Raw genomic sequence first — 57,003 nt, 5'->3', positions numbered from 1 at the left:
GAAAGCGCGTTGGCCAGAGTTTTGCCGTCGGCGGCGTGAGAGTTTCGATAAACCGCGCCAGCCAGCCAGCCGTCGAGCTTGAGCTTGATAGCAGAGAACGAGTCCTTCTTGTAGAGCGTCATCCAGGCCAGCAAACTACCGCATAACAGTTCCCAAAACCGGGTTTGCGGCGAGTAAAACGTCGCGACAGGATGGGCGATGACGCCTGTGATATTCAGGCCGAAAGAGACGACGGCAATCAGAACCGTAATGGTCAACAGATTGAAGTTCCGCTCCCAGGCAAACCAAAGCAACAAGGGCCAGACGATGTAAAACTGTTCCTCAATGCCCAAGCTCCAAAGATGCAGCAAGGGTTTAGTCTCGCCGGAGTTGTCGAAATAGCCGGCCTCGCTCCACAACACAATGTTGGAAACGAATCCCGCGCCGGCGGCAATATGCTTGCTCAACTGCTTGTACTCGTCGGCAAACAGCGCGAACCAACCGAAGACGTAACAGGCGACTAACACCAGAATCAGTGCCGGGAAGATCCGCTTAACCCGGCGGGCATAAAACTCGGTGAAGCTGAAAGTACCCTTTTCCAGGTTCTGAAAAATGATGGTCGAAATCAGATAACCAGAAATCACAAAGAAGATGTCTACACCTATAAAACCGCCTTGCAAACTGCTGGGAAAGGCATGAAAGGCGATAACCGAGAGCACGGCAATGGCTCTCAAGCCGTCAATATCCGGACGATACTTTGGGTGTGACAGATGTTCTTGCAAAGAGGTCATAGGGTAAAAAAAGCTAAGTGGGTTCGGGTTTCCCGGCTTATCTGCTCTGGCCCAGGCGGTCGGGCAGGCTCTAGCCTGGAAAGGCGGGCCGTATTCTAAGCCGTAAGTATTCGAGCCTCAAGACGTGCCTAAACGGCAAACTACGCAGGCTAAATTTTCAGGCATCGAAACCATTGCGGGGTTTAAGATAGCGGAGAAACCAAAAATCGGCGGTATTTTCGGAACAACGCCGCAAGTTCATATCCAACAAAACGGGTTACCCATCCATGATGCAATTCGACTGGACAACCTTCATCCTGGAAATCCTCAACTTTCTGGTCCTGGTGTGGATACTGCAACGCTTTCTGTACCGGCCGGTACTGGCCATGCTGGATGCCCGGCAGCAGCGCATCAAAGACGAAACCGAGCAGGCCGCAAAATTGCGCAACCAAGCGGAAGCCCTGCGTCAACAATACGAACAACGATTAGCCGCTTGGAATCAAGAACAGGAGACCAGTCGCCGGCAACTAGAGGAGGAATTAGCGCAGTTGCGCAATACCGCGACAGAGAATTTGAAACAAAACCTGGCGGACGAAGAAGCTAAATTGCGCGTCCGCAACCAGACGCTGATTGCGGGAAGAGAAGCGGCTTTGGTAAGGGAAGCGGCGGGCGCTGCTTACGGGCAGGCCGCGGCTATATTGCAACGATTGGCTTCGCCGCAATTGACGCAGACTATTGTCGAGGTATTTTTGCAGGATCTGCTTAACATGCCGGATAGCGAACAAACTGCACTGCGCAAAGCGGGGGCGATGCTGATTGCCGCTTCTGCGGTCGAGGTGCTTAGCGCGCACCCCTTGAGCGAAGCCGATCAAGCGCGAGTGACGGAGGCCTTGTCGACTGCTGCTGGACAAACCTTGCAAATCACCTTCAAGGAAGACTCGGCCTTGATTGCCGGGCTGCGCGCCATAGTCGGCGAATGCCAATTGCACGCCAATCTGGCCGATGAATTGGCGTTTTTCCGGCGCCAAGCCAATCATGGTTGAGTCGGTTAAACCCTACCAATTCGGCTTGCGCTTATCCGAGCGCGGCTGTGTGGCCGGCATCGGCGATGGCATCGCCTGGATCCGCGGCTTGCCGACGGCGCGGCTGGACGAACTAATCGGTTTCGACGACGGCAGCACCGGCTTGGTGTTTCAGTTGGGCCGGGAAGTGTTGGGAGCGATTCTGTTGTCGCAAAACCGTGGCGTCACCGCCGGCATGGCGGTGCAACATATCGGCCGTAAGTTAGAAGTGGGTGTGGGCGATGCTTTATTGGGACGGGTGGTCGATCCGCTTGGCAGTCCACTGGACGGTTTACCGCCGCCGGAATTGCGCCAGTTTCGCTCATTGGAAGCTGCCGCGCCGCCCATCATCGAGCGCGATTTCGTCTCCGAACCTTTATACACCGGCTGTAAGATCGTCGATACGCTGATTCCCATCGGTAAGGGCCAGCGCCAGTTGATCATCGGCGACGACGGCATCGGCAAAAGCGCGCTGGCCCTGGATGCTGTGCTGAACCAACGCGGTCGCAACGTATTGTGCGTGATGGTGTTGATCGGCCAGCCGCGTTCTTCCGTCGCCGGTACCCTAGAAGCGCTGCGTCAGGCCGACGCGCTGGCCTATACCGTGGTGGTGGTCGCTGAGGCCAACGCTTTACCGGGTTTTCGCTATCTGGCGCCCTTTGCCGGCTGCGCGATTGCCGAGCACTGGATGCGCATGGGCCGTGACACCTTGGTGGTCTACGACGATTTGACGCGCCACGCTCAGTCCTATCGCGAGCTATCGCTGCTATTGCAACGGCCGCCAGGCCGGGAAGCCTATCCGGGCGATATTTTTTATCTGCATTCCCGGCTGCTGGAGCGCTCCACCGTGTTGTCTTCGGCCTATGGCGGCGGCAGCATGACCGCCTTGCCGATTATCGAAACCCGCCAGGGCGAGCTGTCGGCGTATATCCCCACCAACTTGATTTCGATCACCGACGGCCAGATTTATCTGGAGAGCAAGCTGTTCGCGGCGGGCATGCTGCCGGCCGTCGACATTGGCCGTTCGGTGTCGCGTATTGGCGGCAAGGCCCAGCATCCGGCCATCAAAACCGCTTCCGCGCATATCCGCTTGGATTATTTGCAGTTTTTGGAACTAGAGTTGTTCGCCCGCTTCGGCACCCGTTTGGAAGCCGGTGTCGAGGAAAAGCTGCAACGCGGCCGTTTGCTTCGGGAAATATTGAAACAGGACCGGCTGCAACCTTTGTCCGAACGCGCGCATCTGGCCTGGTTGCTGGCCTATGGCGAGGGTTTGCTGGAAAACCTCAAACCGGAACAGGCGGCCGGCGTATTGGCCGGGCTACTGGCAAAATTGCCGGATACGTTGAGTTTGGATTCGCCGAAAAAGCAATGGTTGTCAGTGTTGCGGCAACTCTTGGCGGATAAAACATGAGCCAGCGCCGGGAAGTCGAGGCGCGCTTAGCCTTGTTCGACGATTTGTCCGGCATTCTCGGCGCCATGCGCAGTTTTGCCTTGGCCGAGCTGCGGAAAGTGGGTAAGCGTGAAGCCGCGCAACAACAAGTCGTGCAGTCGCTGGAAACGGCCTTGGCCGATTTAGCCGACAGCTTGCCGGAGCCGGCTTTAAGCGCGCCCGCGAAAGACATCTGGCTGTTATTCGGTTCCGTGCGCGGCTTTTGCGGCAGCTTTAACGAAGACGTGATCCGTTACTGGCAGCAAAATGCTGATCAGCAGGGCCCTCTGATTCTGCTTGGCGAACGCCTGCACTCAATGGTTGAGGAACGCGCCGCATTGCAACGGCTGCGCGGTGCCGAAGGTGGTCTGGATGCGCCGGCAGCGATAGATAGTATTCTGGCGGCGGTGGCAGAGCTGCGCGGCGTCGAATTTGGACTGATAGCTTGTATTCGTGACGAACAAGGGGCGCGCAGCCAACGTCTTTGGCCTCTGGCGAATGTGGCCAGCCACGCCCGGCTAAACCCGCCGCTGACTTTCGCGCCGGCAGCGGAAGTGGCTCAAGGCGTTGCCGAACATTATCTGTTTCATACCTTGCTGGCCTTATTGTTACGCTCTATTCGGGTCGAAAACCACATGCGGCTGATGCAGATGGAAACCGCGTTGCGGCATCTGGAGCGAGGCGGCGAAGAATTACAACGGCAACGCAACCGGCTGCGCCAGGAAGAAATCGTCGAGGAAATCGAGTTGATGGTGGGGCGGCATGGCACCGCTGCCGGCTTATAAGCCATATTTCTTACGTTTTCGCCAAAAAGTCGCCCGGCTCATCCCTGCAAATTGCGCGGCCTGTTCCAGATTGTCCGGGTTATTTTCCAAGGCTTCGCGGATCAATTCCGCTTCGTTTTGACTTTTTGGGCGCGGTGCAAGATGCTGGTCAAGCGTTGCTGCCGGTCTAAGCGGCTCACGAAACTCGGGTGGCAAATCGCCTATGCCGAGTTCGCTGCCGCGGCCTACCGCATAGGCGTATTCGACGACATTATTCAGTTCCCGGACATTACCCGGCCAGCGGTAATCCAGCAACAGGCGCATCGCTTCCGGCGCGATGCGGTCGATATGGCGATGGCCTTGGGTGTTATGCCGGTCTATCAGGTGTTGCAGCAACAGGCTGATGTCCTGGCGACGTTCGCGTAGCGGTGGCAGAAAGATCGGCACTACCCGTAAGCGATACATCAAATCTTCTCGAAACCGCCCGGCCTTAACCTCTTCGCGCAACGATCTATGCGTGGCGGCAATAATCCGCACATCCACGCTGACCGCGCTATCGCCGCCCACTGGGGTGAAATTACGTTCCTGTATCACCCGCAGCAACTTGGCTTGCAGCTCCAGCGGCAACTCCGCTATTTCGTCCAAAAATAAAGTACCGCCGTTGGCACGTTGAAACAAGCCGGCATGATTACGCACCGCGCCGGTAAATGCGCCTTTGACGTGGCCGAACAATTCGCTTTCCAACAGGCTGGGGGTCAAGGCCGCGCAGTTGATCGCCAAAAACGGCTGATAGTGCCTAGGGCTTTCCAGGTGCAAGGCATGCGCCACCATCTCTTTACCGGTGCCGGATTCGCCGCGGATTAACACGGTGGCCTCAGTTTCGGCGACGTTGCGGATGATTTTGATGGCCTCTTTCATGGCCGGGTCGCGCGACAGAATGCCGTGAAAGCTGTCGCTGTCGTCCGGTTTTTGCTCGGGCGCTGTGTCGCTTTGCGGTTGCAGAAATTCAATCGCCCCGGCGAAGCCGCCGTTGTTGTCGTAGAAGGCGCGCGCGGTTCGATAACAATTCAGCGTCCGGCCATCCGGGCGATGTATCCGCACCTCTTGCGACTTGACGATGCCGAGTTCGGCCAGGTTGCAGGGATCGTTGCCGCTGTCGCAATTCAGCGCGGTTTTGCAAGGCTTGCCTACGGTCTCGGTTGCGTTCAGGCCGAACAATTGTTCGGCGCCTTTGCTCCACAGCAAAATGTCGCTATTGCTGTCTACGATAAAGGCTGCGCCGCTTTCGAATAAATCGGTCAACACTTCTACGACTTGATCGGCGCCGATTTGGCCGAGCCAGCGTTTGAATAGGGGGGAAGAAGATGCCATGCGTTCAAGCTCGTTTTGTTTCAGTGATGTTTCAAGTGTATCAGCATCGTTTCAATATTTCATATTGAAACGCCAAGCTTGGCCATCGCGAGGTCGCTTCATCAAACCTATCGACTTAATTCTTTAAGATAAGAAAACTAAAATAATCAGTTAAAACAAGGGTATATCTCTATTTGGCTCATGTTGCGAAGAGCTGGTTTTGTAGGCGGTGAGGATATAAATACTCCCGGTAAACTGGCACGAGTATTGATATACAGCACTTATATTCTTTTTACTTTGCGCTTAATGAGGCGGGTCATGATTTTCAGACAACTCTTCGAAAAAGAAACCTCCACCTACAGTTATTTGTTGGGATGCGAACGCAGCCGTCGTGCCTGCCTGATTGATCCGGTGGCGTCGGAGCTGCCGATTTATATCGATTTGCTGCAAAGCCTGAACCTCAAGCTGATTTACACATTCGAAACCCATGTGCACGCCGACCACATCACCGGCGCCGGTTTGTTGCGGGAAAAACTTGGCAGCAAGAGCGTGGTGCATCGGGATGCCGGCGCGCTGTGTGCCGATTTGCTGGTCACCGACGGGGTGTTATTGCAAGTGGGCGATCTGGATATTCAGGTGCGGCATACCCCCGGCCATACCGGCGGTTGCGTCAGTTATGTGATGGCTGATCGGGTGTTTACCGGCGATGCCTTGTTGATCGGCGGTAGCGGGCGCACCGATTTCCAGCAAGGCGATGCCGGCCAGCTGTATGACAGCATCACCGGCAAGTTATTCACATTACCGCCTGATACGCTGGTGTATCCGGGGCATGATTACCAGGGTAATACCGTGTCAACCATCAAACAGGAAATGGCAAAAAACACCCGCTTGGGCCAGGGGCGCACTCGCGCCGAGTTTATCGGCATCATGAGCGAGTTGAAGCTGGCGTATCCCAAGTTCATTGATCAGGCGCTGCCGGCCAATCAGTCCTGTGGGACGCCGGCCGAATAGGCGGAGTTAGCCGATGATCCTGACGCTAATCTTGGCAATCTGTATCGGCCTGCTGTTGGGCTTGTTGGGCGGCGGCGGTTCGATTTTGACGGTGCCGATGCTGGTTTACGTGCTGCATGTACCGCCCAAGACCGCGATCGTCACCTCATTTGTGGTGGTGGGTGTCTCCAGCCTGATGGCGTTGATCCCGCATGCGCGGCGCGGCCATGTCTGCTGGAAAAGCGCGCTGGTATTCGGTTTGGCCGGGATGCTCGGCGCATTCGGCGGTGGCCGCTTGGCCGGCCATTTTTCCGGGGACTGGCTCATGGTGTTTTTTGGCGCGATTACATTGTTGACGGGTCTGGCGATGATTTTCAAGAAAACGCCAAGCCAGCCGGCTGTTGAGCAGACGTTACCGATGTGTCCTTTACAAACACCGGTATTGCGATTGTTGTTCGACGGGGTTTTGGTCGGTGGGCTGACCGGCTTGGTGGGGGTCGGTGGCGGATTTTTGATTGTGCCGGCATTGACCTTGCTGGTGGGTTTGCCGATGCCGGCGGCTATCGGTACGTCGTTACTGGTTATTGTCATGAACGCTAGCGCCGGCTTGAGCGGCTACGCGAATCACGCCCAACTGGATATTCCGTTGATGGCGCTGGTGACGGTGGGTGCGGTAATGGGCAGTTTTCTGGGTGGCTGGTTATCCAACTTCATCAGCGCGACCGCGTTACGCCGCGGGTTTGGTTGGTTCGTGATACTGGTGGCGGTTTATGTATTGTTTAACGCGCTGAGCTGGCAACTATGGGCATCGTTAGAGCTGTGGCAGGATGACGAACGTGCCTGGCGACGAGGCTTGGCAGGATTGGCCGCCTTGTTGGCGCTCGGTTTGATAGGCAACCGCATTCATAGCACTACGCCGCGCAGAGAAGCGTTGCCAATGTCGCCCCGCCATCACCTTTGAATTAGGCTAGACTAATATTGACGGTTGTGCTACGCCGTTGATTCCGCCATCCGGTGCCAACCGCCTGGCGTATAACTATAAAAAATCGTTTGAGGAGGGTATATGTCTTATTCAATCAATACGTCACGTCGGCGCTTTTTTGCACAAAGTGGAGCGGGATTAATGGCGTGGGCTGCGGCGCCCGCATGGCTGAGAGCGATGGAAAACATGGCCGAGATGCCGACGATGCCGCCGCGCAAAGCCTCGGCCAATTTTCACCCGGACGTTGAATTGGACTTGATCTGCAAACCAAACGCGGTGGCTATTTTGCCCGGCCAGCCCACGCGCGTGCAGCAATATTTTGCCAAGTTGGTGAAGGGACCGGCGCAGACTTTAGCGGAAATTCCCGGCTCTTATTTGGGGCCGATACTGCGCTTCGAAAAGGGCCAAAAGATCAGAATCAATCTGCATAATCAGCTTAACGAACCGAGTATTACCCACTGGCATGGTTTGCATGTACCTGCGGAAGTGGACGGGCATCCGCTGTACACGATAGACAGCGGCCAAGTGTTTGTGTACGAATTTGAAATGCTTAATCGTGCCAGCATGAATATTTACCATCCGCATCCGCACAACACCACAGCCAAGCAGGTTTATCACGGTTTGGCGGGTGCGATTTTGGTTAACGACGAGGAAGAACGGCGCCTGGAACTGCCCGGCGGCGAATACGAAGTGCCGATCGTGATTCAGGACCGCAAGTTCGACGCGAATAATCAATTGCAATATGTGCATGCCATGCACGACAGAATGATGGGTTTTTACGGCGACCGGATTTTAGTGAACGGTCTGGCCAATTTTCAGCTCGACGTCGCCAGTCGAGCGTATCGTTTCCGCGTCCTCAACGGCTCAACGGCGCGCATCTACAAACTGGCTTGGGACGACAAATCGCCTATCACCGTCATCGGCACCGATGGCGGTTTGTTGGAAGCACCGGTCAATAAACCTTACGTGATGCTGGCCCCCGGCGAGCGTTTGGATATTTGGGCGGATTTCAGCGGGCGTAAAGTTGGCTCTCAGTTGGTGTTGCGCAGCCGTTCTTTTTCCGGCGTATTGCCGGGCATGGCCGAACGGATGATGGGCGGTGGTCAAGGCGATCATGGCCGTATGGGTGGCGGCATGGGTATGCATGCTAGCGCCATACCGGTGGGTAGCGACTATCCGATTTTTACGGTGAAAGTCACCCGGCAGCAAAGTGATAGTCCGAAATTACCTAACAGCCTGGCGAAAATTAACCATTACAGCGTAAACGACACAGCCAATCCCGGTAAACCGGTGCCCATCGCTATTTCGGAAGGGCCGATGCGCATGGTTTTAAATGGCCGGCCTTATGCTTATAACGATATTTTGCCGAGCGAGCGCATTCCCGTAAATACCGTGCAATTGCTGGAAATTTTTCATGCGCATGGCGGTGGCGGACACGGCGATAAAGCCGGTGGCGAGCACAGCAGTGCCGAGAAGGCCGATGCCGGTTCCCACAAAATGGGCGGTATGGGCATGATGGGTGGTATGCGGCATGGTGATAACAACCAGGGCGAAGGTGAGCACCGGCGCATGGGTATGATGGGCATGCGCCACGGCGGCGATAACGCAGAAGCCGGTGGGCATCAGATGGGCGGCATGGGCGGTATGAGCGGTATGGGAGGCGGAATGGGTATGATGATGTCCATGGCCCATCCGATTCATTTGCACGGCCAATATTTTCAAATCCTCAGCCGAACCATCGCCAATAACGAAAGCGCAGATTACGCCACGGTTAAAGAGGGTTTTATCGAAGGCGGCTGGAAAGACACGGTGTTGGTGATGCCGGGCGAGCGGGTCAAAATCATCAAGCCCTTCCAGGATTTTAAAGGTTTATTCATGTACCACTGCCATAACCTGGAACATGAAGATATGGGCATGATGCGCGATTTCCTGGTGGTCTAACCGGAAAGCGCCAATTGTCGGGGAGCGGGATATGACGATAATCAACAGGCATTTAACAGTCGAAGGCATGCATTGCCCTGGTTGTGAAGACACCATTCGCCTAGCGCTGGCCGATTTGCCGGGTGTGATAACGCTGGATGTCAGCTATGCGCGCGCGACGGTGGATGTGCAATTCGACGACCAGCTTGCCGACGAAGCGGCGATAGACCAAGCCATTCGTGCCAAGGGTTACGGTGTGGCACTGACGCCGCGGCCTGCCGCAGGGAAGCTGAAAGGCCTGTTGATTTTTCTGTTGTTATTGCTGGCGGTCGGCGGCGTGACGTTCTGGGGTAAGAGTCTGATGCCCGGCGTGATGCAACAAATATCACCGCACATGGACCAAGCGGTATTGTTGGGTATCGGTTTTCTCACCGGTTTTCATTGTATCGGTATGTGCGGTGGTTTTGTGGTGGGTTACACCGATCCCCGTCAAACCAAGTCCCGCCAGCTGCTGGCGCATTTTAGTTACGCCATCGGCAAGACCTTGTCTTACAGCGCACTCGGCGCCGGCTTTGGCTTGTTGGGCGCCACTATTGCGATTACCCCGCCAATGCGCGGCGGACTGGCTTTGGTGGCAAGCTTGTTTCTGTTGCTGTACGGTCTGAAGATGCTCAACGTCTTTGCCATCTTGCGCCGCTTTACCTTGCGTATGCCCAAGGCTGTCAATCGCCAGCTTGCCGATGAAATGCGCAAACCGCGCAGTGCGTTGCGTACCGGCTTGTTGACCGGTTTTTTGCTGGGCTGTGGGCCGTTACAGGCTATGTATGTGATGGCCGCCGGCAGCGGCGACCCGCTACAGGGCGCGTCGATGCTGTTCTGGTTTGGTCTCGGTACTTTAGCGCCGTTATTGGGGTTTGGGTTCTTCGCCAGCTTGTTGTCGCAGGTTTTCATGCGCCAGCTGGTAAAGGTTTCCGCAATATTGGTGATCGCGATGGGCGTGATGATGGCGCAGCGCGGTTTCAAAATCATCCAGGCAGGCCAGATGCCCGTAGCAATGCCGGCTCATACTCAGCCTGTTCAGTGAGGTAAAGTGTTGGATATTCAGCGTTTCAGACAATTGAACGAGCAGGCCAAATTGCTGGCGGACGAAATAGGCAATTTGCTGATAGAAGTGTTTCATTATTTGGCCTTGTTTGTCATTGGTGCCAGTATTGTCTGGTCGGCGGTGGTGGCATACGGCGGCATGATGCTGCAAGGCCACGCCACCATTGGTGACATTTTGCTGTTGTTTATTTATTTGGAATTGGGTGCGATGGTCGGCATCTATTTCAAAACTAACTTAATGCCAGTGCGTTGTCTGATTTACATTGCCATCACCGCGCTGGCTAGATTGTTGATCGCGGATATTCAAGCCCATCATCAGGCCGATATGGGCATTTTGCTGGTGTCCGGCGGCATTTTGTTGTTGGCCTTGTCGACCGTGATTATTCGCAAGCCAAGTGACGATACCTGAACCGGCAGTTACAGATAAAGGAAGATTAAGATGAACAAATCATTACTGATTACGGCGTTGGTGTTAACGGTTCCTACTGTCCAGGCCATCCCACCTGTCGATCCATCGCGCTTGGACGAAGTGCAAGAGCGCGGCAGCCATGTCATGCCGTTTGCACTGGAAAAAACCCTGCATATTTTCAATAAGACTGATACCGGCGGTATTCAACAAGTGATCGCTAAGGATGCCGCTGACAGCCAACAAATTGGCTTAGTGCGCAGTCATCTGTCGCAACTGGCTACACATTTTGCGGCTGGCGATTTTTCAGGGCCGCGGCGCATTCATGGGGATGACATGCCGGGGCTAAACGCCTTGGCGTCGGCAGCCGGGAAAGTCAGTTTTGCCTATCGGGAATTGCCGAACGGTGCCGAGATAGAGTATCGGAGTGAAGATAAGCAGCTGATTGAGGCAGTGCACAGCTATTTCGATGCCCAACTCAGCGACCACGCTCGCCATGCTGTGCCCGGTGGACATGCTATGCATCATGGTGGTCATCAGCCATAGTTACTTTTCGGCGGCTCCGGCTTGGGGACGTGATTTTTCCAACCACTCTCGATTAGGATGCCAGTGGCTGATCCAGGCGGGCAAATCTGCAGCAGGCATCGGCCGCGCAATGCCGTAGCCCTGGGCGTTATCGCAGCCCAGTTTCAGCAATAGCAAGCCATGTTCATCGGTTTCGACGCCTTCGGCTATTACTTGCCGATGAAAGGCGGCGGTGAGATTGATAATGCCGGCGACGATGGCCAGATCTTCCGGGTCGCCGAGAATGTCGCGAATAAAGGATTGGTCGATTTTTAAGGTGTCGGCCGGCAAGGCTTTAAGGTAGGTCAGTGACGAATAGCCGGTGCCGAAATCGTCCAACGCAAAGCCGACGCCCAGTTTTTGGCATTCCTTCATTACGGCGGTGACGCGGCCAATGTCTTCCAGTGCGGCTGTTTCCAATATCTCCAGTTCCAGGCAGTGGGGGCGCAGTTGCGGATGCGCGGCAAAGCCGGTTTTCAAGGTGTCGACGAAATCCTGGTGCAGTAAGTGGCGCGGGGCGATATTGATGCTGATGGCAATGTTCAAGCCCATGTCTTGCCACGTTTGCAGGTGGTCCAGGGCGCGGGCCAATACCCAATTGCCCAGGGCGATGACCAGTTCGGTGCCTTCTATGTCGGGTAAAAACGCCGCAGGCGACAATAAGCCGCGCTCGGGATGCCGCCAGCGAATCAAAGCCTCCGCACCCAGCACTTTACCCAGGCGCATATTGACCTTGGGTTGAAAATACAGCACGAACTGGTTATTCAGCAGCGCGGTTTCGATTTGCGTTAAGGTTTCGCCGCGTATCAGCGCTATCCGATCCAGTTCCTGATCGAACAGGTGGTAGCGATTTTTGCCGCGTTGTTTGGCGACATACATGGCCTGGTCGGCATGCCGCAACAAGGTGTCCGCGCTCGCCAGATCGTCGGGGTACAGGGTAAGGCCCACGCTGGCGGAGACACAGACCAGGTTATCTGCAATCGACATGGGTTCCGCGACTTTGCAAAGCATGCGCTCCAATACCGCCTCGCATTCGCGGCTGTCGTTAAAATCCAGCAATAGCAGCACAAACTCATCGCCGCCGATGCGAGCCACAGTATCGCCGGCGCGCAGGCAGTCGCGGATGCGTAGGGATGTTTCAATCAGCAATTGATCGCCCACTTCGTGGCCGTACTGATCGTTGACCGGTTTAAAACCATCCAGATCCAGATAGCATACCGCCATATGGTTGCCGGCGCGGTGTGTGTGGGCCAGCGCTTGGGCTAGGCGGTCTGCCAGTAATACGCGGTTGGGGATGCCGGTCAGCGGATCAAAATGGGCGATGCGTTCCAGATCGTATTCATGGTTCTTCAGCGGGGTAATGTCGGCCGACAAACCGATGTAATGATGAATTTTGCCGTCGTCGTCCCGCACTACCGAAATCGAGGTCAGCGCAGCAAAAACCTCGCCTTTTTTATTGCGGTTCCACAGTTCGCCACTCCAATGATCGTGTGCGTTCAGTGCTTGCCATATGGCTTTGTAAAATTCCGCGGATTGCCGGCCGGATTTGAGAATACTGGGATTTTTACCCAGCACTTCCTCGCGCGCGTAGCCGGTAATTCGACTAAAAGCCGCGTTGACATCAATAATGCGGTTCTCGCTGTCGGTAATGACGACGCTGTCGTGAGTGTGGGCAAATACACTGGCCGCCAGGCGTTGCCCAGCCTCGCGGCGTTGCAGCTCTTGACGAAATTGTTCGCGTTGCAACAGATTGCGAATCCGCAAGCGGGCGATTTCGATGCTGATGGGTTTGGTCAAATAGTCCGCGGCGCCCAAAGAAAAGCCCAAGGCCTCGGCTTGAATTTCGTTTAAAGCGGTCACGAACACAATCGGAATGTCTTTTAACAGCGGACTGGCCTTGATCCGCCGACAGGTTTCGTAGCCGTCCATATCCGGCATCATGATGTCGAGCAGAATCAGATCAGGCGGCTCATCCAGCGCCAGTTCCAAGCCTTTAGCGCCGGAAGTGGCGATTTGAATTTGATAATCGTCCTGCAATGCCAAACCCAACAAGGCCAGGTTGGCGGGGGTGTCGTCGATGGCGAGAATTTTCAATTGTTTGCTGTTCATTCGGTTTCTACTCCATTCCAACCCAAGGCTGAATAAAGCTGCCGCAACTGCTGGCGTGCCTGGTCGAATTTCATTTCGTTAACCGACTGAGCTATTTCGGAAAACCCTGGTTCTAGCGCACTAGCGCGCAGTAAATTTTGCAATGCTTTAACGTGATTAATGGCATGGAACATGTTTTTGGCTAATAAGTTATCGAGTTCGTCCATTAGCGGCCGTAATTCTTGGTTGTGGTGCAGCAAGGCGATGTCTTCCGCGCTGATTGCCGGGTCGGCTGCCGCAAAGAAGGGTTGTTCCGGATGGGCTGGCGCATCTTGATAATGTTCGGCATTGACTGCTGCGGAATACAGCTCCGCGCAAGGGACGGGTAAGCGCTGTTGTGCGGAAGTGTGGTTATGCAGTTGACAGTCAACCAGGTCGCAGCGAATTCTGAACCAGAACCGGGCGCCCCTGCCCGGACTACTCTCCACGCCGGCTTCGCCCTGCATCAGCCCGGCAAAGCGTTGGACGATGGATAAGCCCAGACCGGTGCCGGCGTAACGCCGCGTCGAACTGGCGTCGATTTGGGTAAAGGGTTTGAAAAGTAGGCTCTGTTGGTCGGCGGCAATGCCGATGCCTTGATCGGACACGGAAAATTCCAGTTGTGCTTGCGAACCTTGCCGATGCAACTCTATTACCTGGATTTTGATCGCGCCTTGATTAGTAAATTTGATGGCATTGCTGACCAGATTTGACAGCATTTGCCTGACTCTGATTTGATCCAGTAGATAGCATTGCTCGCTTGGGCCGAGCCAGACGGTTTCGATTTGCAGGTTTTTCTGATGTGCGCTTTCCCCGAACAGCGACTGGACTTCGGTGATGATTTGCCGAGGCTGCGCGGCAGAGTAAACCAGCTCCAGCCGATTGGCTTCGATTTTGGACAAATCCAACACATCGTTTAACAGGGTTAATAGAGTCTGTCCGGATGCGAGGATAGTGCGGGCGCATTCTTGATGCTTGCTTGGGTCGCAGTCAGGTAGACTCAGCAGTTGCGCCATTCCCAAGATACCGTTCAACGGGGTGCGGATTTCGTGCGACATGGTGGCCAGGAAATTACTTTTGGCCTGGTTCGCGCTTTCCGCGATGCGGGTTTTGATTTCATTGCTCAATATCAGCGCCATGTGCGAGAAAAACGGCGATAGATAATCGCGCATTTGCGCGGAGCCCAACATATCGGTCATTTTGATGGCACCGATTAATTCTTTGCCCACCTGCAAGGGCATGACCCAGGTGCAGGCAATAGCCGGCGTCATGCCGCGCAGTAGCGTGTGCTCAGAATCCGTGGCTTGTTCGACAAAGCGGCGCTGCTGAAAAACTTCGTTGATTAAGGGATCGTCGATATGATCAATAATTTGGCGTTCGCCGGCTAAATTGGCGTAATGGATTGCCCCCGCGTCCAGATAATAAATTTCGACATTACTGCCGCCCAAACTGCCGCACAAAGCAGTCATTAAGCTCTCTAACAATCCTTCGACGCCGGCGATGGGGTTTAACAACTCCAGCATGTGCAGGATCAGATACAGATTGGCTTTTTCTTCCGAAAGTTTGCGGACGCGGGTTTCCAATTGCTTGATTTGGTCCTGCAGCTCTTGATGGGAGGGCGCTTGGGTCATTGTTCCGCAGCAAGCCGGCGTTGAATGGCATCCGCCAAAACGGTTTCCAAATGCTTCAGGCTGACATCCATCCATGCCAGCGGCAAATCCACGAAGCGCGCAGCGGTTTCGGCGGCGGCGCTGAAATCGCCGTTACACGGGGTACGCAGCGCCAGAATATATTTATGACTACTGTGAAATATCTCCCTGATCACCGTCATGTTTGCGCCGAAGCAGGCGGTGATCATGGGTTCCCAGGTCAAGGCCCAGTCTTCCAGTAAAAAATACGCGCCTTTTTCCAGTTCCTGCATGAATAACTCGTAGCCGAGCAGCATGACGATACAGTTTTGGCCGTGGGTGCGGCAAGTGTGGTGGCCCTCCAGATATTTTTCCATCAACGGGTGGCAGCCGCCGTAAAACACCACGGTTTTTTCACCGAGTTTCTCGCGTTCTTCCAGCGCCTGATTCAGCTCGGTCGACAAACGATTCAGGTAATTGTGCAAGGCTGAATCCAGATAATGGGTATGCACGTTCCAGTGATTTTTCGCGATTAGTCCGTCCACTTCCTTACGCAAAATGCCGCAGCCCACCATGGTCAGCGGAGTTTGATTTTCCGGATGTATCGCGAAGGTTTTCATGGCAGTCTCCCGTATTCGAATGCTGCATCGACCATGGTCCGAATGTTGGCCTCGGGCACGGCCATTGGCATGACGCCGTTACCGAACAAAAAATGGCCGCCGGTTTTGCCGATTTCGACAATACGCTGCACTTCGGCGCGGGTTTGCTCGACGCTCCAGTGAATCATTTTTATATCGTCGATGACCCCGCAGGTCAGGCCGCGATTACCGATCAGGCGTTTGGCTTCGGCTAAGTCGGCGAGTGGGCTGATGTGGTGAATTTTGATGTGAAGTTCATCGAAAACCAAATCGATCACATCGTTAAAAGCCGCCATGCCGCAGTAATAAACTAGGCCTTCACTACCGCCCGGCAGCAAGTCGCGGCGCATCCAGGGCAGTACTGTTTGCTCAATTTGCTTGCGGCTGACGAAGTAGGGCGAGCCAAATGGCGTGGAGTAAATCAATACATTGGCGCCCAAGGCCCGTAAGGCGGCGAATTCCTGCTGGCAGAAATCCGAGCATTTGCGCAGCAGTTCGTCGCGGACATCAAAAGGACCCAGCAGGAATAACTCCATCCATTTATCCATACCCATCAAGATGGCCGGTAACGTGGTCGAGGCCGTGACGTAGGCGCAAGTCGGATGTGTAGTGCCGACTTCACTTTGCAAAATCTTTAGACAGTCGGAAACCGATTGCCAGGCTGGGTGAAGTGTAATGTCGGTGGGAATTTCGAGTTTGGCAATGTCGTCCAGATTTTTGATGACGAAGTCAGCGACATTCGGCGCACCGTCGTCGGCAAACAGGATTTCCCGGCAACCCAGCAATTCCGCTTCTTTGCCGACATAATGCAGGCTCCAGATGTTGTCGTAGCCGTAGCGCCGCAACAGGCGTAATTGGCCGTCGGCCACATATTCGCCCTTGCTGAAGTATTGCTTGGCAGGCATGCCCAATTCCCGTGCGCCGTGATCGGGCAGATTGCAAAAAACCGGAACGCGCGGCGCGGGGCTGCCGGTCATCGCTGCGGTGAGGATTTCCAAAGGTGTCATGGCTTGACCTCGCGAATCAGATCGACAATGACTTTGGCCGCGGTGACGCCATCCGGCGCCCAGGCATCCGCGCCGACCTTGGTGTACAACTCAGGATCGAAACGGTAGGGAGCGCCGCCTACCGCCAGTTTGATTTGCTGTTCCAGGCCACGCTCCTGTAACAAACTGCGCACGCCCAGACTGCCTTTTGCGCTGGTGGCGGTGTGGACCATCATGGCGGATACCGCGATGACTTGGGCGCTCTCGGATACCGCGGTATCGACGAATTTTTCGGCTGTGACGTTGGTGCCCAGATCGACCACATCCACCATCAGTGATTTCAAGCAGCCGCTGACGATCCGTTTGCCCAGGGAATGCAGGTCACCGTAAGCTGCGCCGATGACGACCCGTCCTATCATTTCCGGGGGTTTACTGAACTTCTCCAGCATTTTTTCGGTGACGTCGGCCGCAATTTGCGCGGTCATGAAATGCTGGGCCAGATTGGCGTCCGGATCTTTTTCGATTAAGGTCATCATCAACTCGATGGCCGGGATGACTAATTTGAAGACGATATCCTCGGGGCTGAATCCGTCGTTTAAGGCGTGATTGACGACCTCCAGGGCGGCCGGCTTATCGGTTTCGAATACCGCCTGGTTATAGGATTGAATATAAGCGTCGAGCATTATTCGAATTCCTCGATGGACATGGGCTGCAAGCGTAAATTGTCGATAAAGCGGTTTTCATATTCGAAAACCCCGCCAAGATTGACCACGCGCGCCCGTTGCACAATATTGTTTAACAGACTTGGCCCGGCCGGATTCAACAGCAGTTGTTCGCAGCCGGCCAGACTGGCATTGGTCAGCAGGCTGACCCGTTCGGGGGGTATAGGAGGCAGTAAGCCAACCCGAAACCCGCTGTTTAGGTCCAAATGTTGACCAAAACTTCCGCAAATCCACAGACGATTCAAATCGCTTATTGCCAAGCCTGCGTACGACATCAATTGTGACATGGCAGCGGCTGTCGATGCCTTGGCACGCTGGAAAATATCGATGTCGCTCGCAAAAATGGCACTTTTGGGCATGTTGGTTTGCAATAAAAAGCCTTGTTCGGACAGCGGTTCGGCGAAGCGTCCGGACGGTTTCAGATGCTTTTGGTCCAGTAGCAAGGCAATGGCATCAATGAAGCCGCTGGCGCAGTAGCCGCGCGCCTGGACATCTCCTATCGTCCGTAAGCCGCTTGCCGACACTTTGCAAATCGCGCCGGCTTCTGCGGTTAAACCGTTGCGCATACCTACGCCTTCGAAAGCGGGGCCGCCCGGCACGGAACTGACCCACAGGTTGCTGCCGTCCCACACGGCGATTTCGGTATTAGTGCCGAAGTCGGCCAACAGCATCGGTTGCGATTGTTCAGTAATGCCGGTAGCGAGCAGGTCGGCCAGTAAATCCGAACCAATAAAACCAGCCAGCGGTTGGGCGATGTCGATGTCGGCATGCGGCGTGCGCCATGTCTGCCGCCAGGCATCGACATCGGCGGGCAGACAGGCGATAGGGCTTTGCCAGTTCTCGGGCTGGTAGAGGCTGTCGCCGCTATTGCCGCAAATCAGCGTCAACATCGCGGTATTGCCCACTATTAATACTTTGCCCAGTTCCGCCAGTATCGGCGTTATTTCGCCCATATCGCGGCTGAGAATGTCGCGTATGCCGTCGATGATGGCCGCGCGCGCTTCCCGGCCTATGCGTCGGCAATCTTGATCGTCCAGGCGCTCGGCATCCAGCCGGGTCAGAATGTCCGCGCCATGCGCGACTTGTGGATTGATGCTGTAACGGGTGCCGATGCGTCGGCCGGATTGCCGATTCCACAACGATAGGCGGATGTGTGTTGTCCCCAGGTCTACCGCCACCCCGTAGACATACTCGGAAACGGTAGGATTAGCGTGGGCTTGATAAAGCGGGGTGGGGTCCAGACTTTTCCAGGCGGAATGCGGCGCCGGATTGTCCAGATAAAGCGTGCAGTCGCTGCGTGCCCGCAACTGGCAGGCTAAACGTATGCCGCCAGCCAAATCTTCAGGAAGCAGCTTTTGCCGTTCCGCCAGCGTCGGTGGGTTAAATTCGCCGTCGACGGTTTGAATCAGACACGCGCCACAGGTGCCCAAACCGCCGCAGGCAGCGCGTACGCGCAAATCGGTGGTGTCGAGGACTTGGCGTACCGACAGATCGGATTTGAGCAGTATGCGTAACGTCTGATCGTTACTGCCGACCGTTGCCAGCATATCGCCAGCTGGGTGTGCCGGCAGTCCGGTATCGGGAGGGATGATGGTCATAGGCGATGGAAACCTGTAGGAGTAGTAGCAATTGCGCTTTCGCTTTCGTTGAGGCCTGGCATGATGGGGTTTGATCTATTCGGCATGGGCAAAACAGCCAGTGGTTTTCCCCTTTTATTTTAGTGTGTATTGGTGGTTTCGCTGATCCAATCTTGTGGCGTAAGCGATTTGTCTTTATCAGATCGGCTTTTACGGCATAAACTCCGTGATATGCGGTTATAAGCAGTGCCAAAAGGCACTTTAGGCTATCGGCACACTGTTCATGCTGGAATGTCATCAACAATCGGGTAAACTTTGCCGATGCGCCAAAAAGCGGGTTCGTGACCGGAATCGGCTTGCCTGAGACGCTTGCAGTCAATCCAGATCATGGTTCACCCAAGCCAACGGAATTTAGATGGAATCCGATAAACAATCGACAGAGCGCCAAGCCACCATTTTGTTAGTCGATGACGAGTCTATCAACCTGTCGGTTTTCGGGCAGTTTCTCGCCCCGTATTACCAGATTTTGGTAGCGACCAACGGGCAGCGTGCGTTGCAATTGGCGGGTGGTGCGCCAAAGCCGGATTTGATTTTGTTGGATGTGATGATGCCCGATATGGATGGGTATGAAGTCATCGGCCAGTTAAAAGCCGATCCCAAAACCGGCGATATTCCCGTGATATTCGTGACCGCCTTGACCTCTGATTTGGAGGAAGAGCGAGGTTTGTCACTGGGTGCGGTGGATTATCTTTACAAGCCGTGTCATTTGTCGATTCTATTGGCCAGAATCAAAACCCAGCTGGAACTGAAGCATGCCCGTGATTGGCTAAAAAACCAAAATACCTATCTGGAAGCCGAAGTGCAACGCCGGCATCAGGAGAATCAGTCTGTACATTTGCAACTATTGCAATCGGAAAAATTGGCGGCGATAGGGCAACTGGCGGCCGGCATTGCCCACGAAATCAATAATCCCATTGGTTTCGTCAATTCTAATTTGAATACGCTGAACGGCTATTTGTGCGACGTTTTTTGCGTGATGGATGCTTACAACGCCGCTTTAGCCGAAAAAAACTTTTCTGAGGAGGCGCTGCAAAATTTGCGCACGCTGAAACAAACCAAGCAGCTTGACTATTTGCGCGGCGATATTCCGGAATTGATTGCTGAGTCCATGGAAGGTTTATCGCGGGTGCGTGACATTATTCAGGATTTGAAGGATTTTGCGCATGCCGATAAAAACGATTGGGAATTGGCCGATTTGCATAAAGGGTTGGATTCCACGCTGAATATTATCAACAACGAGCTGAAGTACCATTGCACCGTACACAAGCAATACGGCGAGATACCGGAGATTTATTGCCTGCCTTCGCAATTGAATCAGGTGTTTATGAATTTACTGATTAACGCCGCGCACGCGATTGATACCAAAGGCGATATTCATATTAGTACCGGTTGCACGGAGCCGAATGTCTGGGTGGAAATCCGCGATAACGGCAAAGGTATTGCCCCGGAGAACCTGCCGCGTTTGTTTGAGCCGTTCTTCACCACCAAGCCGGTCGGCAAGGGCACCGGGCTAGGGTTGTCGGTTTCGCAGAATATCGTCCGTAAGCATGGCGGTAAAATCGAAGTAAGCAGCCAGCTTGGGCAGGGTAGCCGGTTTCGAGTCTGGCTGCCGATTCGGCCGCCGGAATCGGCGTCTGCCGAATAGTCCGGTGCGTCTGGCGGTTTTTGAATACTAAACTTGCAGAAGGGGCTTTACCTGCCAGACTATGTCATCAATAGACCACTGTTAGTGCAAAATCATGAACCAGGCAGATATTAAAATACTCATCGTCGACGACGAGCCGAACGTGCTGAAAGCGCTGACGCGGTTGCTGAAACAGTACGAACCCGTTACCGCAACCAGCGGCGAGGAAGCGCTGCTGTTAGCTGAGGAACATAGCTTTGATTTGGTGATTTCCGATTACCGGATGCCGGGGATTAACGGTATCGACTTTTTGATTTTGTTCAAGCGCATGCAGCCGGACGCGATACGTATCGTGTTGACCGGTTTTGCCGATCTGGAAGGCGCCCAGCACGCCATCAATGAGGCGGAAGTGTTTCGCTTTATCAACAAGCCCTGGAGCAATCTGGAAATTGTCAATGTGGTCGAGAACGGTCTGGCGCACAAACGGATGTTGTTGGAAAACCGGGCCTTGGCCGATCAGGTGCGGGCGCAGCAAATACTCCTGAATGAAAAAGAAGCGATTATTAAAGCGCTGGAAGCCGAGGAGCCGGGTATCACCCAAGTGAATTGGGCGCAGGACGGCTCGATTATTCTCGACGACGAAGATTTTAAATAGACAGTATTGCCGGCTCTATTGGTAATTATTTCCGCGATACCGTTAATCCTGCGAAATCGGGGGCCAAAGTATTAAGCGGGCTCCCGCCAGTCCGAGAGCCGCTTTGTTTAGAACGGAGTTACAGCTGTTCGGTACGCTCGTCATTACTAAAGGCATTGAAAAATTGCTTCGCGGTTCTGCCGTTTTTGGCGGCATTCTGATGGGCAAAATCCAGCGCCGATTTGTGCAAAGCCTCGCGGTTGCCGCGATAATCGACGAAATAGCTGTCGACAATATCCAGGTATGTCTGAGTATGCTGCGGGTAAAACGCCAGTCGCAAACCGAAGCGGTCGGACAGTGAGATTTTTTCCTCGATGGTGTCTGAATAATGCACCTCGTTGTCAATCAGCAGCGTATCCAGATTGTCGCGCATATGTTCCGGCAGCAAATGGCGGCGATTGGACGTGGCGTAAAACAGCACATTCTCCGGCGGCATTTCAATAGAGCCTTCCAATACACTTTTCAGCGGCTTGTAGAGAGCGTCGCCGTTCTCAAACGATAAATCGTCGCAATAAATAATAAAACGCTGATTATGTTCGCGAATGTCGTCGACGATTTCCGGCAGATACAGCAAATCTTGTTTATCCACTTCAATCACTCTTAAGCCTTCGTGCAAATACTCGTTCAACAAAGCTTTCACCAGCGAAGACTTACCGGTGCCGCGCGCGCCCCACAACAAGGCGTTATTCGCCGGCAATCCCGCCAGGAAACGCAGGGTGTTGTCTATCATTTGCTGTTTTTGCGGCTCTATGCCCAGCAGTTGATCCAGCCGGATCGGATCGATTTGCCGAACAGGACGCAGAAACGCCTGGCGCTGGCGCCAAATTGCCGCATAGGTGTGGTTCCAATCTATCATCTGTGATCCTTGGCTGAGGCCGGTCAAAGTGCCGGGTTGTCTAAAGAAATGGAAAGTGTATAAATTTTAGACAATTTAACACCACTCTAAGCACAGCAACAACTTAGCGCGGCTTTTAACGGGTTGCCAACAGACTTATCCACAGATTTTGTGGGAAAGTTACAGCTGTTGTGGAAATGTGACTATCCGCTTTAGGCAGTATATGCCGCTTGTGCGGGTAACCAAGGACTGCTTAGACTTTATTTTAAGTCGCGGCTTTGGCGGCCGAGGCGCGTTTCTGCGCGATGATCGACTTATAATCGATTGTTATCATTTAAACGATAGCTATTGGCTATTTACGGGGTGGCTATGAATCTGCGGGATTTACATTATTTAATCGCTGTTGCCGACTTGCGCAGCTTTGTGCAGGCTGCCGACCGTTGTTGTATCAGCCAGCCGACTTTGAGTACCCAGATTAAAAAGTTGGAAGATGAATTGGGTATCCAGATTTTCGAGCGCACCAATAAAAAGGTGTTGCCTACCGAGCTAGGCGAGCAGATCGTGGCGTCGGCAAGGCGCATCTTGAAAGAACAGGACAATATCAAGGAACTGGCTGCGACGGCCCAGGACCCGTTGGCCGGTAATATGCGTTTCGGTGCGTTTCCAACCTTGGCGACCTATTTGTTTCCGCCATTGGTACCATTAATCAAAAAGCATTTGCCACGCATCCGCCTGATTTTAGTCGAGGAAAAAACCGAGCAATTGTTACAGCAACTTCGCAGCGGGCAGATGGATTGCGCTTTGCTGGCCCTGCCGATTTACGAGGATTTCCTGGAAAGCCAGGCCTTGTTCGACGACGAGTTTTTGCTGGCTGTCGCGGACGGTCATCCGTTGGCAGCCAAGTTGCAAGTCGAGCCAGACGATCTAAACGGCGAACATTTGCTGTTGCTTGACGAAGGCCATTGCCTGCGTGGGCATGCCTTGCAAATCTGCCAAACAATCGGCGCCGACGAAGAACAGGATCTTCGCGCCACCAGCCTGGAAACCTTGCGGCAAATGGTTCGCGCCGGTACCGGCATCACCTTCATGCCACGTATCGCGGTGCGCGACGAACCGGGGCTACGTTATCTGCCATTCGCTGAGCCGGCACCTAGCCGGACCATAGGCATGGTTTGGCGCAAAACCAGTGCCAGAGGGGAGCTGATTCGGCGCTTGAGCGGCTTGGTGCAGGATGCTGCTAAGGACATTTAGGTATACACCGCCGGCGTGGCAACTATTTTATTGGCAGTTCGTGAACTGACGGCCAAATGACATTTTCCACGAAAACCTTTGATGTTCTTTTGCTCTGTATGGCAGCCTGTCGGCTGCGGGTGTTCGCTAGAAGTTAATTTGTATTTAGCCGACAAAAAGGCGGGCCTTGTCTCGTATGTCCGTTTAAAAGCTGAGATAGGTACTTACTGCGGAATACTGGAGTAATCCCCGCCGGGAAATTACAAATCGTCTAATATTTGCAAGGTCCTTAAGCCTTATTGCGCCTGGTAACAACCCGATGCTTGGAATATTTGAAGGCGGAGATACGAGGCTCGACAAAAATTGCGACTATTTTCACTAATGCCTTGAGCCTTGTGGCCAAGCAAGCACGTTGCCCGTGCCGGGCTTTTACCTTGGGAGTACCCCTCATGAACAAAAAACAGTTATTACCTGTTGCTATCGCATTGTTGACGTCGCAGCCGATTCTCGCCAGCGTGTCCAGTTCGTTCGATGTCGACAGCGAGAACTGGCAAATCGTCAGTTTTGCCGATTTCAGCCAGAACAATTATTCGATCATCGGCCAATACCAACCCAGTTACGTATCGGGCGGTGGCAATCCCGGCAATTATCTGGCCGCCACCGACCCTGACAGCGGCGATTTTACCTTCTCCGCTCCCGCTGCTTTCCTGGGGGCGCAGACCGGTGCTACCGGACTTTCTTACGATCTGACTTATCGCGATGGCGATGTCAATTGGCAAACCACCGACGTCATGTTAGTTGGCAACGGCCAACGCCTACTCTGGAAACGAGACCCGAACATCGTGCCGGATAGTAGCTGGACTCATATCAGTCTGACTTTTGCGCCCTCCTCGGAATGGCGGCTGGGCAGCACAGGCGGGGTGTTCGCCAGTCAAAGTGATTTTCAAAATGTCCTGTCCAATTTGAGTGGGTTGTACATTCACGGCGAATTTACCAACGGTATCATCGAAACCGCCGGCCTGGATAATGTAGTGTTGCAAACGGTGCCGCTACCGGGGGCGTTTTGGTTGTTTGGCGTGGGGGTTGCGGGATTTTGGTCATTCAATCGCAATGGGGTATTGCGCTAAGTTGTTAAGTGCTTGTGTCGCTGGCGCGACGGCTTGTTTTAATGTCGGTTCTCGGACCGACGACCGAGATACTTTCCTTTGCTCCGCCAAAAGAAAGTATCCAAAGAAAAGGCGGCCCGGATGCCGCTTGTTCCCTGCGCTCCGAAGCTTTTGAACGGGGTTGCCGAAAGGGGCTTCCTGCCCCTTCGGCAACGTGCGGCATCCATGCCGCACCCCTTCGGGCTAATCCGTTCAAAAGCTCCGGTGCTCGGCGCGGCAAACGGGAGAAAAACCCTCCCGCTATTAAGACGGTTTGGTAGGCCCGATTCGGGCAGCGGAATCTGACGCAGTTTGTTTATCCTCTTTTCCCGTATGATTGTCGCAATAAATGGATCTCGGAAATAAAGAGATTATTATTTTTTCATTCGTCCGATTACGCTACGCTAATCGGGCCTAAGCTGGCTCGGTTTCCGGGATACAAAAGCGCCAATCGTGTTTGCCAGTCTTTAGGTTTATGAGCAAGGTCCCTAGCAGAAACCCGTCTCCGTAGCTTGCCGTGCGCAAGCCGATACTGTCCCGCACCCACCGTTAGTGGCTGGGTTATGGGTCATTCGGTCAAGTTGCTCTTGACGTAACCGCCTTCGATTAAGAAGGACCGCCCCTTATGAGTTAAATTTACATACGCTCCTTCCCTTTGAACTAACTTTTTACTCACTAGTTCCTGCAAATCGTAGTTTGCCCTCAATCGGTCTGTCGATGCATTATTTACGACCTCTTCTTCTCGTGAGTGTTGGTCCGTCTGAGCCATCTTAGCTAACATATCAATTTGCGATTCCCCAAGCTTCAAAGCAGGAGGAGATTCAGAAAATGTAAGTTCCTCCTTTTGTTGTGGGTTAGGGCTTTCTTGCTGCAAACCCTTGATAAACTCCTTCAGCTTCGCAATCTCGTCGGATTGCTTTTGGATTTCGGTTTCGTGGTCGAGCGTTGCCTTAAGTGCAGCCTGACGAATCTGTTTGGCTTCTTCCCTGGTTAGCGGCGTTTCGTCGTCGATCTGCTTCTGAATTTCTTTCAGTTCCCGCTGTCTCTCCCGCCAATAGCGGTACACGTACTTCGCCGGAACCGGATAAACGAATAGCATGAATAACGCAGTCGCCAGCGGGTAAACCGTGCCGGTCAGTAGGATTTGCCGACAAGTCGGGAACAGGTTGGCATCGATATAGGTGAACTTCTCGGTATACGATCCGGACGTGAGCAACACCAAGACAAAGCGATAGTTCCAGCCGAGCCAAGCGATGCCGAACGACGCCAGCAAAGGGCTGCTGACCCGTTCGTAGAGTTGGATTTTTATGGACTTATTTAGGTCGTCGAGCATTGCGTTCTCCTAGGCACCCGAAAGCGGCGATTCCGTTAATTCGCCGCCGATCTTAGCCGCCAAGGGCGTGATGTCAAGATTGGTCCTCATGGTGCTAGTCTGTGATCAGCAACTTGAAGCGTATCGTTCGCGATTGAAACGCTTTCTAGGGTCTGTAAATTCTAAATTTTGGAGCTCTACCCTTACGGATCGGTTTTCCGTTCAAATTCGGGATGGTTTTGTTCCCGCTATTTCGCCCCGAGCATCGCAGCTTTTGGCGAGAATAGCGCGTAGGGGAGCGGCAAGGATGCCGCTCGTTTTCGGAGGGGCTGGGAGCCCCTTCCGAAAACCCTCGGCAAAAGCAAGACGCGCAGGATTAAGGCGGAATGTCGGGTGGCCTTTTCTTTGGATACTTTCTTTTGGCCAAGCAAAAGAAAGTATCTCGGCTGTCGGGCCGAGACCCGACATACAAAAATCGTCGCGTTAGCGACACAAAATCACTTTTCGTATAAACAAAAACTTGCTCTAACCAGTTTTTGTTTATACGTTAATGCCTCATGATCATCGAGTTCGACCCTGCAAAAAGCGCCAGAAATATCCTCGAACGTGGCTTAAGCTCCGAGCGAGTGGCCGATTTCGATTGGTCTAGCGCGATTGCAACGGAAGATGTTCGTAAAGATTATCCGGAGCGACGTTTTGTTGCGATTGGTTATCTGGATGGGCGGCTACATGTCCTATGTTTTACTCCCGTGACCGGTGGAATCCGCGTGATTAGTTTCCGAAAAGCAAATTTAAGAGAGGCCCGTAAATATGGCAAAACCATTACCGTTAACTGATGCTGACGGCGAAGTCCGCGAATTGACCGAAACCGATTTTAAACAAATGCGCCCGGCCGGCGAGGTGTTTGCCGAGTTATTTGGGACGGAACAGGCAGTTGAAATGCTTAGGCCTAAAGGTGGCCGGCCACGTAAGGATTCAACGAAAGTATTTGCCGGGATTAGGTTGGATGCAGAGGTGCTGGAGGCGTTTCGTGCTACCGGCAAAGGCTGGCAGACTAGGATGAACGATGCCTTGAAAGAATGGCTGAAGGATCATTCGCCAGCATAATTTGCAGGCCGGAAATGCTTTCGCATTTCCGGCTCTACGAGTTTGTTGATTAAATCCTAAATTCCGCCGACCGCGCGTGCGCAGTCAAACTCTCCCCACGCGCCAACACCGAAGCAATCTTCCCCAAATTCTGCGCGCCCACCGCCGAGCAATTAATCAAACTACTGCGTTTTTGGAAATCATAAACACCTAACGGCGATGAATAGCGGGCCGTGCTGTAGGTGGGTAGGACGTGGTTCGGGCCGGCACAATAATCGCCTAGCGCTTCGGCGGTGAAACGGCCCATGAAGATGGCACCGGCATTATGAATTTGCTCGCACAAGGCTTCCGGCTCCGCCACGGACAACTCCAAATGTTCCGGGGCGATGCGATTGGCTACCTTTGCGGCTTCGGATAAGTTAGCGACTTTAATAAACGCGCCGCGGCCGGTCAAGGAGGCGCGGATGATGTCGGCGCGCTCCATGTCCGGCAGTAATTTGTTGATGCTGGCTTCCACTTGCTGCAGAAACGCGGCATCATCGCTGATTAAAATGGCCTGGGCGTTTTCGTCGTGTTCGGCTTGCGAGAACATATCCATCGCGATCCAGTCCGGGTTGGTCTCGCCGTCGCAGATGATCAATATTTCGGAAGGACCGGCGATCATGTCGATGCCAACTTGGCCGAATACCAGTTTCTTTGCGGTGGCGACGTAAATGTTGCCGGGGCCGACGATTTTATCCACCGCCGGGATCGACTCTGTGCCGTAAGCCAAAGCTGCGACCGCTTGGGCGCCGCCGATGGTAAATACCCTATCGACGCCAGCGACCTGCGCCGCAGCCAATACCAGTGCATTGGTTTCGCCGCGCGGTGTCGGTACTACCATGATTAGTTCGCCGACGCCGGCGACTTTCGCCGGAATCGCGTTCATCAAGACCGAAGACGGATAAGCGGCTTTGCCGCCCGGTACGTAGAGGCCGGCTTTATCCAGTGCGGTGACTTTTTGGCCCAACACGGTGCCGTCGAGTTCGGTGTACTGCCAGGATTGCAGCTTTTGATGCTCGGCGTAGGCGCGAACTCGGTCGGCGGCGGTTTGTAGGGCGATGGCTTGGGTGCTGGGTAAAGTATCCCAGGCCTGTTGTAATGCAGCTCGGTCCAGTTCCAGTTCGGAGGCGGCTTTAAACGCGGTGCCGTCGAAGCGGTTGGTGTATTCCAGCAAGGCTTTGTCGCCGCGCTTTTTTACGTCGGCGATGATGTCCAATACCCGTTTGTGTATCTCTAAATCATCGCTGGCATCCCAGGCCAAACGGGCTTGCAGTTGTTTGTCAAAGTCGATTGCCGCGCTATCTAGGCGCAGCATCTTGATCGCAGTCATGATTACACCCTCTGGGCCAACGTGGTTTCGAACTGATCGATGAGTGCTTGAATGGCTTGATGTTTCATTTTCATCGCCGCTTTATTCACCACTAGTCGAGAGGTGATGTTGGCGATTAGTTCCCGTGGCTCCAGGCCGTTGGCTTTTAGGGTGTTGCCGGTATCGACCAAATCGACGATGCAATCGGCCAATCCGACAAGCGGCGCTAACTCCATCGAACCGTAGAGCTTGATGATTTCGGCTTGAATGCCTAAGTTGGCGTAATAACGCTGTGCGGTTTTGACGTATTTGGTGGCGACCCGCAAGCGGCCTTTCACTTCCGGGGCATTAACCGGGCCGGCGGTCATCAAGCGGCAACCGGCGATGCCTAAATCCAGCGGCTCGTAAAGACTCTCCGCACCGTGTTCCATCAGCACGTCCTTGCCGGCGATGCCCAAGTCCGCCGCACCGTACTCCACAAAGGTCGGCACGTCTGTAGCGCGGATGATCACCAACTGCACGTCGGGGCGGGTGGTTTGCAGAATCAGTTTCCGGCTCTTGTCCGGATCGTCAATCGGCGTGATGCCGGCTTGTTCCAGAAACGGCAGGGCTTCTTCGTAAATACGGCCTTTGGATACGGCAATGGTCAACATGGTTTTGCGAGTGATTTAGTTAGGAACGCGGCGAATGGTAGCGCCCAGTTGTGACAATTTTTCTTCGATATGATCGTAGCCACGGTCGATATGGTAAATCCGATCTACCAAAGTTTCGCCTTCGGCAACTAGACCGGCCAGCACCAAGCTGGCGGATGCCCGCAGGTCGGTAGCCATAACCGGGGCGGCTTTTAGTTGACCGCTTCCGGTGCAGATGGCGGTGTTGGATTCCAGCTTGATTTGCGCGCCCATCCGTTGCAGTTCTTGCACGTGCATGAAACGGTTTTCGAATACGGTTTCGGTAATCAGGCCTACGCCTTCGGCGACGGAATTCAGCGCGGTAAATTGTGCCTGCATGTCGGTCGGGAACGCCGGATAGGGGGCGGTGCGCACGGTGACGGCTTTAGGGCGTTTGCCGTGCATATTCAATTCAATCCAATTCTCGCCGCAGGTGATGTCGGCGCCAGCTTCTTTTAATTTAACCAATACCGCATCCAGCGTGTTGGGGTCGGTGTTTTTCAGTTTTACATGGCCGCGGCTGATCGCGCCGGCCACCAGATACGTGCCGGTTTCGATACGGTCGGGCAGGATGTCGTAATGCAAGCCTTCGACGCCCAGTCTTTCCACGCCTTCCACGGTGAGAATATCGGTGCCGACGCCGGTGATTTTGGCGCCCATTTTATTTAGAAAATGCGCCAGGTCGGTGACTTCCGGTTCTTTCGCGGCGTTTTCGATGATGGTCACGCCTTCGGCCAGTGTGGCGGCCATTAGAATGTTTTCGGTGCCGGTCACGGTGACTTTATCCAGCACCAGATGGCAGCCTTGCAAGCGCTTAACCTTGGCGTGTATATAGCCGGCTTCGACGGTAATGTCGGCGCCCATTTTCAGCAGCGAGTCGATGTGAATATCTACAGGCCGTGTGCCGATGGCGCAACCGCCGGGCAACGAGACATAGGCTTTGCCGAAACGCGCCAACAAGGGTCCCAATACCAGAATCGAGGCGCGCATGGTTTTCACCAGTTCATAAGGCGCTTCGTATTTGTGAATGGTGCTGGTATCGACTTCGATGTTCATTTTTTCGTCGACGGTCAGGCCCACACCCATTTGTCCCAACAATTCCATGGTAGTAGTAATGTCGTGCAAATGCGGAATGTTGCCGACGCTGACCGGCACATCGGACAATAAAGTAGCGGCCAGAATTGGCAGGGCGGCGTTTTTGGCACCGGAGATTCTCAGTTCGCCGTGTAGCGGTTGGCCGCCGGTAATCAGTAATTTATCCATGGATTTTTATTGGTTTGTAAATTGGAATGCAGCTTAATGCGTGTGGGTTGCAAAATATTCGGTTTCGTCCAAGCCGCTGAGTTTGGCCAATGCCAGCAGCTGAGCCGGAATGTTCTTGAAGGACAGCTTGACCCGGCCCATCCGGCTGAGCCTGATCCATTCGATCATCAAGGCCAGGCCTGCGCTATCGGTGGTCTGGACTTTAGCTAGATCGATGCACATGCTGTCCATGCCTTTCAGAAACTTGAAGGATTGCAAGGTTTGTTTGTCGATGCTGGCAAAAGTCAGGCTGCCTTCCACGGTAAAGTGGCCGGGCGACTGTTCGGTTAATGTCAGCTTGGACATTATTTGCCTTCCGCTTTGTTCAACATGAATTTGCCTATCATTTCTTCCAGCACGATGGCGGAACTGGTGATGTCGATGGTACTTTTATCCTTTAAATATTCGTCCGACGAGCCGGGGTCCAGGCTGACGTACTGTTCGCCCAGCAGACCGGCGGTATAAATGCTCACGCCGGAATCGCTGGGTAGATTGTTGTATTGCGATTCGATGCGCATTTCCACGACCGATTCGTGGCTGTCCTTGTCCAGTCGGATAGCAGATACCCGGCCGATGCGCACGCCGGCGACCGACACCGGGGATTTGACTTTTAGGCCGCCGCTGTTTTGAAAATGGGCGATGACCGTGTAGCTGTCGTCGCTGCTGTAGCTGCCTAGATTGCTGACTTGCAACGCCATGTAAAACAAGGCGGCGATGCCGCTGGCGACAAAAAAACCGACCAGAGTATCCTGGGTTTTGGAATGCTGCATGTTAAATGTCTCCAAACATGAGTGCGGTTAAAATGAAATCGAGTGCCAGTACCGAGAAGGCCGAATTGACCACGGTGCGGGTGGTGGCGCGGCTGACGCCTTCTGAAGTGGGGATCGCATCGTAGCCTTCGAACAAGGCAATCCAGGACACTACGAAGCCGAACACCACGCTCTTGATTACGCCATTAACAATATCTTCTTGAAAATCGATACTAGCCTGCATCTGCGCCCAAAACGCGCCGTCATCAACGCCGAGCATGCCCACGCCGACCAGGTGGCCGCCCATGATGCCAATGGCGCTAAACAAGGCGGCAAGCAAGGGCATGGACAGAAAGCCTGCCAAAAAACGTGGCGAAATGATGCGTTTGATCGGGTCAACGGCCATCATTTCCATGCCTGACAATTGTTCGGTGGCCTTCATCAAGCCGATTTCGGCGGTCAATGCCGAGCCTGCCCGGCCGGCAAACAATAGTGCCGACACTACAGGGCCTAATTCGCGTACCAAGGAGGCGGCCACCATCACGCCCAGCGATTCCTCTGCGCCGAAGTCGGACAGAATATTAAAACCTTGTAAACCTAAAACCATGCCGACGAACAGGCCGGAGATGGTGATGATTAGAAACGACAAAACGCCTACCGAATAGACCTGCTTGATCAGTAGGTTGGGGCGTGGCAGCACGTCGCTGATGCCGGTCAGCGTGTGGCTCAGAAAAAACGAAGCGCGGCCGAGCTTGGCAAAGCTGCTGCGCGTGGCTTTTCCCAGATTTTGCAGAAATTGAAACATGGTTGAATACAAGGTGGTTATTTGCTCGCCAGCAGATCGTCTAGGTAATCAGGCGCCGAATAGTGAAAGTGTACAGGGCCGTCGGCATCACCGTGCATAAACTGTTGCACCCACTCCGAATCGGATTGTTGTAATTCTTGCGGGGTGCCTTGGCCGATGATTTTGCCTCCCGACAAGACATAGATGTAATCGGCGATGGCGGCAGTTTCTTGTACGTCGTGCGAAACGATGATGCTGGTCAGGCCTAGAGTGGTGTTCAGCGCCTTGATCAAGTGTACCAGCGCGCCCTTGGAAATGGGGTCTTGGCCGGTAAACGGTTCGTCGTACATGATCATTAGCGGATCGAGGGCGATGGCACGTGCTAAAGCTACCCGTCGAGCCATGCCGCCGGACAACTCGTTGGGCATCAAATGGCGGGCACCGCGCAAACCGACGGCGTGCAGTTTCATCAATACCAAGGTGCGAATCATCGATTCCGGCAAGTGGGTATGTTCGCGCATCGGAAACGCCACATTGTCATAGACGCTCATATCCGTGAGCAGCGCGCCGCTTTGAAACAACATGCCCATGCGTTTGCGCAATTCGTAGAGTTCCCGAGGTTTCAGGCGGTGAACATTTTGCCCGTCCACGTGGATTTGGCCGCGATCCGGGGCCAACTGGCCGCCGATCAATTTCAAAAGCGTGGTTTTGCCGGTGCCGCTGGGGCCCATGATGGCCGTGACTTTGCCGCGCTGAATCTCCAGGCTGACAGCGTCGAAAATTTTCCTGGGGCCTCTGGAAAAGCTCAAGTTGCTAATCGAAACGATATTGTCTTCAGGACTTGCGCTATTGGCCATTTACCGGAATCAAAAGAGTTTTTGGATTGGGAACAGGCTATTTTCTATGACTGGCCGAGAATAAGTCAATGACTTGGGGTGAAAAGTCGGTTAATAACATGCAATAATGGTTCCTTTTTGTTTGGGTGCGTGGAGTTAATTTCCGTGGGTTGTGATCAAGACATACAGGCGTTGGCGTTGGCGGTGATTCAGACCGAAATGCAGGCGGTTGCCGGCTTGGCTGCACGCATCGATGAACAATTTGTCAGCGCCTGCCGGTTGCTGCTGGCTTGCAAAGGCCGTGTGGTTGTCACCGGCATGGGTAAGTCCGGGCATATTGCCGGTAAAATTGCCGCGACGCTAGCTAGCACCGGCACCCCGGCTTTCTTTGTGCACCCCGGAGAAGCCAGTCACGGTGATCTTGGCATGATTACCCGGCAGGACGTGGTGCTGGCATTGTCCAATTCCGGCGAAACCGAAGAAATCCTGACGATATTGCCTATTATTAAGCGACTCGGCGTGCCGTTGATTGCGTTGACGGGTAATCCCGAATCGGCCTTGGCCAGGTTTGCTAGTGTGCACATCAATGTAGCTGTCGAGCATGAGGCTTGCCCGTTGGGTTTGGCGCCGACTGCCAGCACTACGGCGGCATTGGTCATGGGCGATGCGTTAGCCGTGTCGCTATTGGAAACCAAGGGTTTTACCCGCGACGACTTCGCTTTGTCGCATCCAGGCGGTAGCTTGGGCAAACGCTTGTTGTTACAGGTTAACGACATTATGCACCGCGGCAGTGAAGTGCCGGTGGTGACGGATAGCGTTTTAGTGAGCGATGCCTTGTTGGAAATGACCGGCAAGAAGCTGGGCATGACCGCAGTGGTCGATGGCGAAGGCCGGGTCGCCGGGATATTTACCGACGGTGATTTGCGGCGCATGTTGGAAAAAAATCTGGATGTGCATGCGACACGTATCGCCGAAGTCATGACGGGGCCTTGTAAAGTGATCGATGTGGATATGTTGGCGGCGGAAGCCATGCAAATCATGGAAAGTAAAAAAATCAATGCCCTGCTGGTCGTCGACAGCCAACAAAAATTGTTGGGCGCGTTGAATATGCACGATTTGCTGCGGGCAGGCATAGTCTGAGAGTGACGAGTGATGTTCGATTTAAGCCCCCAATTACTGAGTGCTGTTAAGCGGCTAAAGCTGTTGATTCTGGATGTGGATGGCGTGCTGACCGACGGCCGTTTATTTTTCGACGATAACGGCAAAGAATACAAATGTTTTCACGCGCGCGACGGGCATGGCATTAAATTGTTGCGTCAGACCGGAGTGGAAGTAGCGGTGATTTCCGGGCGCAAATCCAATTCGGTCGCGCTGCGTATGCAGAGTCTTGGAGTTGAGCTTGTCTACCAAGGTCACGAGAACAAGCGGGCTGCGTTCGCGGAAATTTTGCAGCGTCTGGTCCTAACGCCGGAACAAGTGGCGTATATCGGCGATGACATTCTGGATTTGCCGGTGATGCGTCAAGTGGGTTTTGCGGTGGCAGTGCAAGATGCCAATTTCGTGCTAAAGAATTATGCTCATTGGCAAACACAGACGGCTGGTGGTTTAGGCGCGGTTCGGGAAGTATGCGATTTAATCATGCAAGTCCAAGGTAACTTTGACAGCGTGCTGCAAACCTATTTATGACCGTACTGAAAAATCTACAGATTTTTATTTATGTCGGCTTGGCAGCATTGTTGTCATGGTGGCTGGTTCAGCTGAATGAACAGCGTGACGCCGAAATGAAAATTGTCGAAAATAGCCCGGATTTTTTTAGCTTGGGTTATTTCAAAAAGGAAATGAATATCGACGGTGTGCCGAAAAGCGAATTGGCCGCGGAAAAAATGCAGCACTTTAAAGCCGACGGCAGTACGCATCTGGAAAAGCCGGTAATGACTTTGTATAACCCCAACCAGATGCCTTGGCTAATCAAGGCCGACAGCGGCGTGATGGCTGCGGACGGCGATAATTTGCAACTTAACGGTAGTGCTTATATCAATCGGGAGGCCTCGAAAACCAATTCGGCGCTGACCATCAATACATCGGATCTGCGAGTAAAACTCGCCAGCCATTATGCGGAGACACAGGCGTGGACGGAGATCATCAGCCCACCCAACAAAACGGCGGGAGTAGGAATGGAAGCGACTTTTGTTAGTCCGATTCACCTGAAATTGTTGTCCAAAGTGAAAGGTCGCTATGAAATTAAGTAAAATGGTCGGTGTAGGCCTGATATTCTCGGCGCGGATGGCGTTTGGTCTGGAGTCGGATTCCGAACAACCCATCTATATCGACTCGGATAATGCGGTTTACGACGAAAAGGCGCAAATCAGCACCTATACCGGCAATGTGGTCGCTACGCAGGGAACGATCAGAATCGATGGCGATAAATTGGTGGTTTATCTGAAAGATGGTGCGATTATCAAATTGATTGCTACCGGTAAACCGTCGCGATTCAAGCAGTTGCCGGCGGTGGGCAAGGAAGAAATGCACGGGGAGGGCTTGATCAACGAATTTTACCCCGACCAGAATTTGCTGAAATTTATGAAAAATGCCTCGGTCTGGCAGGGCGATGCTAAACAATCCAGTGAGTATATCGAGTACGATACCAAGAACTCCTTGCTGAAGGCGGGTGAAGCGCAATCCGACGGCAAGCGCGTGCACTCGGTGATTAAACCCAAGCCTAAGCAGGCGCAATAATGGCGCGATTGGTTGCGGAACAGCTGTTTAAACGCTACAACAATCGAAATGTGGTCGATGGGGTCAGCCTGAGGGTGGACACCGGGGAAGTCGTAGGTTTGTTGGGCCCGAACGGAGCCGGGAAAACCACCAGCTTTTACATGATGGTGGGCTTGGTCAAAGCCGATAGCGGCGAGATTTTTTTTGACGAGCAGCGCATCACGCATCATCCGATGCACCGGCGCGCGCGCTTGGGAATCGGTTATCTAGCGCAAGAGGCTTCGGTCTTTCGTAAATTGAGTGTGGCCGATAATTTACGCGCGGTATTGCAGATTCGGGCCGATTTGACCGATGGGCAAATCGAGTTGTTGATCGATGAGTTATTGACAGAGTTTAATATCAACCACTTACGTAATCAGGTGGCGCTTGGTTTGTCAGGTGGCGAACGGCGCAGGGTGGAAATTGCGCGAGCTTTGGCCAGTGAGCCGCAATTTATTCTGCTCGACGAACCGTTTGCCGGCGTCGATCCTATTTCGGTGCTGGAGTTGCAAAAAATCATTGCGCACTTGAAGCATCGCGGTATCGGGATTTTGATTACCGAGCACAAAGTGCGGGAGACTTTGGAGATTTGCGATCGCGCTTATATTTTGAACAATGGGAAGGTTATCGCCGAAGGCCAGTCGCGCCAGTTGGTGGATAACGAAGAGGTGCGTAGAGTGTATCTGGGCGAGAAATTTAGTTTATGAAATTCGAATAGTCATGAAGCAATCTCTACAACTCCGTATCGGTCAGAGTCTGACCATGACGCCGCAATTGCAACAGGCTATTAAGCTGTTGCAAATGTCGACTTTGGACTTACAACAGGAAATTCAGCAAGCCTTGGAATCCAACATGATGTTGGAGATCGACGAAGAGGAGCTGCCTAATCTGGAGTTTCGCGATAAAAAGCTCGAAAACACCGATCAGCAAACCAGCGAAGGCTCGCAAACCGATATGCCGGACGAATTGCCGGTCGATGTCAGTTGGGACGATGTCTACGAAAGCTCTTTGCCCAGCGGTGGCGATGAGGGCGATAGTCCGGAATTCGAGGCCTTTCGCGGCAAATCCGAGTCTTTACGCGATCATCTGGTTTGGCAGTTGGAGCTGATTCCGATTTCTGACCGCGATTATGCGATAGCTACCGCTATCATCGACGCGATTAACGATGACGGTTATGTGACCAGCGAATTGGCGGATATTTTTCAGGGACTCCAGGATCAACTGGAAGGCTTGGAAATGGATGAAGTCCTGGCCGTTTTGCATAGGGTGCAAAACTTTGATCCCGTCGGTGTGGCGGCGTTGGATTTGGCTGACTGCCTGGGTTTGCAACTGCAACAGTTACCGACTACGACGCCTTATCGGTCGGAGGCTTTGGAGTTTGTGCACAGGCATTTGGATTTGTTGGCCAGTTGCGATCAAGCGCGCTTGATGAAGCGGATAGGGATGACCGAGGATGTATTAAAGGGGGTGCTGGCGTTAATCAGAACCCTGGATCCCAAGCCTGGCGCTCGCTTGCAGGATTCTGATGTCGAATATGTGGTGCCTGATGTGTTCGTCGCCAAAGTCAACGGACAGTGGCTGGTTAATCTGAACCCGGAGATAGCGCCCAAATTGCGCGTCAATCCTTTTTATTCTGGGATGATCAAACGCGCCGACAATAGTCATGACAATGTCAGCATGAAAAACCATCTGCAGGAAGCGCGCTGGTTTATCAAAAGTTTGCATAGCCGTAACGACACCTTGTTGCGGGTAGCGAGAAGCATCGTCGAAAAACAAGGTGATTTTTTCGAGCACGGTGCGATTGCGATGAAGCCGATGGTATTGCGCGATATCGCCGAGGAATTGGAGTTGCACGAATCGACGATCTCTCGGGTCACCACGCAAAAATACATGCACACCCCACATGGTGTGATCGAATTTAAATATTTTTTCTCCAGCCATGTCAGTACCGATGGCGGGGGAGAGTGTTCGGCGACCGCAATTCGGGCGCTGATAAAAGAGTTGGTCGGCAGTGAAAACCCGGCCAAGCCATTGAGCGATAGTAAAATATCGGACTTATTGAATGAGAAGGGCATTAACGTCGCGCGCCGCACCATTGCCAAATATCGGGAAGCGATGTCCATTCCTTCAACCAGCCAGCGGAAAAGGCATATTTGATCAATCTGGAAGAATAATTTTTAAAAACAGGAGTATTCCATGCAAGTCAGTATCACAGGTCATCACGTAGAAGTCACCGAAGCATTAAAAGCCTACGTGGATGAAAAAATCAGCAAAATCAAACGTCATTTCGACAATGTCGTTGATGTTCACGTCATTTTGACCGTTGAGAAGCTTGAGCAAAAAGCCGAAGCAGCTGTGCAAATCAGCGGCGCCAAACTGTATGCCGAAGATGTACAAGAAGATATGTACGCGGCTATCGACAACATGGTCGATAAACTCGACAGACAAATCGTCAAACATAAAGAAAAAAATCAAAACCATCGTTAATTATGGGCTTGCGCGGTACAGGGTGAACGCGATTTTCGCTCTGTATCGTTTTGCATATGAAACTAGTCATCGTCAGCGGCTTATCGGGATCGGGTAAAAGTATCGCGTTGGATACTTTGGAAGATTGCGGCTATTACTGTATCGACAATCTTCCCATGACCTTGCTTGAGGATTTTGTCGATCATGTCATGCTGAAAGACCCGGCGACCTATAGTAAAACCGCTATCGGTATCGATGCCAGAAACCGTAACCAGAAGTTAGCCGATTTCCCGGATAGCCTGACTTTTATTCGCAGTAAAGGTATTGATTGCGAACTGGTTTTCATGGAAGCGGATGAGAACATCATTCTGAAGCGCTACAGTGAAACGCGCCGCCGCCATCCGTTGACCACCGAAAGTAGGCCGCTGCGCGAGGCTTTGGAAATCGAACGGGAAATGCTGCGACCCCTGGCAGCTCGTGCCGATATACTTATAGATACCAGTTTCACCCACTATCATCAGTTACGGGATTTGCTGAAAAACCGTTTGGGCGAAAAAGGCAAAAGTTCTTTGTCGATTTTGTTTCAGTCTTTCGGTTTTAAATACGGTATCCCGTTGGATGCCGACTTCGTGTTCGATGCCCGCAGTTTGCCCAATCCCTATTGGGCGCCGGAACTGCGAGGATTGACCGGTAAACACGCCGAGGTCATCGATTTTTTGCAGAACGAAGTGATCGTCAAAGAGTTTCTGCATGATATAGGTTATTTCATCGGTCGCTGGGCGCCGCGCTTCGAATCGGATAATCGCAGTTATTTAACCATAGCGATCGGTTGTACCGGCGGGCAACATCGTTCGGTTTATCTGGTCGAGGCATTGAGTAAGCACTTTCAAACTATTACTCCTAACGTTATCGTCAGGCATAGGGAATTGCGTTAACGCAATTCCCTAGCCCAATTTCTTGGTTTTTACCCATGACATCAGCAGCAAAGCTTGAAAATACCGAGCATCTTTTAGATCGCGCCATCGAAGTGCTGACAAAAGACTCTCTGATCGAGATTAGGAACCTAGTGCGTTCCTTATACCCGGCGGAAGCGGCGCATATTCTCGAGTCATTGGAGCCGGAACTGCGAGCCAAGCTGTGGGCGTTGATTCCGCCCAGCGTGATCGGCGAAATTCTGGTCGAGATAAATGTCGAAGTGGGTAGCAGCTTGCTGAAAATTACCGACAGGAAAGATTTGATTGCCGCGACTGAATCCATGGGCCATGACGGTATGGTCGATCTGCTGCATGTATTGCCTGAGCCTTTGCTGTCGCAAGTGATGGAATCTATCGGTGTACATAACCGCAATCGCATCGAAAAGGCGCTTAGCTATGACGAGCATACCGCCGGCGGCTTGATGTCTGACGATGTGTTAACCATTCGCGCCGATGTAACGCTGGATGTCGTGACGCGATATTTACGCTTGCGCGGTAATATGCCGACTGCAACAGACAGTCTAATCGTGGTGGATCGCAAAGAGCAGTTTCAGGGCTTGTTGCCGATTAATCAATTGTTGACCCACGACCCGCATACCAAAGTTGAGTCGATTATGGATACCCGTAGCTCAGGTATTCCCTACGGTATGCCTAGTCGGGATGTGGCTGGTTTGTTCGAGCGCCGAAAATTGCTGTCCGCGCCCGTGTTAGCCAATGACGGTAAGGTTTTGGGGCGCGTCACTATCGACGATGTCGTGGGTTTGATTCGCGAAGAAGCCAATCACTCCTTAATGAGCATGGCCGGCTTGAGCGAAGAGCAGGATATGTTTGCGCCGGTATTTAGTAGTGCCAAGCGTCGTGCGCTTTGGTTGGGCGTGAATTTGCTCACCGCATTCTTGGCGGCTTCAGTCATCGATTTGTTTGAGGCTACTATTCAACAGATCGTCGCATTGGCGGTATTGATGCCGATTGTAGCGTCTATGGGGGGTATCGCCGGCAGTCAGACTTTAACACTGGTTGTCAGGGGCTTGGCCTTGCGACAAGTCACCACCGGTAACGCCGTGAGTTTATTGTTTAAAGAGGTCTCGGTCGGCCTGCTAAACGGCTTGGTTTGGGCTGCTGTGGTGGCGGTAGTGGCTGGGCTGTGGTTCCACAATCCGCATATCGGTATGTTGCTCGGCGTGGCAATGTTGATCAATTTGGTGTGCGCGGCTTTGTCCGGCGTGGCAATTCCGGTGTTGTTGGACAAGATCGGCGTTGACCCAGCACTGGCTGGCGGTGTGTTGTTGACCACAGTGACCGATGTGGTTGGATTCATGGCCTTTTTGGGCTTAGCAACCTTGTTTTTACTGTAAGGAACTGTGCTTTTTGTCACGGAAAATGATAGTATTTCGGGCATTCAGTAGCGGATTTTCCAAACTCGATGTCAACCGGCGCACCTACTTCGCAAAAAATAGCTTTGGAGTTTAAAAGCACGTCACTGACCGTGCCGGTGTTGCTGCTAGCCAGTAACGACATCTCTCTGATCGATCAGCAGCTCAAGGAAAAAGTGGTTCAAGCTCCCGAGTTTTTTAAAAACTCGCCCTTGCTGATCGATCTGCAAAAACTTAACGCGCAAAATCTGCCAATTGATTTCACCGAAATAGTCACTATCGTCCGTCAGCACGGCTTCATGCCGATAGGGGTGCGCGGCGGTAACGAACATCAGAACGGTGACGCCTTGGCTATGAATTTGCCCCAGCATTCCCTGCACGGCAGCAATGTGCCCTTGGTCAACAAAGCACCGGCAAAAACCTTGCCGACACCTGCTGCGGAAGAGCAAAAGCAAGCTAATCAGTCAATTGAAAATAAGTTGGTGACACAGCCGATACGCTCGGGCCAGCGGGTTTATGCCAAAGGCGACTTGATCGTCACAGCAACCGTTAGTGCCGGCGCGGAAATCATGGCGGAAGGTAATATTCATATATACGGATCCCTGCGCGGACGAGCGCTTGCCGGCGTGCTGGGTAATGTCAATAGCCGTATTTTTTGTTCGGATTTGCAAGCCGAACTGATTTCGATAGCCGGCATTTACCAGCTCAGCGACGATTTGAGCAAGTATCCAGCACACAAGCCCGTACAGATCAGTCTGGATAACCAGACGCTGATTATCAAAGATATTTAAGCTTTTCTTGGAGGAACAACATTGGCCAGAATTATCGTAGTAACATCGGGAAAAGGTGGTGTGGGCAAGACCACAACCAGCGCCGCTATCGCGATGGGCTTAGCGAAGCGCGGACATAAAACCGCTGTGATCGATTTCGATGTGGGGCTGCGTAATCTCGACTTGATCATGGGATGCGAGCGTCGTGTAGTTTATGATTTGGTCAATGTGATCAACAACGAAGCCACCCTAAATCAGGCCCTGATCAAGGACAAGCGTTGCGACCAGTTATTTATATTGCCGGCATCGCAAACCCGTGATAAAGATGCTTTAACAACGGAAGGTGTCGGAAAGATTCTGGAAGAGTTGTCCAAAGACTTTAAATACATCGTTTGCGACTCGCCGGCAGGAATAGAGCGCGGTGCTACACTTGCCATGTACTTTGCTGATGATGCATTTGTGGTAACCAACCCGGAAGTCTCCTCCGTTAGGGATTCGGATCGTATGCTGGGTATCTTGTCCAGCAAATCGCGCCGCGCCGAGAATGGCGAAGAGCCGATCAAGGAGTATTTGTTGTTGTCGCGTTATTCGCCGGATCGGGTGAAATTGGGCGAGATGCTCAGCGTTGACGATGTACAGGAAATTTTGTCGCTACATTTGTTGGGCGTTATCCCGGAGTCCAAATCTGTGTTGAATGCGTCAAACTCAGGCACACCGGTCATTCTCGACGAGCAAAGCGATGCAGGTCAGGCTTATGCAGACATCGTGGCGCGTTATTTGGGCGAAACCAAACCACATCGTTTTATCGAGGAAGAGAAAAAAGGCTTATTCAGTAAGCTATTCGGGAGCAAGTGATGAGTCTCTTAGATTATTTCAGATCCTCGAAAACCAATACGGCATCGCTGGCCAAGGAGAGATTGCAAATTCTGGTCGCCCATGAGCGTGCATCCAGAAATCAACCGTCCTATTTGCCCGAGTTGCAGCAAGAATTGCTGGCGGTGATCCGTAAATATGTCAATGTCGGGCAGGATGCCATTACCGTTAATTTTGAACAGGATGGAAACCAGGAAACCCTGGAACTTAATATTGTGCTGCCTGATGAGCGTTAGTTTTGCTGACTAGCTTTTGCCGCGGTTTGTGTTGCGTAAGGCTGGATAGCACGACTAAAACCCCCCGATTTTTTTTGTTGTTTAAATGATGAGGAGTTGAAATGGTGGATACAATTGGCGAAGCAGCTGGAGCAGTCTGGCAATACTTGCATACGCATGGCGAAGCTAGCGTTAATAAAGTCACGACCGAAACCGGCTTGGGTAAGAACGACGTCCAGCGAGCGATCGGTTGGCTGGCTAAAGAAGACAAACTGAATATTGAAATGAAAGGCCGCGTAGAAACCCTTTCATTGAAATAAAAGTTTTCCCGCAACCTGCTTAAGGTTGAGCTAAGCGTGGCGACATTCAATACCGGCTCTTTGCCGGTTTGAGCGTCGCCGGGGTTTGCCCTTGGGCGGGTTCCTAAATGCCGCTGTGTTTTGTTGGTAAATCTGTTACCTGACAGGAATGCGTGGCCCGCTTAGACACGCGCCAGTCGCTCTGTCGAAATCAGATACCGTAGCAAGCGCATTTAAATTTGCCGACGGAATGGCTGCGTAATGCCGTGAAAATTAAAAAATACTGATTCTAATAACCCTCTATTGCGGAGTCTTTCTGTCGAAATGAAAGCCAAAATTGCCACATTTTTCACCTTGGTGCTACTGGTTGTCATCAACCTGGGTATCTGGTCTTACGTCAATAACCCGTTAAAGCTGCCATCTTGGAGCGATACCATGATGGGGGTGACCTTTAACCCCAAGGGGCGCGATTTCAATCCTGCCGACGGCGTATTTCCCACCAGAGAACAAATTCAATCCGATCTGGAGTTATTGTCCGGTAAAGCCCATTCGATAAGAACCTATACCGCGTTGGAGGGCATGGAGGTTGTGCCTGAGTTGACAGCCAAGAATGCGATCAATCTGGCGATGGGCTGTTGGGTGGATTTGGTTGATGACGATAGCGCCGAGGACGATCCGCAAAAAAAGTTAGAGAACACGCAGAAACGGCTGGATAAAAATCAGCGCGAAGTCGAAAGCCTAATCAACCTAACCAATCAATATCCAAAAACCATTGTTCGCACGCTGGTGGGTAACGAATCCTTGTTACGGTATAGAAACAAAGTTAGTGGACCTATCGCACAGAAAGTCCGTCAAGAATTTTCCGGTTCGATGAGCGAACAAGATTTGCAGCTGAAAATCGAGGCGGATGTTAAGGCGGAAGTGGCCGGCAAAGCCAACGAACTGATCGAGTACGTTCGCGAAGTAAAAAAACGCACCTGGAAACCGGTTAGTACAGCTGAAACCTGGGATATATGGGTAGCAAACCCGGCCTTGGCGGCGGAAGTCGATTACATAGCTGTGCACATTCTGCCCTATTGGGAAGGTGTGCCGGTCGATTTACCCAAAGGTGCGGAAGGCGATAACGCAGTCGAATATGTGTTCAAGCGTTATTACGAATTGCAGCAGTTGTACCCCAACAAAACCATCGTGATTACCGAGGTGGGTTGGCCATCCGACGGTCCTCCGCAAAAAGCCGCCACTGCTTCGTTGGCGAATCAAGCCAAGTTTTTGCGTGAGTTCCTGAATCGCGCGACTGCCGAAAACATTATTTACTATGTGGTCGAAGCGTTTGACCAGCCATGGAAGATCAAGCTGGAAGGTACGGCCGGTGCTTACTGGGGCTTATTCAATGCTGATCGTCAGCCTAAATTCCCGATGGAAGGTGATGTGTTGGCAAATCCGACCTGGCGTAACTGGGCCAGTGGCGCGGCGGTACTCAGCATTATCTTGATGGCGGCATTTTTGTTTACCCGCAAAAGCTTGAAGCTGCCGGGTAAATTTTTCTTCGGCATCGTCGCTAACTTGGCGGCGTCGGTATTGTTCTGGTCGGCATCAATTGCCGCCGCTCAATACCAAACCAGTTTTTCGGTGGTGTTCTGGGCAATTTTGCTGATGATGCAGGCCATGGCTATCTTGGTGTTGCTGACCGAGAGTCTGGAGATTTCCGAAGTCATCTGGCACCGCAAGGGCCGCCGTACTTTCCAGCCGTTGACGCCGCCGGCCGGTTTCCGTTATCCGAAAGTCTCGATCCATTTGCCGATCCACAACGAGCCACCGGAAATGGTGCGCAAGACCCTGAATGCGTTGGCTAAGGTCGATTATCCGAACTACGAAGTATTAGTGATGGATAACAACACCAAGGATCCGACAGTTTGGCAGCCGGTGCGTGACGATTGCGACCGCCTTGGCCCGAAGTTCCGCTTCTTCCATCTGGATAACTGGCCCGGTTACAAGGCCGGTGCGATCAACTACGCATTGACCAATACCGCTGAAGATGCCGAAATCATCGCGGTCATCGACAGCGACTACATTCTGAACCCCGATTGGCTGAAAGCGATGGTGCCGTATTTCGATCAGGAAAATGTCGGCTTTGTGCAGTCGCCCCAGGATTACCGTGATTCTGGGCAAAGCACTTTCAAGGATATTTGCTACTGGGAGTATGCCGGCTTTTTTAATATCGGCATGGTGCAACGTAACGAATTCAACGCCATCATCCAACACGGCACGATGACGATGGTCCGCAAGTCGGCGTTCGACAAAGTTGGTCCGTGGGGCGAATGGTGTATCTGCGAGGATAGCGAATTGGGCTTGCGTCTTTATGAAGCGGGTTACGACTCGGTGTACTGCAAGGAGTCTTTCGGTCGCGGCCTGATGCCCGATACCTTCTCGGGTTACATGACGCAGCGTTTCCGCTGGGTATACGGCGCGATGCAGATCATCAAAAAGCATTGGCGGCATTTCTTGCCCAACAAAAAGTCTTCGCTTACTTCGGCACAGCGTTACTATTTTGTGGCAGGTTGGTTGCCTTGGTTTTCAGATGCCTTGGCCCTGTTGTTTACCGGCACCAGCTTGATATTGACCGCGCTGATCGTGTCGGATCCTATCCATAGCGAACTGCCGGTAAACGCCTTCCTGTTGCCGACCATCGGCCTGTTTGCATTCAAGATTTTGCGCGGTTTGTGGTTATACAAAGCGCGGGTGGCTTGTTCAATGCTGCATGCATTGGGTGCGGCGCTGGCCGGGTTATCGCTGACGCATACCGTGGCACGGGGTACCTTGCAAGGTTTGTTTACTTCCGGCAAGCCCTTCATGCGCACTCCAAAATACGAGCAGCAAGGGCCGTTGGTGGCGGGGTTATTGATTATTTGGCAGGAGTTGTTATTGCTGACCTTGTTGCTTGCCGGAATCCTGGCGATGCGCTCCATCGAACATTTCGATAACTTGAGCGGCAGGTTGTGGATGGCTGTATTGGCGGTGCAGTCAGTGCCTTATGTCGCCACGCTGCTGACGATTCTGATCAGCGTTGCGCCCAACTACTTTCCTGGCAAAAAGCTCTCTGCCGATGAGTTAGACGCGGACGAATAAGTACCGCTTGCTTGGTCTCTGAAAACCCTTGTCGGCTGAAAAGCTGGCAAGGGTTTTTTTGTTTAGCGGGCGAGGACCGGTTCCAGTTGCTACCTGAGCTGTTGTCGCTGTTTTGAGTGTCAGCATCAAAACAATGGATATGGCGGTGAATAAAATAAACTGTGTTATATGACTTATTTTTAGTGAGTCATTTACCGTATAAATGGGTGGTTGTAGTGGCGTATTTGATGAAGTGTTGTATTAATTGATTGATAAAAAAGCACAATTGTATTTAGGGTTATAAATTGCTTATATCTACAAATGGTTGTTTTAAAGTGTGTGAGATCACCAGAAACTGTTGGTGTTTTAAATAGCGCTTTTGCCGACAATTAGCCCTTAGCAAGAACAAATCGCATACCTTCGCAATTTTTAAACCTATGAAACACGCAAAAATCAAACTTGGCGCCAAGCCCTATTTAATGGGGGCGATGCTGCTCACGGTGTTACCGGGAGTCTCGGCGACCGAAGATGGCAAGACAGACAACAAAACCGGTAGTAATCAAACCGCGGTATTGCCGGAAATGACGGTTACCGCCGAAAGCGGAAAAGCCGCTACGCAAACAGCTACCGAAAAATACAAATTGCCTGCTGTGACAGAAAGCGTTACCCGCGAGAAGATGGAAGATACCATCAACGTAATGAATACCGAGGATGCCATCAAGTATTTGCCTAATATCCTGGTGCGCAAACGTTATATCGGCGACAAGGAAATGCCCGTGGCTATGCGCACCTCCGGGACCGGTTCCAGTGCGCGCAGCTTGATTTATGCGGACGGCATTTTGCTATCGTCGTTGCTGGGCAATAACAACAGCATGACCGGTTCGCCGCGCTGGAATATGGTCTCACCGTCAGAAATTGAGCGGGTTGATGTGATGTACGGACCGTTTTCCGCAGCCTACGGCGGAAACTCGATAGGCGGTGTCGTTGATATTACGACGCGGATGCCTGAGAAATTCGAGGCTGGCGGCGGCGTGCAGTCTACTTGGCAAGAATATGATGTTTACGGCCATACCGATGTCTATGACTCCCAGCAGTACACGGCCAATCTGGGTAGCCGACACGGCGACTTTTCCTGGCGCTTTGACGTCAGTCATTTGGATGCGCACAGTCAGCCTATATCATTTACGTACTTGCCTACTCCCTGCCCCGCGACTGGTGCGAATGCCTGCCCGAATACTAACGGTATTTCAGGCGCCGTCGGTGATGTCGATAGAAGTGGCTCCCAAAGAATCTTTGCCATAGGCGAAGGCAATATCAGGCATACCGTTCAGGATAATTTTAAGTGGAAGCTGGCTTACGATATTACGCCGACGCTGAAAGCTTCGTATACATTGGGTCTGTGGCAAAACGACGAAAGCGGGGGCTTCAATAGCTACTTGCGCAGTGCCACTACCGGAGCGCCGGTTAATAGCGGCCTAATCAATATGAACGGTCGAAACTATAATCTGGGTTCGACGTTTGCCGAGAACGATTACCAGCAGATGCATTGGTCGCACGGTATGGCGCTAAAATCGAACACCGGCGGTATTTTCGATTGGGAACTGACCGGCAGTGTGATCAATTATGGTCAGGATGAGCAACGCGCGCCCACGGTTGCGCCCAATCTCGCGGCTGCGGGTGGTGCTGGAACGCTTACCAGCCTAAACGACACCGGTTGGCATACTGTGGATGCTAAAGGTATATGGCGTCCGGATTCTGCATGGGGACCGCATCATGTCAGCTTTGGGTTTCATCATGATCTTTACGAATTAAACAACCAACAATATGTAACCTCCAATTGGATCTACGGTGCACCAGTCCGCTTAAATACCAATTCGCAAGGCAAGACCGAAACCAACGCGGTCTGGATTCAAGACGCATGGACATTTGATCCGGATTGGACGTTGACCTTGGGCGGACGTTTGGAGAACTGGAACGCCTTCGATGGCACTAACACCGGTTCAAACGGCAGAACGATCAATCAGTCTAACCGTAGCGATTTAAGATTTTCGCCAAAAGCCTCGCTGGCCTGGAAGCCGACTGATAGCTGGAAATTTACCAGCTCTATTGCTCAGGCTTACCGTTTCCCAACGGTGACGGAACTGTTCCAGGGTACCAATATCACCGTCAGCGGCACCTCAAATATTGTGAATCCCAATCCAACGCTAAAGCCTGAAGAGGCATTGTCTTCCGAGCTTTCCGCGCAATATTTTCTGAGCGAAGGTTCGTTGCGTTTGAGCTTATTCCACGAAAAAGTCTACGATGCCATCTACAGTCAAACGACTTTCAGTCCTGTCACTAACTCGACATTATCGTATGCGCAGAACATCGACCAGATCAGCACCTACGGATGGGAGTTTTCCGGCGAGCACAGTAATGTCGTTATCGATGGCCTGGATTTGTCGGGTAACGTGACCTGGGCGAATTCGCGCATCGATAAAAATGTAGCTCTGCCTGCGTCTGTCGGCAAGTATCAGCCCAGAGTGCCGGAGTGGCGCGCCAGTGCCACGGCCACATATCATGTGACTAAAGATTTTACGTCCTCTATCAGTGGACGCTATAGCAGTCAACAATATGGGCAAATCGATAACAGCGACGTCAATCCGGATACGTATACCGGCACCGGCAGCGCGTTTTTCGTTGTGGATACCCGTGCCAAATATCAACTGACCAAGCAACTGACGCTTTCAGCGGGTATCGACAATATTACCAACGAAAAATATTGGCTGTTCCATGTGTTTCCGCAGCGCACCTATATCGCAGAATTGAAATTTAACTATTAAGCGGTTATTAAATGTATTCAACCAGGATAGGGCGGAGCTCATCTAATCCTGGTTGTGCATTAAATGACACAGTTTAATTTTTCCCGGTCAAACGGGTAAAAATGTTCGTAACTTTCCGGACACTTACTAAAAGACGATGATGAAATTTCAACTTCCTTTGGCAATGGTTGCCTCGTTGATTTTGACTGCATGTGCCAACGAGCCGATCACAAGTAAGCAAGGCGCTGAGGCGGCTAAGCTTGAACAGCGTACCGACCAAAAAGCATTGTGCGCCGATCTGCAAGCCAGTCCGGCGATCGGATGTTCCGAGACGGTGACCGCGACTTTCGACAATAGCGGTGTGCTGTGGTTGGCTTGGGTGGTTCGCGATCATATCTATGTGCAATCGTCTACCGATAAAGGTCGGAGCTTTTCCGCACCGGTTGCGGTAAACGCCGAGCCGGAAGCTATTGCCGCGCGCGGTGAATACCGGCCAAAAATCAAACTCGATGCGCAAGGCAATATCTACCTGACCTGGACCCAAAATCTGGAAAAACGGCATACTGGCAACATTCGCTTCAGTCGCTCGACGGACGGCGGCAAGAGTTTTTTTAAGCCGGTGACGGTCAATGACAATCTGGACGTGATCGGCCACCGCTTCGATGCGCTGGCGGTGGGGAAGAATGGCGAGATTTTTGTGGCTTGGCTGGATGCGCGCGACAAGGAAAAAGCCAAGGCCGCTAAGCAAGAGTTTGCAGGTACTGCCGTGTATTACGCCTGGTCGGACAATGGTGGTAAAAGCTTCTATCCCAACAAAACCGTTGCGCCGCATAGCTGTGAATGCTGCCGTTTGGGTGTGGAAATAGATGCCGACAATTTGCCGGTGGTGTTGTGGCGGCATGTTTATGAAGGCAATATCCGCGATCATGCGCTGGTTAAATTTAAGGATTGGCGCACGCCTGGAGCGGTGCAGCGCGTCAGCCAAGAAAACTGGAAAATCGATGCTTGTCCGCATCATGGCCCGGCCTTATCAGTTGCCGACAATGGCGTTTACCATTCGGTATGGTTCAGCGGAGCCGCTGATAAACAAGGCTTGTTTTACGGCCACTCCAAGGATGGCGGCCTAAGTTATTCGCAGGCCTACCATTTCGGCAATCAAGGCGCCAAACATCCCAACGTGTTTGCCAAGGGCGAGCAGGTAGTGGTGGTCTGGTCGGAATTCGACGGCAGCCATAATCTGTTGCAGTTGATTAAGTCTAATGACGGCGGATTGAGCTGGTCGCAACCCGAAGTCGTCGGTAAAACGGCGGAAAGCGCGGACGATGCTTTTCTGTTGAGCGATGGTGAGAGTGTTTTTCTATCCTGGCAAACCGCGCAGGGCTATCAATTCAAGCCGATTTAGGTTTTAGTGATCCAAAGCCATCCCGCTAGTCGCGCGGTATGGCTTTGGCTGAACGGCTCTTCAATTTCCGATCAGTTTCAACTCGGCTTCCCGATATTTTTCCGCGCATTTTCTGCTAACTTCTTCCGGCAATTTCGGACCAGGCGCGGTCTTGTTCCAATCCAAGGTTTCCAGGTAATCGCGTAGATATTGTTTGTCGAAGCTAGGCGGGCTGATGCCGACTTGATATTGCTCGACCGGCCAAAAGCGCGAGGAATCGGGGGTCAACGCTTCGTCGATCAAGTACAGGGTGCCGTCTTCGTCCAGGCCAAATTCGAATTTGGTATCGGCGATGATGATTCCGCGTTCGCGAGCGTAATCAGCCGCGGTTGTGTAGAGCTGCAAGCTGGCGTCGCGCACCTTGCCGGCCAGTTCCGCTCCCATCAACGCCACCGTATCGGCGAAGCTGATGTTTTCGTCATGGGTGCCCATTTCGGCCTTGCTGGACGGCGTGTAAATCGGCTGCGGCAATTGTTGCGCCTGTTGCAAGCCGGCCGGCAGCTCGATACCGCACACCGAGCCGCTGTTTTGATAATCCTTCCAACCCGAGCCTATCAAATAGCCGCGCACGATGGCTTCCACCGGCAGCGGTTTCAGACGTTTGACGATGATGGCCCGGCCTTCCACTTGCGCTCTTAATTCGGAATCGGGAATCACGTCCGCCAGCGTCAAGTCGTCGCTTAAATGGTTGGGAATAATATCGCGCATTTTTTCGAACCAAAAATTACTTACCCTGGTCAATACGCGGCCTTTACCGGGAATCGGGTCGGGCATGATCACATCGAACGCCGACATCCGGTCCGAGGTGACGATCAGCAAATGGTTAGCGTCGATTTCGTACATATCGCGGACTTTGCCGCGGCCGAGCAATTTCAAATGCGGCAGGGAAGATTCGTAAAGTGCGGCGGGGGCATTCATAATACGTCTGTGGAGTCAGTGGAAAATGGCTGTAATTTTATCATTAAACCTGTTGAGGGTAGGAAACGCATGAGTTGGCTGGGCAAGTTGGTAGGTGGGGCGTTTGGATTTATGTTGGGCGGGCCGTTGGGGGTGATTTTCGGTGCGTCGGTAGGGCATCAGTTCGATGCCGGACTGGAAGGGATGGCCGGCGAGTCATTTAATCCCGGCGACCAGCAGCGCGTGCAAATGGCCTTTTTCACCGCCACCTTCGCGGTGATGGGGCATGTCGCCAAGGCAGATGGCCGGGTTTCCAACGAGGAAATCGGGTTGGCGAAACGGGTAATGGACAACATGGAACTCAACCCCGAGCTGCGCGAAGCCGCCGTGCAACTGTTTCAGCAAGGCAAGCAGGTCGATTTTCCGTTGGCGGAAGTGTTGCGGCAATTTCGCGTGGAATGTCATCGCCGTACCCATTTGGTACGAATGTTCGTGGAAATCCAGATTCAGGCGGCTTTTGCCGACGGCGTCTACGATGCCAAGGAAGAAAAGCTGTTGCTGGATATTTGCGCGCAACTGGGTGTATCGCGTTTCGAATATCAAATTATTAAAGGGCAAGTACAGGCGCAGCATCGTTTTCAGCAGTCCGGCGAACAGTTCCAGGCTAAGTCCGGCCTGTCAAAATTGGAGGATGCTTATGCCGTGTTGGGCATACCCCCGACAGCCGAGGATGCCGATGTGAAAAAAGCCTATCGGCGCCTGATGAGTCAGCACCATCCGGACAAGTTGGTGGCCAAGGGGTTACCCGAGGAAATGATGCAGATGGCCAAGCAAAAGACTCAGCAAATCAGGAAAGCTTACGAAACGATACGGGAAACAAGAGGTTTTTAAAAAGAGCCCGCCAGCCACGGAGGCGGCTGACGGGCTTGAAATAAACAGATTAACTGCTTAACAACGAGGGAGGTACAACAAAACTTAAGCGCGAAACGAGTCGCTAAAATCCAGATTGCTGGCGATGGTTGCAGCGCCGAATAGCATGGTGGAGATGATGAACTCGCCAGACATGAAGCCAAACACGCCGGTGGTGAAAAACAGGCCGGTGAGTACGTCTTTATACAGATTGTTCGATTTGTTCATTTTTGCTCCTAGACTGAATACAGCCGATACCAATGAAGACGACTTCAATATAAGCTTTATTTTTTTATTTACAATATCGGCTATAGTGGATTGCTTGTTTCTTTTTGGGAAACAATATTGAAATAAAGTTGTCATCTAGGCTTGCTATAAGCTGTTTTAATCGAGGAATGCGCTAAGCGCGGACAGATTGCTCTTGGGGAGTTTGACGGTCAGTCTTACCGAATCGGAAAAATCCTGACCGATAATACTGCCGTCCAGTTTTTTTAACTGGTATTCCAGCGCTTGTAGTCGGTGGTAATCCAGATTCAGTGTCAGCTCGGCGAATTCAATGTATTCGACAATGTCGGCGGCTTCTATGACTTGCCTGGCGACATTGCCGTAGGCGCGGGTCAAGCCGCCCGCACCCAGTTTTACCCCGCCGAAATAACGAATCACCGCCACCACCAGATTGATCAGTTGCTTGCCTTCCAGATGCTGAAAGATCGGCTTGCCGGCGGTGCCGCTGGGTTCGCTGGCATCGTGAAAGCGGCAAATCAGACCGTCCGGCGACTGGATACGGTAGGCGTAAACGATATGGCTGGCGTCGGGGAAGCGTTGATGCAAATCCTTTAATAACAACAAAGCTTCGCGCTCGGTCTGGCAGGGGCTGATGATACCGATGAAGCGGGATTTCTTGATGATCTCCTCGACTTCACAAGTCTTGACGACGATTTGCACCTTACAACAGTCCGTTGATCGCCGGATGCTGGTTCAGCAAATGCTCGCGAAACGCTTCGATTTGCGCTTCGTCGTTACGCCGTTCGCGGGGAATGTTGACCGGAATATCGCTGACAATCCGCATCGGCGGCGGCGATAGAAAAATCAGGCGGTCTGCCAGCGCAATCGCCTCGCGCAGGTCGTGGCTGACGAACAATACCGTGTGCGGCCGCTGTTGCCACAGTGAATACAACAGATTTCTCACCTGCCGGGCGCTGGGCGCATCCAGCGAGACGAAGGGTTCGTCCATTAGCAGAATGTCCGGATTAATGGCGAAGGCGCGGATGATGGCGACTCGCCGCTGCATGCCCAGCGACAAGCGCTCCGGATAAACCTGCTGCACGTCGCTCAGTTGCATGTCTGCCAATAAGGAATCGATCAAGGCGGCGGGCGGCGTTTCCTCGAATACCACTTCGATATTCTGCCGGACGGTATACCAGGGCAGTAATCTGGGATTCTGAAACACATAACCAATTCTGGCAGTTGTAGCTTGGCGGCCTATTTGAATTTGGCCCTGATAGTGACTATCCAGTCCGGCAATCATATTCAACAACGTGGTTTTACCGCAGCCGGACGGGCCGAGCAGGCAGACGAATTCGTTACGGCCTACGCCGAGTTGTAAATCGGCAATCGCTTGGTGTTGGCGGTCTTCGGCATGCCCAGAGCGATAAGTTTTATCCTGGATGCTGATGGTAATATCGTTCATCGCCGCCACCGTAAAGCCTTGCGGTCCAGCGGTCGCAGCAATAGCCATTCGATCAGTTGGATGACTGCAACGAAGGCAAAGGTATAAGCCAGCAGGCTGGCGACATCGAACAATTGAAAAAACAGATGCAACTGATAGCCCATGCCGTTGCTGCGGCCGAGCAACTCCACCACCAAAATGATTTTCCAGATCAGCGCCAGGCCTGAGCGGGTGGCGGCCATCACAAACGGGTGCAACTGCGGCCAGATCACGTGCATGAAGGTTTTTTTGCGGTCGAAACGGTAACATTCCGCCATTTCCAATAAATCCTTGTCCAGTGCCCGCGTGCCTTCACGGATGGTGACGATCACATTCGGCAGTTTATTGATCACCACCGCCAAAATCGCCGCCGATTCGGCCAGACCGAACCAGACGTAGCAGAGGATAATGGTGACCAGCGCCGGAACATTCAAGAAGATCACCAGCCAGTGATCGAAGAACGCATCCAGGGTTTTATTATTACCCAGCGTCACCCCTATCGCGCAGCCCAATACCATCGCAATCGAGAAGCTGACCAGCAGACGGAGCAGCGTAACCCCTAAATGGTAGGGTAGTTCGCCGGATTGAGTTGCTTGCCAAAATACCTGGGCGACCTGGAGCGGATAGGGTAATGTTGGACTGTGGACCAAGCCAGCCGCCAGCTGCCAGATGCCTAGCAGCGCTAACAGCGATAGCAGTGTGACGGCAGACTGGTTAAGTTTAAAAGTGCCCGTCAACATTAGTCAGCCGACCAGAACGTCCCCGCTTGTATTTGCGCCGATTGGCCGGTCAGCTTGTTATTGCTGAGTTGATGCAGCATGGCGTAGATTTTTGCGGCGGCGCTTTGCTGAGTGGTGCCCCATTGTTCAACGCGGCCTTGGCAGTAACGCTCCCGGAGTTTTTGTTGTTCTTTCGGACTGGTCGCGTCGGTGAGCGGCAAAATTTTCTGCCATTCCGCATCGGAACTGCACAGGGTGTCGTGAGCTTGCTTGCCGAGACTCAAGAATTGTTTGAACGCTGCTTTATGTTGATCGGCCCAGTCCTGCTTGAACACATAGCCGATGCTGGGTACCGTCTCGCTAATGCCGAGTTGGCGGATGATTTCCTCGCCGCTCAACAGCGCCCGATAGCCTTGCGCTTCCAGATGCGCGGCAAATTGCCAGAAGGTCAACAAGGCGTCGACGCGCTTTTCGAGTAGTTGCTGGCTCAGTAATGGCGGCGCGCCGTAGATTTTTTCCACGCCGATATTCAGGTCCACTTGCTGTTGCTGTCCCAACGCTTGTAACAGCAGCCAGTTCTTATCCAGTTCGCCGCCAGCTATGCCCAGTTTTTTACCTTTTAAATCGGCCAGTGACTTGATCGGGCTATCGGCGGGTACCAGGAGGACGCCGGAAGTGTCGGAAAACGGGTAAAAACTCAAATTGGTGCCGGTGCTGCGCATGCTGGACGTCCAGATCCAGTCGGAGACGATCACATCGACTGAGCCGGCTTGCAGCGCAACCTTACCGGCTTGCTGATTGGCAACCGCGATGTTTTCCACGTTGAATTTTGCATTGTCCAGTAGTCCTTGGTTGCGCATCGCCGCCAGCTCCCAGTTTAAGGTGCCGGCGGCCATAGCGCCTATGCGGATAGTGGGTTTTTCATCGGCGTTGGCAAATTGCGGCAATAAAGCGGCAATGGCAAACAGGCAAGTTTTTATATTCATCTGCAAAGTCCCTAGTCGGATGGTTAGCGCAACGATTTTAACGCAGCCGCCCCCAATAAGAGAATGTTTGTCGGATTTGTTTGGAGCGGAATGCGTTGTCCAAGGTTTAAGGGCAAACCGTTTGACCGATATTCCCAAAAGCCCGAGGCCACTAGACCACACGAGTAACCAGGGGTTCCGGCATGGCGGGGCTGGGAGGAATTTAGGGCCTAGGTTAAAACAGCTGATTAGCAAGCTGCGCTACCGCCGCAAAATCGGCCTTTCGGCAAGGCATGCGGATAGCGCTGGGCTTACCGATTCGGGAATATTAAAAGCTGTGGCGTAGACATTTTCCGTGGCTTAACAGCCTAGGATGCAGTGGGAAGTAATCTGTCTTCTCGCTCAAATCTGGCGGCGGCCACAGGCCGGCCGGTGTAATAGCCCTGGTAGGATAGGCAGCCTTTATCACGTAAGAAGATCATTTGTTCCTGGTTTTCCACGCCCTCGGCAATCACGTGTAAACCTAAGTTTTTAGCCATATTGATAATGGTCTCCACAATTACCGCGTCGTTGGGGTCGCTGGCGATGTCGCGGACGAAACTCTGATCGATCTTTAATTGGCTGATGGGCAATTTTTTTAAATAAGACAGTGAGGAATAGCCGATACCGAAATCGTCGATGGAGGTTTTTACGCCCAGGGTTTGCAAATCGCGCATTTTTTCCACGGTGTCGTCTATGTCGCTGATCACGCAGCCTTCGGTCAGTTCAATGACCAGACGCTCAGCCGGCAGTTCGGCGTCGATCAAAATGCGTTTTACTTGGTCGACAAAATCGGCCTGGCGGAATTGCCGGGAACTGACGTTAACCGCCACATGATGAATAGGCAGGTTCTGTGCGTCCCACACCTTGATTTGCCGGCAGGCCTCGCGCATCACCCATTCGCCTATCGGCAAAATCAGCTGGGTATCTTCGGCAATGGGGATAAATTCCGCCGGGGAGATCATGCCCTTTTCCGGATGCTGCCAGCGGATTAGCGCTTCGGCGCTGATTACTTTGCCGAGGTGATCGACCTGCGCCTGATAGTGCAGTAAAAACTGCCGCTGTTTCAGCGCCTGACGAATCTCTTTTTCCAAGGTTAAACGGCGGTCGGCCGTTTCCTGCATCGACGGACGGTAAAAACTGATGCCGTTACGGCCGCTTTCCTTGGCCCGGTACATCGCCGTATCCGCCTGTTGGATGACCGCTTCAGGCTGTTCGGCCACCTCGGGAAACAGGGTCACGCCTATGCTGGTGGAAAAGTGATGTTCGCTGCCCTGAACCGTGAAAGGTTGATTGATGGTGTGCAGGATTTTTTCCGCCAGCATCGCCGCGTGACTGGTCGCTTGCGACAGTTGCGAGTAGCGGCCCGGCACCATCACGATAAATTCGTCGCCACCCAGCCGGCAAGCGGTGTCTTCGTCGCGGATAATGGATTGGAGGCGTTGGGCAACCTGGATCAGCAATTCGTCGCCTACTTGATGGCCGCGCGAATCGTTAAGGGTTTTGAAGTGATCCAAATCCAGAAAAAACAGCGAACCGTAATAACTTTGGCGTTTGGCGGCAGCGATCTCCTGTTTCAGGCGGTCCAGCAGCAAACGTCGGTTCGGCAAGCCGGTCAGCGGGTCGTAAAATGCCAGTTCATGGATTTCCCGCTCGGCGGCTTTTTTCTCGCTGATGTCGGAAAAAATCGCCACATAATTGAGCAGGCGATCCTGTTCGTCCCTCACGCCGGTCACCGTCAGCCATTCCGGAAACACGTCGCCGTTTTTGCGCCGATTAAAAATTTCGCCCTGCCATTGGTTATCCTTGGCCAAGGCTTGGGTCAAAGTTTGAATAAATCCGGGAGCTTGATGGGTCGACGACAGAAAATCCGGTTGCCGGCCAATCACTTCTTCCGCGCTATAACCGGTGATTTTGTTAAAAGCATTGTTGACGCGCAAAATTGCCCCATTGGCATCGGTGACGATAATGGCCTCGTGCGACTGGAATGTGGTTGCGGCGATGCGGAGTTCGTTTTCC

Annotated in this window: 56 protein-coding genes (2 of these 56 cut by a window edge); 32 read left to right on the top strand and 24 right to left on the bottom strand. The window is 52.8% G+C overall.

Features of this window, described 5'->3' with window-relative positions:
• Positions 1-770, bottom strand: partial view of an acyltransferase family protein gene (locus CWO84_RS18720; RefSeq protein WP_033157705.1) — the start only. Its footprint begins 1,339 nt before the window's first position; the window shows 770 of its 2,109 coding nt (coding positions 1-770); the start codon lies at positions 768-770; its stop codon lies off the left edge, out of view.
• A gap of 266 nt (positions 771-1,036) precedes the next feature.
• On the opposite strand from CWO84_RS18720, the gene CWO84_RS18715 reads away from it, so the two are divergent.
• From CWO84_RS18715 to CWO84_RS18705, 3 genes are read left to right on the top strand one after another with little or no spacing between them, the layout of a single operon-like run.
• Positions 1,037-1,792, top strand: coding sequence for a F0F1 ATP synthase subunit delta (locus CWO84_RS18715; protein ID WP_084153350.1), 756 nt, complete (start codon positions 1,037-1,039; stop codon positions 1,790-1,792).
• Positions 1,752-3,221, top strand: coding sequence for a F0F1 ATP synthase subunit alpha (locus tag CWO84_RS18710; RefSeq protein WP_051670150.1), 1,470 nt, complete (start codon positions 1,752-1,754; stop codon positions 3,219-3,221). The genes CWO84_RS18715 and CWO84_RS18710 overlap by 41 nt, the downstream gene beginning before the upstream one ends.
• Positions 3,218-4,024, top strand: a complete 807-nt coding sequence (locus tag CWO84_RS18705) for a F0F1 ATP synthase subunit gamma (protein ID WP_033157706.1) — start codon at positions 3,218-3,220, stop codon at positions 4,022-4,024. The genes CWO84_RS18710 and CWO84_RS18705 overlap by 4 nt, the downstream gene beginning before the upstream one ends.
• On the opposite strand, the gene CWO84_RS18700 is transcribed toward CWO84_RS18705, so the two are convergent.
• A complete protein-coding gene (locus CWO84_RS18700) occupies positions 4,019-5,374 on the bottom strand; it encodes a sigma-54-dependent Fis family transcriptional regulator (protein WP_033157707.1) in 1,356 nt (451 codons plus the stop codon). The two genes, CWO84_RS18705 and CWO84_RS18700, sit on opposite strands and share 6 nt — an antisense overlap.
• Before the next feature lie 297 nt (positions 5,375-5,671).
• On the opposite strand from CWO84_RS18700, the gene CWO84_RS18695 reads away from it, so the two are divergent.
• The 6 genes from CWO84_RS18695 to CWO84_RS18670 all read left to right on the top strand — a co-directional run bounded on the left by CWO84_RS18695 (position 5,672) and on the right by CWO84_RS18670 (position 11,301).
• Positions 5,672-6,364 carry an MBL fold metallo-hydrolase gene (locus CWO84_RS18695; RefSeq protein WP_033157708.1) on the top strand — a complete coding sequence of 231 codons (693 nt, stop codon included), beginning with the start codon at positions 5,672-5,674 and terminating at the stop codon, positions 6,362-6,364.
• Positions 6,365-6,377: 13 nt separating this feature from the next.
• Entirely contained in the window at positions 6,378-7,304 is a 927-nt protein-coding gene (locus CWO84_RS18690) for a sulfite exporter TauE/SafE family protein (protein WP_033157709.1), read from the top strand.
• Positions 7,305-7,406: 102 nt separating this feature from the next.
• Positions 7,407-9,266 carry a multicopper oxidase domain-containing protein gene (locus CWO84_RS18685; protein ID WP_033157710.1) on the top strand — a complete coding sequence of 620 codons (1,860 nt, stop codon included), beginning with the start codon at positions 7,407-7,409 and terminating at the stop codon, positions 9,264-9,266.
• Positions 9,267-9,297: 31 nt separating this feature from the next.
• Entirely contained in the window at positions 9,298-10,329 is a 1,032-nt protein-coding gene (locus CWO84_RS18680; RefSeq protein WP_033157711.1) for a sulfite exporter TauE/SafE family protein, read from the top strand.
• Positions 10,330-10,338: 9 nt separating this feature from the next.
• Positions 10,339-10,758 (top strand): phosphate-starvation-inducible PsiE family protein, encoded by a 420-nt coding sequence (locus CWO84_RS18675; RefSeq protein WP_033157857.1) that lies wholly within the window; start codon positions 10,339-10,341, stop codon positions 10,756-10,758.
• Positions 10,759-10,788: 30 nt separating this feature from the next.
• Complete coding sequence (locus tag CWO84_RS18670) at positions 10,789-11,301, top strand: hypothetical protein (RefSeq protein ID WP_033157712.1); 513 nt, start codon at positions 10,789-10,791, stop codon at positions 11,299-11,301.
• Here CWO84_RS18670 and CWO84_RS18665 read toward each other — a convergent pair whose 3' ends face one another.
• From CWO84_RS18665 to CWO84_RS18640, 6 genes are read right to left on the bottom strand one after another with little or no spacing between them, the layout of a single operon-like run.
• A complete protein-coding gene (locus CWO84_RS18665) occupies positions 11,302-13,428 on the bottom strand; it encodes an EAL domain-containing protein (protein ID WP_101054497.1) in 2,127 nt (708 codons plus the stop codon).
• Positions 13,425-15,077 carry an ATP-binding protein gene (locus tag CWO84_RS18660; RefSeq protein WP_165786377.1) on the bottom strand — a complete coding sequence of 551 codons (1,653 nt, stop codon included), beginning with the start codon at positions 15,075-15,077 and terminating at the stop codon, positions 13,425-13,427. Before CWO84_RS18660 ends, CWO84_RS18665 begins: the two co-directional genes overlap by 4 nt.
• Positions 15,074-15,694 (bottom strand): DUF1638 domain-containing protein, encoded by a 621-nt coding sequence (locus tag CWO84_RS18655; RefSeq protein ID WP_033157714.1) that lies wholly within the window; start codon positions 15,692-15,694, stop codon positions 15,074-15,076. Before CWO84_RS18655 ends, CWO84_RS18660 begins: the two co-directional genes overlap by 4 nt.
• A complete protein-coding gene (locus CWO84_RS18650) occupies positions 15,691-16,719 on the bottom strand; it encodes a uroporphyrinogen decarboxylase family protein (RefSeq protein WP_033157715.1) in 1,029 nt (342 codons plus the stop codon). Before CWO84_RS18650 ends, CWO84_RS18655 begins: the two co-directional genes overlap by 4 nt.
• Positions 16,716-17,381 carry a cobalamin-dependent protein gene (locus CWO84_RS18645; protein WP_033157716.1) on the bottom strand — a complete coding sequence of 222 codons (666 nt, stop codon included), beginning with the start codon at positions 17,379-17,381 and terminating at the stop codon, positions 16,716-16,718. Before CWO84_RS18645 ends, CWO84_RS18650 begins: the two co-directional genes overlap by 4 nt.
• Positions 17,381-19,018, bottom strand: coding sequence for an ASKHA domain-containing protein (locus CWO84_RS18640; RefSeq protein WP_101054491.1), 1,638 nt, complete (start codon positions 19,016-19,018; stop codon positions 17,381-17,383). Before CWO84_RS18640 ends, CWO84_RS18645 begins: the two co-directional genes overlap by 1 nt.
• 394 nt (positions 19,019-19,412) lie before the next feature.
• Here CWO84_RS18640 and CWO84_RS18635 point away from each other — a divergent pair, with 394 nt between their 5' ends.
• Both CWO84_RS18635 and CWO84_RS18630 read left to right on the top strand, forming a co-directional pair.
• Positions 19,413-20,702 carry an ATP-binding protein gene (locus CWO84_RS18635; protein WP_101054488.1) on the top strand — a complete coding sequence of 430 codons (1,290 nt, stop codon included), beginning with the start codon at positions 19,413-19,415 and terminating at the stop codon, positions 20,700-20,702.
• 94 nt (positions 20,703-20,796) lie between these two features.
• Positions 20,797-21,336 (top strand): response regulator, encoded by a 540-nt coding sequence (locus CWO84_RS18630; RefSeq protein WP_101054485.1) that lies wholly within the window; start codon positions 20,797-20,799, stop codon positions 21,334-21,336.
• Positions 21,337-21,454: 118 nt separating this feature from the next.
• Here CWO84_RS18630 and CWO84_RS18625 read toward each other — a convergent pair whose 3' ends face one another.
• Complete coding sequence (locus tag CWO84_RS18625) at positions 21,455-22,231, bottom strand: ATP-binding protein (RefSeq protein WP_101054482.1); 777 nt, start codon at positions 22,229-22,231, stop codon at positions 21,455-21,457.
• A 348-nt stretch (positions 22,232-22,579) separates the two neighbouring features.
• Here CWO84_RS18625 and CWO84_RS18620 point away from each other — a divergent pair, with 348 nt between their 5' ends.
• On the top strand, positions 22,580-23,461 hold the full coding sequence (locus CWO84_RS18620; RefSeq protein WP_101054479.1) for a LysR substrate-binding domain-containing protein: 882 nt from the start codon (positions 22,580-22,582) through the stop codon (positions 23,459-23,461).
• 428 nt (positions 23,462-23,889) lie between these two features.
• Positions 23,890-24,567, top strand: coding sequence for a laminin B domain-containing protein (locus tag CWO84_RS18615; RefSeq protein WP_101054476.1), 678 nt, complete (start codon positions 23,890-23,892; stop codon positions 24,565-24,567).
• Positions 24,568-25,153: 586 nt separating this feature from the next.
• On the opposite strand, the gene CWO84_RS18605 is transcribed toward CWO84_RS18615, so the two are convergent.
• Positions 25,154-25,918 carry a hypothetical protein gene (locus CWO84_RS18605; protein ID WP_101054473.1) on the bottom strand — a complete coding sequence of 255 codons (765 nt, stop codon included), beginning with the start codon at positions 25,916-25,918 and terminating at the stop codon, positions 25,154-25,156.
• Between the two features lie 536 nt (positions 25,919-26,454).
• Between CWO84_RS18605 and CWO84_RS18600 the strand changes: the two genes are divergently transcribed.
• Together CWO84_RS18600 and CWO84_RS18595 are read left to right on the top strand one after the other, a co-directional pair.
• Positions 26,455-26,733, top strand: a complete 279-nt coding sequence (locus CWO84_RS18600; RefSeq protein ID WP_101054470.1) for a BrnT family toxin — start codon at positions 26,455-26,457, stop codon at positions 26,731-26,733.
• Complete coding sequence (locus CWO84_RS18595) at positions 26,708-27,004, top strand: BrnA antitoxin family protein (protein WP_101054467.1); 297 nt, start codon at positions 26,708-26,710, stop codon at positions 27,002-27,004. Before CWO84_RS18600 ends, CWO84_RS18595 begins: the two co-directional genes overlap by 26 nt.
• A gap of 49 nt (positions 27,005-27,053) precedes the next feature.
• On the opposite strand, the gene hisD is transcribed toward CWO84_RS18595, so the two are convergent.
• The 7 genes from hisD to CWO84_RS18560 are packed head-to-tail and all read right to left on the bottom strand — an operon-like array spanning position 27,054 to position 32,697.
• Positions 27,054-28,355: a histidinol dehydrogenase gene (gene hisD, locus CWO84_RS18590; RefSeq protein WP_101054464.1), complete on the bottom strand. Its 1,302-nt coding sequence runs from the start codon at positions 28,353-28,355 to the stop codon at positions 27,054-27,056.
• A 2-nt stretch (positions 28,356-28,357) separates the two neighbouring features.
• A complete protein-coding gene (hisG, locus tag CWO84_RS18585) occupies positions 28,358-28,987 on the bottom strand; it encodes an ATP phosphoribosyltransferase (protein WP_033157729.1) in 630 nt (209 codons plus the stop codon).
• Between the two features lie 15 nt (positions 28,988-29,002).
• Complete coding sequence (gene murA / locus CWO84_RS18580) at positions 29,003-30,268, bottom strand: UDP-N-acetylglucosamine 1-carboxyvinyltransferase (RefSeq protein WP_033157730.1); 1,266 nt, start codon at positions 30,266-30,268, stop codon at positions 29,003-29,005.
• A 33-nt stretch (positions 30,269-30,301) separates the two neighbouring features.
• Positions 30,302-30,613, bottom strand: coding sequence for an STAS domain-containing protein (locus CWO84_RS18575; RefSeq protein ID WP_033157731.1), 312 nt, complete (start codon positions 30,611-30,613; stop codon positions 30,302-30,304).
• Positions 30,613-31,077 (bottom strand): outer membrane lipid asymmetry maintenance protein MlaD, encoded by a 465-nt coding sequence (gene mlaD / locus CWO84_RS18570; protein WP_033157732.1) that lies wholly within the window; start codon positions 31,075-31,077, stop codon positions 30,613-30,615. The genes CWO84_RS18575 and mlaD overlap by 1 nt, the downstream gene beginning before the upstream one ends.
• Before the next feature lies 1 nt (position 31,078).
• Positions 31,079-31,861, bottom strand: a complete 783-nt coding sequence (gene mlaE, locus CWO84_RS18565; RefSeq protein WP_033157733.1) for a lipid asymmetry maintenance ABC transporter permease subunit MlaE — start codon at positions 31,859-31,861, stop codon at positions 31,079-31,081.
• A 17-nt stretch (positions 31,862-31,878) separates the two neighbouring features.
• Positions 31,879-32,697 (bottom strand): ATP-binding cassette domain-containing protein, encoded by an 819-nt coding sequence (locus CWO84_RS18560; RefSeq protein ID WP_033157734.1) that lies wholly within the window; start codon positions 32,695-32,697, stop codon positions 31,879-31,881.
• A 144-nt stretch (positions 32,698-32,841) separates the two neighbouring features.
• Between CWO84_RS18560 and CWO84_RS18555 the strand changes: the two genes are divergently transcribed.
• From CWO84_RS18555 to CWO84_RS18480, 16 genes are all read left to right on the top strand, one after another.
• Positions 32,842-33,816: a KpsF/GutQ family sugar-phosphate isomerase gene (locus CWO84_RS18555; RefSeq protein ID WP_084153354.1), complete on the top strand. Its 975-nt coding sequence runs from the start codon at positions 32,842-32,844 to the stop codon at positions 33,814-33,816.
• Positions 33,817-33,828: 12 nt separating this feature from the next.
• Entirely contained in the window at positions 33,829-34,362 is a 534-nt protein-coding gene (gene kdsC / locus CWO84_RS18550) for a 3-deoxy-manno-octulosonate-8-phosphatase KdsC (RefSeq protein WP_051670155.1), read from the top strand.
• Complete coding sequence (gene lptC / locus CWO84_RS18545) at positions 34,359-34,925, top strand: LPS export ABC transporter periplasmic protein LptC (protein WP_033157735.1); 567 nt, start codon at positions 34,359-34,361, stop codon at positions 34,923-34,925. Before kdsC ends, lptC begins: the two co-directional genes overlap by 4 nt.
• Positions 34,912-35,412: a lipopolysaccharide transport periplasmic protein LptA gene (gene lptA, locus CWO84_RS18540; protein ID WP_033157736.1), complete on the top strand. Its 501-nt coding sequence runs from the start codon at positions 34,912-34,914 to the stop codon at positions 35,410-35,412. Before lptC ends, lptA begins: the two co-directional genes overlap by 14 nt.
• The gene (gene lptB, locus CWO84_RS18535) at positions 35,412-36,137 is read left to right on the top strand and encodes an LPS export ABC transporter ATP-binding protein (RefSeq protein ID WP_033157737.1); all 726 of its coding nucleotides are present in this window, start codon (positions 35,412-35,414) and stop codon (positions 36,135-36,137) included. Before lptA ends, lptB begins: the two co-directional genes overlap by 1 nt.
• Before the next feature lie 13 nt (positions 36,138-36,150).
• On the top strand, positions 36,151-37,587 hold the full coding sequence (locus CWO84_RS18530; RefSeq protein WP_101054462.1) for an RNA polymerase factor sigma-54: 1,437 nt from the start codon (positions 36,151-36,153) through the stop codon (positions 37,585-37,587).
• Between the two features lie 39 nt (positions 37,588-37,626).
• Positions 37,627-37,917 (top strand): ribosome-associated translation inhibitor RaiA, encoded by a 291-nt coding sequence (raiA, locus tag CWO84_RS18525; RefSeq protein WP_020483551.1) that lies wholly within the window; start codon positions 37,627-37,629, stop codon positions 37,915-37,917.
• Positions 37,918-37,973: 56 nt separating this feature from the next.
• Positions 37,974-38,831: an RNase adapter RapZ gene (gene rapZ, locus CWO84_RS18520; RefSeq protein WP_101054459.1), complete on the top strand. Its 858-nt coding sequence runs from the start codon at positions 37,974-37,976 to the stop codon at positions 38,829-38,831.
• Positions 38,832-38,866: 35 nt separating this feature from the next.
• A complete protein-coding gene (mgtE, locus tag CWO84_RS18515; RefSeq protein WP_033157740.1) occupies positions 38,867-40,225 on the top strand; it encodes a magnesium transporter in 1,359 nt (452 codons plus the stop codon).
• Between the two features lie 68 nt (positions 40,226-40,293).
• Complete coding sequence (minC, locus tag CWO84_RS18510; protein WP_101054456.1) at positions 40,294-41,034, top strand: septum site-determining protein MinC; 741 nt, start codon at positions 40,294-40,296, stop codon at positions 41,032-41,034.
• Positions 41,035-41,055: 21 nt separating this feature from the next.
• Positions 41,056-41,868, top strand: coding sequence for a septum site-determining protein MinD (minD, locus tag CWO84_RS18505; protein ID WP_033157742.1), 813 nt, complete (start codon positions 41,056-41,058; stop codon positions 41,866-41,868).
• On the top strand, positions 41,868-42,122 hold the full coding sequence (gene minE, locus CWO84_RS18500) for a cell division topological specificity factor MinE (RefSeq protein WP_020483546.1): 255 nt from the start codon (positions 41,868-41,870) through the stop codon (positions 42,120-42,122). The genes minD and minE overlap by 1 nt, the downstream gene beginning before the upstream one ends.
• Before the next feature lie 101 nt (positions 42,123-42,223).
• Entirely contained in the window at positions 42,224-42,421 is a 198-nt protein-coding gene (locus tag CWO84_RS18495; RefSeq protein ID WP_020483545.1) for a winged helix-turn-helix domain-containing protein, read from the top strand.
• A gap of 303 nt (positions 42,422-42,724) precedes the next feature.
• Entirely contained in the window at positions 42,725-45,526 is a 2,802-nt protein-coding gene (locus CWO84_RS18490; protein ID WP_033157743.1) for a glycosyltransferase, read from the top strand.
• A 416-nt stretch (positions 45,527-45,942) separates the two neighbouring features.
• Positions 45,943-48,327: a TonB-dependent receptor gene (locus CWO84_RS18485; RefSeq protein ID WP_033157744.1), complete on the top strand. Its 2,385-nt coding sequence runs from the start codon at positions 45,943-45,945 to the stop codon at positions 48,325-48,327.
• Between the two features lie 139 nt (positions 48,328-48,466).
• Entirely contained in the window at positions 48,467-49,708 is a 1,242-nt protein-coding gene (locus CWO84_RS18480; protein ID WP_033157862.1) for a sialidase family protein, read from the top strand.
• Positions 49,709-49,768: 60 nt separating this feature from the next.
• On the opposite strand, the gene CWO84_RS18475 is transcribed toward CWO84_RS18480, so the two are convergent.
• Positions 49,769-50,665: a phosphoribosylaminoimidazolesuccinocarboxamide synthase gene (locus tag CWO84_RS18475; RefSeq protein WP_033157745.1), complete on the bottom strand. Its 897-nt coding sequence runs from the start codon at positions 50,663-50,665 to the stop codon at positions 49,769-49,771.
• Positions 50,666-50,734: 69 nt separating this feature from the next.
• On the opposite strand from CWO84_RS18475, the gene djlA reads away from it, so the two are divergent.
• Complete coding sequence (djlA, locus tag CWO84_RS18470) at positions 50,735-51,535, top strand: co-chaperone DjlA (protein ID WP_101054453.1); 801 nt, start codon at positions 50,735-50,737, stop codon at positions 51,533-51,535.
• Between the two features lie 84 nt (positions 51,536-51,619).
• On the opposite strand, the gene CWO84_RS24510 is transcribed toward djlA, so the two are convergent.
• The 6 genes from CWO84_RS24510 to CWO84_RS18445 form a co-directional block, all read right to left on the bottom strand.
• Entirely contained in the window at positions 51,620-51,781 is a 162-nt protein-coding gene (locus CWO84_RS24510; RefSeq protein WP_020483539.1) for a hypothetical protein, read from the bottom strand.
• Between the two features lie 156 nt (positions 51,782-51,937).
• A complete protein-coding gene (locus CWO84_RS18465; RefSeq protein WP_033157747.1) occupies positions 51,938-52,498 on the bottom strand; it encodes a YigZ family protein in 561 nt (186 codons plus the stop codon).
• A gap of 1 nt (position 52,499) precedes the next feature.
• Positions 52,500-53,243, bottom strand: a complete 744-nt coding sequence (locus CWO84_RS18460) for an ABC transporter ATP-binding protein (RefSeq protein ID WP_101054451.1) — start codon at positions 53,241-53,243, stop codon at positions 52,500-52,502.
• Complete coding sequence (locus CWO84_RS18455) at positions 53,240-54,001, bottom strand: ABC transporter permease (RefSeq protein WP_101054448.1); 762 nt, start codon at positions 53,999-54,001, stop codon at positions 53,240-53,242. The genes CWO84_RS18460 and CWO84_RS18455 overlap by 4 nt, the downstream gene beginning before the upstream one ends.
• Complete coding sequence (locus tag CWO84_RS18450; RefSeq protein WP_240618092.1) at positions 54,001-54,966, bottom strand: ABC transporter substrate-binding protein; 966 nt, start codon at positions 54,964-54,966, stop codon at positions 54,001-54,003. The genes CWO84_RS18455 and CWO84_RS18450 overlap by 1 nt, the downstream gene beginning before the upstream one ends.
• Positions 54,967-55,313: 347 nt before the next feature.
• A protein-coding gene (locus CWO84_RS18445; protein ID WP_101054445.1) for an EAL domain-containing protein crosses the window boundary here: on the bottom strand, positions 55,314-57,003 show its 3' portion. Its footprint extends 1,613 nt past the window's final position; only the last 1,690 of its 3,303 coding nucleotides appear in the window; the start codon falls outside the window, past its right edge; its stop codon occupies positions 55,314-55,316.

The sequence above is a fragment of the Methylomonas sp. Kb3 genome (assembly GCF_002834115.1).
In the GTDB taxonomy this organism is placed as follows: Bacteria; Pseudomonadota; Gammaproteobacteria; order Methylococcales; family Methylomonadaceae; genus Methylomonas; species Methylomonas defluvii.
This window is presented reverse-complemented; position numbering and strand designations above follow the sequence as displayed.

What these genes read in the sequence shown, in the direction of transcription:
- CWO84_RS18715 (WP_084153350.1), top strand. Translation starts at nt 1,037, where the DNA reads ATGATGCAATTCGACTGGACAACCTTCATCCTGGAAATCCTCAACTTT.
- CWO84_RS18710 (WP_051670150.1), top strand. Translation starts at nt 1,752, where the DNA reads ATGAATTGGCGTTTTTCCGGCGCCAAGCCAATCATGGTTGAGTCGGTT.
- CWO84_RS18705 (WP_033157706.1), top strand. Translation starts at nt 3,218, where the DNA reads ATGAGCCAGCGCCGGGAAGTCGAGGCGCGCTTAGCCTTGTTCGACGAT.
- CWO84_RS18700 (WP_033157707.1), bottom strand. Translation starts at nt 5,374, where the DNA reads ATGGCATCTTCTTCCCCCCTATTCAAACGCTGGCTCGGCCAAATCGGC.
- CWO84_RS18695 (WP_033157708.1), top strand. Translation starts at nt 5,672, where the DNA reads ATGATTTTCAGACAACTCTTCGAAAAAGAAACCTCCACCTACAGTTAT.
- CWO84_RS18690 (WP_033157709.1), top strand. Translation starts at nt 6,378, where the DNA reads ATGATCCTGACGCTAATCTTGGCAATCTGTATCGGCCTGCTGTTGGGC.
- CWO84_RS18685 (WP_033157710.1), top strand. Translation starts at nt 7,407, where the DNA reads ATGTCTTATTCAATCAATACGTCACGTCGGCGCTTTTTTGCACAAAGT.
- CWO84_RS18680 (WP_033157711.1), top strand. Translation starts at nt 9,298, where the DNA reads ATGACGATAATCAACAGGCATTTAACAGTCGAAGGCATGCATTGCCCT.
- CWO84_RS18670 (WP_033157712.1), top strand. Translation starts at nt 10,789, where the DNA reads ATGAACAAATCATTACTGATTACGGCGTTGGTGTTAACGGTTCCTACT.
- CWO84_RS18665 (WP_101054497.1), bottom strand. Translation starts at nt 13,428, where the DNA reads ATGAACAGCAAACAATTGAAAATTCTCGCCATCGACGACACCCCCGCC.
- CWO84_RS18660 (WP_165786377.1), bottom strand. Translation starts at nt 15,077, where the DNA reads ATGACCCAAGCGCCCTCCCATCAAGAGCTGCAGGACCAAATCAAGCAA.
- CWO84_RS18655 (WP_033157714.1), bottom strand. Translation starts at nt 15,694, where the DNA reads ATGAAAACCTTCGCGATACATCCGGAAAATCAAACTCCGCTGACCATG.
- CWO84_RS18650 (WP_033157715.1), bottom strand. Translation starts at nt 16,719, where the DNA reads ATGACACCTTTGGAAATCCTCACCGCAGCGATGACCGGCAGCCCCGCG.
- CWO84_RS18645 (WP_033157716.1), bottom strand. Translation starts at nt 17,381, where the DNA reads ATGCTCGACGCTTATATTCAATCCTATAACCAGGCGGTATTCGAAACC.
- CWO84_RS18640 (WP_101054491.1), bottom strand. Translation starts at nt 19,018, where the DNA reads ATGACCATCATCCCTCCCGATACCGGACTGCCGGCACACCCAGCTGGC.
- CWO84_RS18635 (WP_101054488.1), top strand. Translation starts at nt 19,413, where the DNA reads ATGGAATCCGATAAACAATCGACAGAGCGCCAAGCCACCATTTTGTTA.
- CWO84_RS18630 (WP_101054485.1), top strand. Translation starts at nt 20,797, where the DNA reads ATGAACCAGGCAGATATTAAAATACTCATCGTCGACGACGAGCCGAAC.
- CWO84_RS18625 (WP_101054482.1), bottom strand. Translation starts at nt 22,231, where the DNA reads ATGATAGATTGGAACCACACCTATGCGGCAATTTGGCGCCAGCGCCAG.
- CWO84_RS18620 (WP_101054479.1), top strand. Translation starts at nt 22,580, where the DNA reads ATGAATCTGCGGGATTTACATTATTTAATCGCTGTTGCCGACTTGCGC.
- CWO84_RS18615 (WP_101054476.1), top strand. Translation starts at nt 23,890, where the DNA reads ATGAACAAAAAACAGTTATTACCTGTTGCTATCGCATTGTTGACGTCG.
- CWO84_RS18605 (WP_101054473.1), bottom strand. Translation starts at nt 25,918, where the DNA reads ATGCTCGACGACCTAAATAAGTCCATAAAAATCCAACTCTACGAACGG.
- CWO84_RS18600 (WP_101054470.1), top strand. Translation starts at nt 26,455, where the DNA reads ATGATCATCGAGTTCGACCCTGCAAAAAGCGCCAGAAATATCCTCGAA.
- CWO84_RS18595 (WP_101054467.1), top strand. Translation starts at nt 26,708, where the DNA reads ATGGCAAAACCATTACCGTTAACTGATGCTGACGGCGAAGTCCGCGAA.
- hisD (WP_101054464.1), bottom strand. Translation starts at nt 28,355, where the DNA reads ATGACTGCGATCAAGATGCTGCGCCTAGATAGCGCGGCAATCGACTTT.
- hisG (WP_033157729.1), bottom strand. Translation starts at nt 28,987, where the DNA reads ATGTTGACCATTGCCGTATCCAAAGGCCGTATTTACGAAGAAGCCCTG.
- murA (WP_033157730.1), bottom strand. Translation starts at nt 30,268, where the DNA reads ATGGATAAATTACTGATTACCGGCGGCCAACCGCTACACGGCGAACTG.
- CWO84_RS18575 (WP_033157731.1), bottom strand. Translation starts at nt 30,613, where the DNA reads ATGTCCAAGCTGACATTAACCGAACAGTCGCCCGGCCACTTTACCGTG.
- mlaD (WP_033157732.1), bottom strand. Translation starts at nt 31,077, where the DNA reads ATGCAGCATTCCAAAACCCAGGATACTCTGGTCGGTTTTTTTGTCGCC.
- mlaE (WP_033157733.1), bottom strand. Translation starts at nt 31,861, where the DNA reads ATGTTTCAATTTCTGCAAAATCTGGGAAAAGCCACGCGCAGCAGCTTT.
- CWO84_RS18560 (WP_033157734.1), bottom strand. Translation starts at nt 32,697, where the DNA reads ATGGCCAATAGCGCAAGTCCTGAAGACAATATCGTTTCGATTAGCAAC.
- kdsC (WP_051670155.1), top strand. Translation starts at nt 33,829, where the DNA reads ATGTTCGATTTAAGCCCCCAATTACTGAGTGCTGTTAAGCGGCTAAAG.
- lptC (WP_033157735.1), top strand. Translation starts at nt 34,359, where the DNA reads ATGACCGTACTGAAAAATCTACAGATTTTTATTTATGTCGGCTTGGCA.
- lptA (WP_033157736.1), top strand. Translation starts at nt 34,912, where the DNA reads ATGAAATTAAGTAAAATGGTCGGTGTAGGCCTGATATTCTCGGCGCGG.
- lptB (WP_033157737.1), top strand. Translation starts at nt 35,412, where the DNA reads ATGGCGCGATTGGTTGCGGAACAGCTGTTTAAACGCTACAACAATCGA.
- CWO84_RS18530 (WP_101054462.1), top strand. Translation starts at nt 36,151, where the DNA reads ATGAAGCAATCTCTACAACTCCGTATCGGTCAGAGTCTGACCATGACG.
- raiA (WP_020483551.1), top strand. Translation starts at nt 37,627, where the DNA reads ATGCAAGTCAGTATCACAGGTCATCACGTAGAAGTCACCGAAGCATTA.
- rapZ (WP_101054459.1), top strand. Translation starts at nt 37,974, where the DNA reads ATGAAACTAGTCATCGTCAGCGGCTTATCGGGATCGGGTAAAAGTATC.
- mgtE (WP_033157740.1), top strand. Translation starts at nt 38,867, where the DNA reads ATGACATCAGCAGCAAAGCTTGAAAATACCGAGCATCTTTTAGATCGC.
- minC (WP_101054456.1), top strand. Translation starts at nt 40,294, where the DNA reads ATGTCAACCGGCGCACCTACTTCGCAAAAAATAGCTTTGGAGTTTAAA.
- minE (WP_020483546.1), top strand. Translation starts at nt 41,868, where the DNA reads ATGAGTCTCTTAGATTATTTCAGATCCTCGAAAACCAATACGGCATCG.
- CWO84_RS18495 (WP_020483545.1), top strand. Translation starts at nt 42,224, where the DNA reads ATGGTGGATACAATTGGCGAAGCAGCTGGAGCAGTCTGGCAATACTTG.
- CWO84_RS18490 (WP_033157743.1), top strand. Translation starts at nt 42,725, where the DNA reads ATGAAAGCCAAAATTGCCACATTTTTCACCTTGGTGCTACTGGTTGTC.
- CWO84_RS18485 (WP_033157744.1), top strand. Translation starts at nt 45,943, where the DNA reads ATGAAACACGCAAAAATCAAACTTGGCGCCAAGCCCTATTTAATGGGG.
- CWO84_RS18480 (WP_033157862.1), top strand. Translation starts at nt 48,467, where the DNA reads ATGAAATTTCAACTTCCTTTGGCAATGGTTGCCTCGTTGATTTTGACT.
- CWO84_RS18475 (WP_033157745.1), bottom strand. Translation starts at nt 50,665, where the DNA reads ATGAATGCCCCCGCCGCACTTTACGAATCTTCCCTGCCGCATTTGAAA.
- djlA (WP_101054453.1), top strand. Translation starts at nt 50,735, where the DNA reads ATGAGTTGGCTGGGCAAGTTGGTAGGTGGGGCGTTTGGATTTATGTTG.
- CWO84_RS24510 (WP_020483539.1), bottom strand. Translation starts at nt 51,781, where the DNA reads ATGAACAAATCGAACAATCTGTATAAAGACGTACTCACCGGCCTGTTT.
- CWO84_RS18460 (WP_101054451.1), bottom strand. Translation starts at nt 53,243, where the DNA reads ATGAACGATATTACCATCAGCATCCAGGATAAAACTTATCGCTCTGGG.
- CWO84_RS18455 (WP_101054448.1), bottom strand. Translation starts at nt 54,001, where the DNA reads ATGTTGACGGGCACTTTTAAACTTAACCAGTCTGCCGTCACACTGCTA.
- CWO84_RS18450 (WP_240618092.1), bottom strand. Translation starts at nt 54,966, where the DNA reads ATGAATATAAAAACTTGCCTGTTTGCCATTGCCGCTTTATTGCCGCAA.